The organism is Pseudomonas saudiphocaensis, assembly GCF_000756775.1.
Taxonomy (GTDB): Bacteria; Pseudomonadota; Gammaproteobacteria; order Pseudomonadales; family Pseudomonadaceae; genus Stutzerimonas; species Stutzerimonas saudiphocaensis.
This window is the reverse complement of the sequence record NZ_CCSF01000001.1, coordinates 3341985-3399309: the sequence shown is the minus strand read 5'-3', so window position 1 is coordinate 3399309 and position 57325 is coordinate 3341985. Positions and strand designations below refer to the sequence as shown.

The 57325-nt window shown below is 61.0% G+C and carries 51 protein-coding genes, 1 rRNA gene and 1 pseudogene (2 of these 53 only partly in view); 24 read left to right on the top strand and 29 right to left on the bottom strand.

All coding sequences use genetic code 11. The features are described 5' to 3' along the window. The 3 genes in view from BN1079_RS15820 to BN1079_RS15810 are tightly spaced (at most 22 nt apart) and all read left to right on the top strand, a layout consistent with a single transcriptional unit that may run on beyond the window. Positions 1–1051: the 3' portion of a DUF4350 domain-containing protein gene (locus tag BN1079_RS15820; RefSeq protein ID WP_037026085.1), read on the top strand. The gene continues 107 nt to the left of window position 1, outside the view; the window shows 1051 of its 1158 coding nt (coding positions 108–1158); its start codon lies beyond the left edge, outside the window; its stop codon occupies positions 1049–1051. After that, positions 1048–2043: an AAA family ATPase gene (locus BN1079_RS15815; RefSeq protein WP_037026084.1), complete on the top strand. Its 996-nt coding sequence runs from the start codon at positions 1048–1050 to the stop codon at positions 2041–2043. Before BN1079_RS15820 ends, BN1079_RS15815 begins: the two co-directional genes overlap by 4 nt. 22 nt (positions 2044–2065) lie before the next feature. Then, entirely contained in the window at positions 2066–3397 is a 1332-nt protein-coding gene (locus BN1079_RS15810; RefSeq protein WP_037026083.1) for a DUF58 domain-containing protein, read from the top strand. A gap of 5 nt (positions 3398–3402) precedes the next feature. On the opposite strand, the gene BN1079_RS15805 is transcribed toward BN1079_RS15810, so the two are convergent. From BN1079_RS15805 to BN1079_RS15795, 3 genes are read right to left on the bottom strand one after another with little or no spacing between them, the layout of a single operon-like run. After that, the gene (locus BN1079_RS15805) at positions 3403–3837 is read right to left on the bottom strand and encodes a PilZ domain-containing protein (protein WP_037026082.1); all 435 of its coding nucleotides are present in this window, start codon (positions 3835–3837) and stop codon (positions 3403–3405) included. 35 nt (positions 3838–3872) lie between these two features. Continuing rightward, complete coding sequence (locus BN1079_RS15800) at positions 3873–4301, bottom strand: DUF4124 domain-containing protein (protein WP_037026081.1); 429 nt, start codon at positions 4299–4301, stop codon at positions 3873–3875. Positions 4302–4324: 23 nt separating this feature from the next. Next, positions 4325–4711: a tetratricopeptide repeat protein gene (locus tag BN1079_RS15795; RefSeq protein WP_037026080.1), complete on the bottom strand. Its 387-nt coding sequence runs from the start codon at positions 4709–4711 to the stop codon at positions 4325–4327. 181 nt (positions 4712–4892) lie between these two features. On the opposite strand from BN1079_RS15795, the gene pyk reads away from it, so the two are divergent. Together pyk and BN1079_RS15785 are read left to right on the top strand one after the other, a co-directional pair. Then, positions 4893–6344, top strand: coding sequence for a pyruvate kinase (gene pyk / locus BN1079_RS15790; protein WP_037026079.1), 1452 nt, complete (start codon positions 4893–4895; stop codon positions 6342–6344). A gap of 177 nt (positions 6345–6521) precedes the next feature. Further along, positions 6522–8045 carry a fumarate hydratase gene (locus BN1079_RS15785; RefSeq protein ID WP_037026077.1) on the top strand — a complete coding sequence of 508 codons (1524 nt, stop codon included), beginning with the start codon at positions 6522–6524 and terminating at the stop codon, positions 8043–8045. 63 nt (positions 8046–8108) lie between these two features. On the opposite strand, the gene BN1079_RS15780 is transcribed toward BN1079_RS15785, so the two are convergent. From BN1079_RS15780 to BN1079_RS15735, 10 genes are all read right to left on the bottom strand, one after another. Then, positions 8109–8330, bottom strand: coding sequence for a VF530 family protein (locus tag BN1079_RS15780; protein WP_037026075.1), 222 nt, complete (start codon positions 8328–8330; stop codon positions 8109–8111). Positions 8331–8384: 54 nt separating this feature from the next. Further along, positions 8385–8966 carry a DJ-1/PfpI family protein gene (locus BN1079_RS15775; RefSeq protein WP_037026073.1) on the bottom strand — a complete coding sequence of 194 codons (582 nt, stop codon included), beginning with the start codon at positions 8964–8966 and terminating at the stop codon, positions 8385–8387. A gap of 36 nt (positions 8967–9002) precedes the next feature. After that, entirely contained in the window at positions 9003–10163 is a 1161-nt protein-coding gene (locus BN1079_RS15770; RefSeq protein ID WP_037026071.1) for a phospholipase D-like domain-containing protein, read from the bottom strand. A 511-nt stretch (positions 10164–10674) separates the two neighbouring features. Beyond that, a 5S ribosomal RNA gene (gene rrf / locus BN1079_RS15765) occupies positions 10675–10794 on the bottom strand. A 109-nt stretch (positions 10795–10903) separates the two neighbouring features. Beyond that, positions 10904–11530 (bottom strand): protein-methionine-sulfoxide reductase heme-binding subunit MsrQ, encoded by a 627-nt coding sequence (msrQ, locus tag BN1079_RS15760; protein ID WP_037026069.1) that lies wholly within the window; start codon positions 11528–11530, stop codon positions 10904–10906. Continuing rightward, complete coding sequence (gene msrP, locus BN1079_RS15755; protein ID WP_037026067.1) at positions 11530–12540, bottom strand: protein-methionine-sulfoxide reductase catalytic subunit MsrP; 1011 nt, start codon at positions 12538–12540, stop codon at positions 11530–11532. The genes msrQ and msrP overlap by 1 nt, the downstream gene beginning before the upstream one ends. 54 nt (positions 12541–12594) lie before the next feature. Continuing rightward, complete coding sequence (gene pssA / locus BN1079_RS15750) at positions 12595–13425, bottom strand: CDP-diacylglycerol--serine O-phosphatidyltransferase (protein WP_037026065.1); 831 nt, start codon at positions 13423–13425, stop codon at positions 12595–12597. Between the two features lie 151 nt (positions 13426–13576). Beyond that, entirely contained in the window at positions 13577–14593 is a 1017-nt protein-coding gene (gene ilvC, locus BN1079_RS15745) for a ketol-acid reductoisomerase (RefSeq protein ID WP_037026064.1), read from the bottom strand. A 47-nt stretch (positions 14594–14640) separates the two neighbouring features. Further along, entirely contained in the window at positions 14641–15132 is a 492-nt protein-coding gene (gene ilvN / locus BN1079_RS15740) for an acetolactate synthase small subunit (protein ID WP_037026062.1), read from the bottom strand. A 2-nt stretch (positions 15133–15134) separates the two neighbouring features. Then, positions 15135–16859, bottom strand: a complete 1725-nt coding sequence (locus tag BN1079_RS15735) for an acetolactate synthase 3 large subunit (protein WP_037026061.1) — start codon at positions 16857–16859, stop codon at positions 15135–15137. A 406-nt stretch (positions 16860–17265) separates the two neighbouring features. Between BN1079_RS15735 and BN1079_RS15730 the strand changes: the two genes are divergently transcribed. Beyond that, on the top strand, positions 17266–17697 hold the full coding sequence (locus BN1079_RS15730; protein ID WP_037026060.1) for a DUF4124 domain-containing protein: 432 nt from the start codon (positions 17266–17268) through the stop codon (positions 17695–17697). A 32-nt stretch (positions 17698–17729) separates the two neighbouring features. On the opposite strand, the gene BN1079_RS15725 is transcribed toward BN1079_RS15730, so the two are convergent. The 3 genes from BN1079_RS15725 to mrcB form a co-directional block, all read right to left on the bottom strand. Continuing rightward, a complete protein-coding gene (locus tag BN1079_RS15725; RefSeq protein WP_037026059.1) occupies positions 17730–18062 on the bottom strand; it encodes a YqcC family protein in 333 nt (110 codons plus the stop codon). 12 nt (positions 18063–18074) lie between these two features. After that, positions 18075–18779 carry a tetratricopeptide repeat protein gene (locus tag BN1079_RS15720; protein ID WP_037026058.1) on the bottom strand — a complete coding sequence of 235 codons (705 nt, stop codon included), beginning with the start codon at positions 18777–18779 and terminating at the stop codon, positions 18075–18077. Between the two features lie 78 nt (positions 18780–18857). Next, positions 18858–21170: a penicillin-binding protein 1B gene (gene mrcB, locus BN1079_RS15715; protein ID WP_037026057.1), complete on the bottom strand. Its 2313-nt coding sequence runs from the start codon at positions 21168–21170 to the stop codon at positions 18858–18860. A gap of 153 nt (positions 21171–21323) precedes the next feature. Between mrcB and BN1079_RS15710 the strand changes: the two genes are divergently transcribed. The 3 genes from BN1079_RS15710 to BN1079_RS15700 all read left to right on the top strand — a co-directional run bounded on the left by BN1079_RS15710 (position 21324) and on the right by BN1079_RS15700 (position 24231). After that, entirely contained in the window at positions 21324–22883 is a 1560-nt protein-coding gene (locus BN1079_RS15710) for a bifunctional aminoglycoside phosphotransferase/ATP-binding protein (protein ID WP_037026056.1), read from the top strand. A 172-nt stretch (positions 22884–23055) separates the two neighbouring features. Beyond that, a complete protein-coding gene (locus BN1079_RS15705; RefSeq protein WP_037026055.1) occupies positions 23056–23322 on the top strand; it encodes a TfoX/Sxy family protein in 267 nt (88 codons plus the stop codon). A 111-nt stretch (positions 23323–23433) separates the two neighbouring features. Continuing rightward, on the top strand, positions 23434–24231 hold the full coding sequence (locus BN1079_RS15700; protein ID WP_037026054.1) for a cyclic nucleotide-binding domain-containing protein: 798 nt from the start codon (positions 23434–23436) through the stop codon (positions 24229–24231). A 198-nt stretch (positions 24232–24429) separates the two neighbouring features. Here the strand turns inward: BN1079_RS15700 and BN1079_RS15695 are convergent, their stop codons facing one another. Beyond that, positions 24430–25314 (bottom strand): ChaN family lipoprotein, encoded by an 885-nt coding sequence (locus BN1079_RS15695; protein WP_037026053.1) that lies wholly within the window; start codon positions 25312–25314, stop codon positions 24430–24432. A 126-nt stretch (positions 25315–25440) separates the two neighbouring features. On the opposite strand from BN1079_RS15695, the gene BN1079_RS15690 reads away from it, so the two are divergent. The 11 genes from BN1079_RS15690 to purD all read left to right on the top strand — a co-directional run bounded on the left by BN1079_RS15690 (position 25441) and on the right by purD (position 37289). After that, on the top strand, positions 25441–25767 hold the full coding sequence (locus BN1079_RS15690; RefSeq protein ID WP_037026052.1) for a Rieske (2Fe-2S) protein: 327 nt from the start codon (positions 25441–25443) through the stop codon (positions 25765–25767). A gap of 271 nt (positions 25768–26038) precedes the next feature. Then, positions 26039–27808, top strand: coding sequence for a protein-disulfide reductase DsbD (locus BN1079_RS15685; protein WP_037026051.1), 1770 nt, complete (start codon positions 26039–26041; stop codon positions 27806–27808). Between the two features lie 169 nt (positions 27809–27977). Next, positions 27978–28421 (top strand): type II 3-dehydroquinate dehydratase, encoded by a 444-nt coding sequence (gene aroQ / locus BN1079_RS15680; RefSeq protein ID WP_037026049.1) that lies wholly within the window; start codon positions 27978–27980, stop codon positions 28419–28421. A gap of 77 nt (positions 28422–28498) precedes the next feature. Then, positions 28499–28954: an acetyl-CoA carboxylase biotin carboxyl carrier protein gene (gene accB, locus BN1079_RS15675; RefSeq protein WP_037026046.1), complete on the top strand. Its 456-nt coding sequence runs from the start codon at positions 28499–28501 to the stop codon at positions 28952–28954. 17 nt (positions 28955–28971) lie between these two features. Then, positions 28972–30321 (top strand): acetyl-CoA carboxylase biotin carboxylase subunit, encoded by a 1350-nt coding sequence (accC, locus tag BN1079_RS15670; protein ID WP_037026044.1) that lies wholly within the window; start codon positions 28972–28974, stop codon positions 30319–30321. 108 nt (positions 30322–30429) lie between these two features. Continuing rightward, a complete protein-coding gene (gene prmA, locus BN1079_RS15665) occupies positions 30430–31311 on the top strand; it encodes a 50S ribosomal protein L11 methyltransferase (protein ID WP_037026042.1) in 882 nt (293 codons plus the stop codon). 92 nt (positions 31312–31403) lie between these two features. Beyond that, complete coding sequence (locus BN1079_RS15660; RefSeq protein ID WP_037026040.1) at positions 31404–32606, top strand: DUF3426 domain-containing protein; 1203 nt, start codon at positions 31404–31406, stop codon at positions 32604–32606. Positions 32607–32845: 239 nt separating this feature from the next. Then, complete coding sequence (dusB, locus tag BN1079_RS15655) at positions 32846–33859, top strand: tRNA dihydrouridine synthase DusB (protein ID WP_037026038.1); 1014 nt, start codon at positions 32846–32848, stop codon at positions 33857–33859. Next, positions 33856–34176 (top strand): DNA-binding transcriptional regulator Fis, encoded by a 321-nt coding sequence (fis, locus tag BN1079_RS15650; RefSeq protein ID WP_037026036.1) that lies wholly within the window; start codon positions 33856–33858, stop codon positions 34174–34176. The genes dusB and fis overlap by 4 nt, the downstream gene beginning before the upstream one ends. 100 nt (positions 34177–34276) lie before the next feature. After that, entirely contained in the window at positions 34277–35881 is a 1605-nt protein-coding gene (gene purH, locus BN1079_RS15645) for a bifunctional phosphoribosylaminoimidazolecarboxamide formyltransferase/IMP cyclohydrolase (protein ID WP_037026035.1), read from the top strand. A gap of 118 nt (positions 35882–35999) precedes the next feature. After that, positions 36000–37289, top strand: a complete 1290-nt coding sequence (gene purD / locus BN1079_RS15640) for a phosphoribosylamine--glycine ligase (RefSeq protein ID WP_037026034.1) — start codon at positions 36000–36002, stop codon at positions 37287–37289. A 148-nt stretch (positions 37290–37437) separates the two neighbouring features. Here the strand turns inward: purD and BN1079_RS15635 are convergent. Further along, positions 37438–39069, bottom strand: a pseudogene (locus BN1079_RS15635) (MFS transporter). Positions 39070–39474: 405 nt separating this feature from the next. Here BN1079_RS15635 and BN1079_RS15630 point away from each other — a divergent pair. From BN1079_RS15630 to BN1079_RS15620, 3 genes are all read left to right on the top strand, one after another. Beyond that, entirely contained in the window at positions 39475–42243 is a 2769-nt protein-coding gene (locus BN1079_RS15630; RefSeq protein ID WP_052114543.1) for a hybrid sensor histidine kinase/response regulator, read from the top strand. Between the two features lie 202 nt (positions 42244–42445). After that, positions 42446–43396, top strand: coding sequence for a lysylphosphatidylglycerol synthase transmembrane domain-containing protein (locus BN1079_RS15625; protein WP_037026033.1), 951 nt, complete (start codon positions 42446–42448; stop codon positions 43394–43396). A gap of 126 nt (positions 43397–43522) precedes the next feature. Beyond that, positions 43523–44260, top strand: a complete 738-nt coding sequence (locus tag BN1079_RS15620) for a VC0807 family protein (RefSeq protein WP_052114500.1) — start codon at positions 43523–43525, stop codon at positions 44258–44260. A 79-nt stretch (positions 44261–44339) separates the two neighbouring features. On the opposite strand, the gene rfbD is transcribed toward BN1079_RS15620, so the two are convergent. Further along, positions 44340–45233: a dTDP-4-dehydrorhamnose reductase gene (rfbD, locus tag BN1079_RS15615; protein WP_037026030.1), complete on the bottom strand. Its 894-nt coding sequence runs from the start codon at positions 45231–45233 to the stop codon at positions 44340–44342. A gap of 248 nt (positions 45234–45481) precedes the next feature. Between rfbD and BN1079_RS15610 the strand changes: the two genes are divergently transcribed. Beyond that, positions 45482–45880, top strand: a complete 399-nt coding sequence (locus BN1079_RS15610; RefSeq protein WP_037026029.1) for a Rho termination factor N-terminal domain-containing protein — start codon at positions 45482–45484, stop codon at positions 45878–45880. 76 nt (positions 45881–45956) lie between these two features. On the opposite strand, the gene lpxC is transcribed toward BN1079_RS15610, so the two are convergent. The 10 genes from lpxC to mraY form a co-directional block, all read right to left on the bottom strand. After that, positions 45957–46868, bottom strand: a complete 912-nt coding sequence (lpxC, locus tag BN1079_RS15605) for a UDP-3-O-acyl-N-acetylglucosamine deacetylase (protein WP_037026028.1) — start codon at positions 46866–46868, stop codon at positions 45957–45959. Between the two features lie 111 nt (positions 46869–46979). Further along, positions 46980–48167 carry a cell division protein FtsZ gene (gene ftsZ / locus BN1079_RS15600; RefSeq protein ID WP_037026027.1) on the bottom strand — a complete coding sequence of 396 codons (1188 nt, stop codon included), beginning with the start codon at positions 48165–48167 and terminating at the stop codon, positions 46980–46982. Positions 48168–48211: 44 nt separating this feature from the next. Further along, on the bottom strand, positions 48212–49459 hold the full coding sequence (gene ftsA / locus BN1079_RS15595; RefSeq protein ID WP_037026025.1) for a cell division protein FtsA: 1248 nt from the start codon (positions 49457–49459) through the stop codon (positions 48212–48214). Between the two features lie 12 nt (positions 49460–49471). Then, positions 49472–50329 (bottom strand): cell division protein FtsQ/DivIB, encoded by an 858-nt coding sequence (locus BN1079_RS15590; RefSeq protein ID WP_037026024.1) that lies wholly within the window; start codon positions 50327–50329, stop codon positions 49472–49474. Between the two features lie 3 nt (positions 50330–50332). Continuing rightward, positions 50333–51274, bottom strand: coding sequence for a D-alanine--D-alanine ligase (locus BN1079_RS15585; RefSeq protein WP_037026023.1), 942 nt, complete (start codon positions 51272–51274; stop codon positions 50333–50335). Further along, positions 51271–52728: a UDP-N-acetylmuramate--L-alanine ligase gene (gene murC / locus BN1079_RS15580; protein WP_052114499.1), complete on the bottom strand. Its 1458-nt coding sequence runs from the start codon at positions 52726–52728 to the stop codon at positions 51271–51273. Before murC ends, BN1079_RS15585 begins: the two co-directional genes overlap by 4 nt. Further along, positions 52721–53791, bottom strand: a complete 1071-nt coding sequence (murG, locus tag BN1079_RS15575; protein WP_037026022.1) for an undecaprenyldiphospho-muramoylpentapeptide beta-N-acetylglucosaminyltransferase — start codon at positions 53789–53791, stop codon at positions 52721–52723. The genes murC and murG overlap by 8 nt, the downstream gene beginning before the upstream one ends. Beyond that, positions 53781–55013 (bottom strand): putative lipid II flippase FtsW, encoded by a 1233-nt coding sequence (gene ftsW / locus BN1079_RS15570; RefSeq protein WP_037026021.1) that lies wholly within the window; start codon positions 55011–55013, stop codon positions 53781–53783. The genes murG and ftsW overlap by 11 nt, the downstream gene beginning before the upstream one ends. After that, positions 55013–56356 carry a UDP-N-acetylmuramoyl-L-alanine--D-glutamate ligase gene (gene murD / locus BN1079_RS15565; protein WP_037026020.1) on the bottom strand — a complete coding sequence of 448 codons (1344 nt, stop codon included), beginning with the start codon at positions 56354–56356 and terminating at the stop codon, positions 55013–55015. Before murD ends, ftsW begins: the two co-directional genes overlap by 1 nt. 6 nt (positions 56357–56362) lie before the next feature. Next, positions 56363–57325: the 3' portion of a phospho-N-acetylmuramoyl-pentapeptide-transferase gene (mraY, locus tag BN1079_RS15560; protein WP_037026018.1), read on the bottom strand. It continues 120 nt past the right edge of the window; the window shows 963 of its 1083 coding nt (coding positions 121–1083); its start codon lies beyond the right edge, outside the window; its stop codon occupies positions 56363–56365.

Sequence of the window (57325 nt, the reverse complement as noted above, 5' to 3'; positions counted from 1 at the left end):
ATCGCCCGAGGCGCAGCGCGACCCCTATCTCGCCGCAAGGCTGTTTCTCTCATCCCAGGGGCGCGACGTTCACCACGATGAGACCCTTGCCGGCATTTTCGGCACGGAACCTGGTAGCCAGGTCCTGCTGCTTCTGGCTCAGCGCGAGATGATGACCGCACAGCAGGTCCAAAACCTGCTGGACTGGACCGCCCGGGGAGGACATCTGATTTTTGTCGCCGAACAGCTCTGGGATGAGCAGAACAAGGCCAGTGGCGACCTGCTGCTCGATGTACTGAATCTGCAGCAGTACGAAGTTGGCGAGGAGGATAAAGCTGACGTGCCTGCTACCGCAGCTGAAACCAACCCGCAACTGACACGCCTGTATCTGGAAAATGAAGAAGCGCCGGCTTATATGGCCTTCGACACGCGCTTTCATCTTTACGATGCCGGCAGCAAGGCCCATGCCTGGGCCAACAGCCCCGGCGCCACGCACATGCTGCAGCTGCGCCACGGCGCTGGTCTGGTCACTGCGCTCACTGATAGCTGGATCTGGCAAAACGGCAATATCGGCCGATACGACCACGCCTGGCTGCTTTGGTACCTCACCCAGGATCGCGCCGTCACCCTGGTGCATGCCACTGAGCACGCAAACCTGCTGCAGCTGTTGCTGCGCCACTTCCCCGAGACGCTGGCCGCGCTGGTATTGACTCTGCTGCTGGGAGCCTGGCACTTCGCCCAGCGTCACGGCCCTCTGCAGCAGCCCGCTGCGCGCGGCCGACGCCAGTTACAGGAACATCTGCGCGGCAGTGCCGACTTCCTCTATCGCCACGCTGGCCAGCAGCACCTGCTGAGCAGACTACAGGAAGACATCCGCTGTCAGGCTCGCAGGCGTCACGCCGCATTCGACAGCCTGCCCTACGCCGAACAGTGCCGGCTGCTGCAGACCCTCAGCCGTCTGCCGGCAAAGGATGTGGAGCAGGCGCTGCGCCCGATACGGGAAACACGCCTCAGCGCCGCCGAATTCACCCGCCAGGTCTCGCACCTGCAAAGCCTCAGGAATGCCCTATGAACGATGCGCCCAGTGAATCCACTCAAGTCGAAATCCAGCGCCAGCGCGCCAGCCAGCTGGCCCAGGCGCTGCGCCAGGAATTGCACAAGGCGGTCATCGGCCAACAGGAGATCGTCGACGGCGTGCTGACCGCGCTGATCGCCGGCGGCCATGTGCTGGTCGAAGGCGTACCGGGGCTGGGCAAAACCCTGTTGGTACGCGCGCTGGCGCGTTGTTTTGGCGGCGAGTTCTCGCGTATCCAATTCACGCCTGACCTGATGCCCAGCGATATCACCGGCCACGCGGTTTACGATCTCGCCAGCGAGCAATTCAGGCTGCGCAAGGGCCCTGTATTTACCAACCTGCTGCTGGCCGATGAAATCAACCGCGCCCCTGCGAAAACCCAGGCCGCGCTGCTGGAAGTCATGCAGGAGCGCCAGGTCACGCTGGAAGGTCGCGCTCTCGCCGCGCCGCAGCCCTTTATGGTGATGGCCACGCAGAACCCCATCGAACAGGAGGGCACCTACCCGCTGCCCGAAGCCGAGCTTGACCGTTTCATGCTGATGCTGCGTATGGACTATCCCAAGGCTGACGAAGAGCTGGAACTGGTTCGCCAGGTCACCCGTTCGACGCGCACCGACATCCTCGATGTCAGCGGGCTGCGTGTGCTGCTGCAAGCCAGGGACGTCCAGGCGCTACAGAAGATCGCCAGCGACATGCCCCTCGATGAGCAGGTGCTCGGCTACGCCGTGCGCCTGGCCCGCTCTACACGCAACTGGCCCGGCCTGACATTGGGTGCCGGGCCCCGTGCGTCCATTGCCCTGGTGCGCTGCGCACGTGCTCGGGCGTTATTGCGCGGTGGTGAGTTCGTCACGCCGGATGACGTCAAGGACTGCGCACTGGCCGTGCTGCGGCACCGTGTGCGTCTCGCGCCAGAGTCGGAGATGGATGGAGTTTCGGTGGATCAGCTGCTGCTGCAACTGCTTGATCAGATCACGGCACCGCGTCTTTGATTCGCCCAAGGCGCCACGCTCGATGAACCCAACCCGCCGCCTGCTCTACGCGCTGTTGCTGTTGCTTGGCTTGGCCGTGCCCCTTGGCATCGCCTCGGCGCTGGGCCAGCCCGCACCTTCCGTCATCCACACCGCCTGGTGGGGGCTGTTGTTGTGCCTGGGTTTGACGGCGCTATTCGACGCCTGGAACCTGCGCCGCCTGCCGCCACCCGAGCTGCAGCGCAGGTTGCCGGGCAATCTGGCCTTGAACCGCTGGCATGATGTACGGCTGCAGGTACGGCACGCGCAGGCTCGGCCATTGCACTTGGACCTGTTCGATCATTTGCCGGCTGGCATGGAATTCGAGCATCTGCCGCGCAGCCTGACACTGTCTCACGGCGAGCAGGCTGAACTCACCTACAGGGTGCGCCCGGAGCATCGCGGCCTGTTCAGCGCCCGCCGCTGCGAGGTTCGCCTGTACGGTCCGCTGGGTTTGTGGCGCCAGCGTCGCCTGCTGCCGCTGGAGTCACAAGCGCGGGTCTATCCGGATTTCACACGGCTGCATGGCGCGTCTTTGATGGCCGTGGACAGCTGGCTCAGCAGACTGGGCGTCAGCCGACATCCCCGCCGGGGGCTGGGTCTGGACTTTCATCAGCTGCGCGACTATCGCGAAGGCGACACCCTGCGCCAGATCGACTGGAAGGCCACGGCGCGCAAACGCTCGCCCATCGCCCGTGAGTTCCAGGACGAGCGCGACCAACAGATCCTGCTGATGCTCGATTGCGGCCGCCGCATGCGCAGCCAGGACGGCACCCTTTCGCACTTCGACCACGCCCTCAATGCGAGCCTGCTGCTGGGCTATGTCGCTCTGCGCCAGGGCGACGCGCTGGGGTTGTACAGCTTCGCTACCGAGCAGCGCCGTTTTATCCCGCCAGCCAAGGGTCGGGAACAGCTCAATACCTTGCTCAACGGCGTCTACGACCTGGCGGAAACCCTGCAGCCCGCCGACTTCAGCCGTGCCGCCAGCGATGTGCTCGAGCGGCAGAAACGTCGTGCGCTGGTGATCATCCTCAGCAACTTGCGCGACGAGGACGATCAGGAGCTGCTCGATGCGGTGCGTCGCCTGTCAGGCCGACACAGGGTGCTGGTGGCGAGCCTACGTGAACCCATAATCGACACACTGCGCCAGCAGCCAGTGAACGGCTTTCAGGATGCGCTTAACTATTGCGGCACGCTGGACTACCTGAACGCACGCGACAGGCTGCATGAACGGCTGCAGGCCCATGGCGTACCGGTGCTCGAAGCCTTGCCCCATGAGATCGGCCCGCAGCTGATAGGCCGTTATCTGGCCTGGAAAAGAGGTGGCGTGATCTAACGGGGCTAGGTCCCGTGGCAGCGGTCCTCGTCCTCGGTTCTACTGGGCGACGAGCCTGAGCGCGGCAGGCGCGCCGGTGGAATCTGCGGTGTGGCGCGAAAGCTGAAGTAGCGCTGCAGCGCTTCGATCATGCTGCGGATTTCGTCGGGCGGCGAGATCAGGGCAAAGCCCGAATCGAAGCTGCCCGGCGTTACATCTTCACGCGTCCAGAGGCAGGTGGCGCTCAGATCGACGCAGCGCAGCTCCCCATGCTGAGCTGGAATCTTCAGGCGCATCTCGAAACGCACATTGGTCATCATCGGATAGCGACTGATCAGCATCATCCCGGTTTCTGACAGATTGCCGATGAAGCCAAGGGGCTTGTCTGTAAACCGGTTGAATACGTTGAGGTAATACGGCAACTGGTGCCGTTGGATACTTCGCTGATTGAGCATGTTCATGGGTTCCTGCCCTGCCGCGAAGACGACTGTCGGCCTCAGCCGCAGCCTGCGTTGATACGACCGGTCAATTGCTGCCGCGCCGCCCCTATCTCTTCGTCACTGTAGTAGACCCGCTCACCCTTTGCATCGGTGTAAAAGTAGCGTCCGCCGCGGGACAAGCCGGCCAGTTCTTCTCGCCACTGCCGGCATGCCTGCTCACGTTGCGCCTGCCGCTCCCGCGCCGTTTGCGTGGCCTGCTGCTGTTCCTGCCGCCGAGCGTCGAAGAACCGTTCGCTACGTGCCTCCCGACTGCGGGTGGCCTCATCACGCTCAATGATCTGCGGCCTGACTTCCACAACCTCGGCGCCCGGCTTCGGTTGCGAGCCGAAATGCACGCTTCCCTGGGCGTCGACCCAGCGGTAGATCTGCGCCGGTGCTGCTGACGGCAAGGATAGAACGAGTAACAACAGGAATGTGACCCGCATATGCTCCTTACCGTTCCGTCAGTTCAGGATCGCTCCGGTCTCGCCACAGGGCCAATCGCCGGCTTATCAGGCTGATAGTGCCCCAACTGACGCAGCGTCTCCAGCCGTGCGCGACCACGGTAGGCATATTCGCTGGCCGGGTAACGGGCCAGGATAAAACGATAGGTTTCTACCGCATCGACGAACAATCCCTGGCGCTCCAGGCACTGCCCGCGCAGCAGGGATATTTCCGGCTGCAAATTGTCACGTGGGCGGCTACGGCGCTCGGCCTGGGATAGTTCGAGCACCACCTTGCCGCAGTCGCCTTGCTCGTAGTAGCGGTAGGCGCTGTCGATATGCCGATCAAGCGCGTTTCTGCTACTACAGCCTACGCTTAGAGTGGCGAAAAAAAGAATCAAAAAGGCACGCATGGATAAATCCTCCGGATTCCAGCTTATCGGCAGCCAGTTCAAAAACTGCAGACCGTTTGGCTGTCAAAACCGGGCTTTTCGCCCGTACCGGGCCGTAATGAAGAGTAGTGCCGACTAACAATGACTACAGCCTCCGAGCGTAGTAGCCTCGGGACATCTCGTTAAGCAGAAGGAAGATCGGATGACTCCGCGTCGTACCAAAATCGTTGCCACCCTTGGTCCTGCCAGCAGCTCGCCGCAGGTGCTGGAAAAAATGATCCTGGCCGGTCTTGATGTCGCTCGACTGAATTTTTCCCACGGCACGCCGGACGAGCACCGTGCCCGGGCGCAGCTGGTGCGCGACATCGCCGCACGCCATGGCCGCTTCGTCGCACTGCTCGGCGACTTGCAGGGCCCGAAGATCCGCATCGCCAAGTTCACCAACAAGCGCATCGAACTGGCCGAAGGCGATTCGTTCCGCTTCTCCGTTACCCATCCACGCGACGCCGGCACCCAGGAAGTGGTAGGCATCGACTACCCCGACCTGATCAAGGATTGCGGTGTGGGCGACGAATTGCTGCTCGACGACGGCCGCGTGGTCATGCGCGTCGATGCCGTTACCGCCGACGAGTTGCACTGCAGCGTGGTGATCGGCGGCCCACTGTCGGACAACAAAGGCATCAACCGTCGCGGCGGCGGCCTGACCGCACCGGCACTGACCGCCAAGGACAAGGCCGACATCAAGCTGGCCGCCGAGATGGAGCTGGACTATCTGGCCGTTTCATTCCCGCGCGATGCCGCCGACATGGAGCTGGCGCGCCGCCTGCGTGACGAGGCAGGCAGCAAGGCCTGGCTGGTAGCCAAGATCGAGCGAGCCGAAGCCGTAGCCGACGACGAGGCGCTGGACGGTCTGATTCGCGCCTCGGATGCTGTGATGGTGGCGCGTGGCGACCTGGGCGTAGAAATCGGCGATGCCGAACTGGTCGGCATCCAGAAGAAGATCATTCTGCACGCGCGCCGCAACAACAAGGTGGTGATCACCGCGACTCAGATGATGGAGTCGATGATCCAGAATCCGATGCCAACGCGCGCCGAAGTGTCCGATGTAGCCAACGCAGTTCTCGACTACACCGATGCCGTCATGCTCTCGGCAGAAAGCGCAGCTGGCGACTATCCGGTCGAAGCGATTACTGCCATGGCCCGGGTTTGCCTGGGTGCGGAAAAACATCCGACCAGTACCCGTTCCGGCCACCGGCTTGGCCAGCACTTCAACCGCAGCGATGAAAGCACCGCGCTGGCGGCGATGTACACCGCCAACCACTTCCCTGGAGTCAAGGCGATCATCAGCCTGACTGAAAGCGGCTACACCCCGCTGATCATGTCGCGCATTCGCTCGTCGGTACCAATTTTCGCTTTCTCGCCCTACCGCGAAACCCAGGCTCGGGTAGCGATGTTCCGCGGCGTACAGACCATCCCGTTCGACCCTGCAGCGCTGCCGGCGGACAAGGTCAGCCAGGCGGCGGTGGATGAACTGCTCAAGCGCGAGATCGTCCAGCCCGGTGACTGGGTCATCCTGACCAAGGGTGACAGCTACCACGGCACTGGTGGCACCAACACCATGAAAATCCTGCGCGTCGGCGATTCGTTGAGCTGACCACCGGTTGGCGGGGCCGCCCGGCTCCGCCAACATCTCTTAAGCTGTCCCTTCGCCTTTGGTCCGCCTGTGTATGCGCTTGCACGGCGGGTTATACTGCTGCGCATTTTTCCAACCTGAGCGCGTCGGCCCCGTCTCGTCGCGCCCTGTCTCCGCCCCGCCAAGAGGACGCGCTGCATGACCGTGATCAAGCAAGACGACCTGATTCAAAGCGTTGCAGACGCTTTGCAGTTCATCTCCTACTACCACCCCGTCGACTTCATCCAGGCAATGCACGAAGCCTACCTGCGTGAAGAATCCCCGGCGGCGCGCGATTCCATGGCGCAGATCCTGATCAACTCACGCATGTGTGCCACCGGCCATCGTCCGATCTGTCAGGACACCGGCATCGTCACCGTCTTTATCCGCGTCGGCATGGACGTGCGCTGGGACGGCGCCACCATGAGCGTCGACGACATGATCAACGAAGGCGTTCGCCGCGCCTACAACCTGCCGGAAAACGTCCTGCGCGCCTCGATCCTGGCTGACCCGGCCGGTGCCCGTAAAAACACCAAGGACAACACCCCGGCAGTTATCCATTACTCCATCGTTCCCGGCGACAAGGTGGAAGTGGACGTCGCGGCCAAGGGCGGCGGCTCCGAGAACAAGTCGAAGATGGCCATGCTCAACCCGTCCGACTCCATCGTCGACTGGGTTCTGAAGACCGTCCCAGAAATGGGCGCCGGCTGGTGCCCGCCAGGCATGCTCGGCATCGGTATCGGCGGCACCGCCGAGAAAGCCGCCGTGATGGCCAAGGAAGTGCTGATGGAGTCCATCGACATCCATGAGCTCAAGGCTCGCGGCCCGCAGAACCGCATCGAAGAAATGCGTCTTGAGCTGTTCGAGAAGGTCAACCAGCTGGGCATCGGCGCCCAGGGTCTGGGCGGCCTGACCACCGTGCTCGACGTGAAGATCATGGACTACCCGACCCACGCTGCCTCGCTGCCGGTGTGCATGATCCCCAACTGCGCGGCCACTCGTCACGCGCACTTCGTGCTGGACGGCTCCGGCCCTGCCAGCCTGGAAGCACCGCCACTGGATGCCTACCCGGAAATCGTCTGGGAAGCCGGCCCGAGCGCACGTCGCGTCAACCTCGACACCATTACTCCCGAGGAAGTGCAGAGCTGGAAACCGGGCGAGACCATTCTGCTCAACGGCAAGATGCTCACCGGTCGCGATGCGGCGCACAAGCGCATCGTCGACATGCTCAACAAGGGTGAAGAGCTGCCGGTAGACCTCAAGGGTCGCTTCATCTACTACGTTGGCCCGGTCGATCCGGTTGGCAATGAAGTGGTTGGCCCAGCCGGCCCGACTACCGCCACGCGGATGGACAAGTTTACCCGCCAGATCCTGGAAAGCACCGGGCTACTGGGCATGATCGGCAAATCCGAGCGCGGCCCAATCGCCATCGACGCGATCAAGGACAACAAGGCCGTGTACCTCATGGCCGTGGGCGGCGCCGCCTACCTGGTGGCTCAGGCCATCAAGAAGTCCCAGGTACTGGCCTTCGCCGAGCTGGGCATGGAAGCGATCTACGAGTTCGAGGTCAAGGACATGCCGGTGACCGTAGCGGTCGACACCAACGGCGAGTCGGTACACATCACCGGCCCGGCGATCTGGCAAAAGAAGATCAGCGATAGCTTGGCTGTTGAAGTGCAGTAACAGCGTCACTGAATACAGAAAGCCCGGCCTAGTGCCGGGCTTTCTGTTTGAGGTAGGGCGATCTCAAGCGCGCCCGTTGCGCATGCGAACGAACAACGCCTCGACTTTCTCCCGCGCCCAGGGAGTGCGACGCAGGAAGGTCAGGCTCGACTTGATGCTGGGCTCACTCTTGAAGCAGCGAATGTCGATTCGCTCGGCCAGCCCCTCCCAACCAAAATGAGCGTGCAGCTCGATCAGCATGGCTTCGAGGGTTACGCCATGCAGCGGATTGTTCGAGGCGGTCACGGATAGCTCTCTCAATGGGATTGAAGAAGGGATGAAGCCGACAGGGCCGCCATCCTATAGTTTTATCTCGGTGCCCAGGAGCTTTAGGAAAGCCGCCAACCAGGCGGGATGCGCTGGCCAGGCCGGCGCCGTCACCAGGTTACCTTCGGTATGCGCCTGATCGACCGCAATGTCCACATACTTGCCGCCCGCAAGCCTAACCTCAGGCGCACATGCCGGGTAGGCACTGCAGTCTCGGCCTTTCAATACTCCGGCCGCCGCAAGCAACTGCGCGCCATGACAGACGGCAGCGATCGGCTTATTCGCCTCATCGAAGGCACGGACCAGAGCCAATACCTGCTCGTTCAAACGCAGATACTCTGGAGCCCGACCACCCGGAATCACCAGCGCGTCGTAAGCCTCTGCGCGTACCGCCGAGAAATCGAAGTTTAAGGCGAAGTTATGGCCAGGCTTTTCGCTGTAGGTCTGATCACCCTCGAAATCGTGAATTGCGGTACGTACGGTTTCACCAGATTTCTTGTCCGGGCATACCGCATGGACGCTGTGGCCAACCATCTGCAGCGCCTGGAACGGCACCATGGTTTCGTAATCCTCAACATAGTCGCCAACCAGCATCAGAATCTTCTTTGCAGCCATAGGGGGCGTTCTCCGGTTAGTTGAGCAATCAGCGGTTCAGCCGCTGCGGTTGAATATATTGATCGCCAGGCGGTCCAGCAGACCCCAGAGTCTCTGATAGATACGCATGCGCAAAGGCCTTGCATGCCATATCTGCAAGTCGATTTCCTTACTACGTAAAAAGTCCTGCTCGAAACTTTCCGCGACGCTGGAACTGAGGTTGGCATCGACCGCTTCAAGGTTGGCTTCCAAATTCCAACGCAGATTCCAATGATCGAAGTTGCACGAGCCGATGCTTACCCAGTCGTCGATCAATACCATTTTCAGGTGCAGAAAGTGTGGCTGATATTCATGAATACGCACGCCGGCCCGAAGCAGGCGCGGATAATAACGCTGACCTGCGTAGCGGATCGGCGGGTGATCGGTATTACGACTGGTCAGCAGCAAGCGCACCTCGACGCCCCTACGCGCTGCACGCAGTAACTCGCGCCGCACTCGCCCCGTCGGGAGAAAATAGGGGGTAGCAAGCCAGATCCGCGTCTGCGCACGCTGGAGGTTGCGGATCAGGCTGTGCAGGATGTCACGATGCTGCCGCGCCGCTGCATAAGCCACCCGCCCCATTCCATTACCTGGTTCAGGGTTTTCCGGAATTTTCGGCAGGCGCTGCGGCAGCGGGAACTGCCAGATTCTTTTCCTCAGACATAGCGCCCACTGCGCGTCGAACAGGCGCCGCCAGTCGTGCAACAAGGGCCCGCTAATTTCCACCATGACTTCATGCCAGTGCTCGTCGGGCTTTTCCGGGTTCCAGAACTCATCGGTCGCACCCGTCCCTCCAACAAAACAGCAGGTCTCGTCTATCACAATCAACTTGCGGTGATCACGATGCAGGTTGCGAAACTTCAAGCGCAAGTTCAAAGGGTTATACAGGCGCAGCTCTACATCGCCGTCAAGCAGACGCTGACGCGTCTTTTGCCCAAGCTTGAGGCAGCCAAAGCCATCGAATAGACAACGCACCCGCACTCCGCGAGCGGCGGCAGCAACCAGCGCATCGACAAGGTGCTCTGCACACTGGCCATCCTCCACCAGATACAACTCGACATCCACGCGCCTTTCGGCAGCATCTATGCACTGCAAGAGGCGTGGAAAAAACTGAGGGCCGTCGACCAATAACTGGAACTGATTGCCTTCTCGCCAAGGAAATACTTCTCCGGCCAGCATTAAATTTGATGCTGTCGAGGGAGTCCTGCCCTGTGGTTGTTGCTCTATACCGAAAGACATTGAAACCCTGTCCGATAAGTACCGCGCAGACTGACGGTCGCCACGACCATGCGAGCGACGAAATACTCTTTATAGGTATGCAGTAAGGCGTGTAGTTCCGCATTGCTGCAGGTTAGGCCTGCGGCTCATGGCGACGCTTACTGAGCAGTAAAGGCTGCGACAGTCATCGAACCGGGTCAAGAGCCTCGGCCTGACCTCGTGCGCGGTTGTCGCGTGTGACACCAAGCCCTCCTAGCCTGAGCCTGCATCCCATTGGGACAGTCGCTGTAGGCATGTGTCGCACGCACCGTAAAAAGGAGCTATACGGCGATGGAGAAACGTCATGGTTTAAAACCGACCCAAGCTTCCAAGGCCGGCATCAGCCTTTACCGAGCAGCCACATGGGTTCATTTTCTTCCGCGCAAAGACAAACCCCCGACCCTCTTTCGAGGATCGGGGGTTTGGTGTATGAGCTTGACGATGACCTACTCTCACATGGGGAAGCCCCACACTACCATCGGCGATGCGTCGTTTCACTTCTGAGTTCGGGATGGGATCAGTCCGGCGCATTCTACGTGAATCCGCCGTCCGTGCAAGCCTTTAATTTAGCTAACTTCTTGATTTACAAGAGGTTTTTCCGAAGGCCTGCGCCGGAGAAGGTGCGCATTATAGGCACCTCAAATCTCGCGTCAACCGTTATCTTAAGATTTGTTTAGCTTAGACGACTTCTTCTTCCTTAACTGAAAATCTGACAAAGGACGAGATACCGAAGGCAGACGCACTAGCAGCAACACACTCCCGATAGAAGCATAGAGCGCCCATCGCCCCGCGTCGGAGCGCACCACCCAAAGCATATGCAGCAAGCTGATCAGAAGCACCGGGTACACAAGGCGGTGCAGCTGCTTCCAGCGCTTGCCCAACTTGCGCATGCTCCAGCGGTTCGATGTTGCGGCAAGGGCCAGCAACCCCGACAAGGCCATAGCCCCTACGGTTATATAAGGCCGCTCGACCGCCTCGGTACCGAAGCTGCTGAAATCCAATCCCAGCAGAAAATACAGATACGCAGACAAGTGAAGCAGCGCGTAAGTGAAAGCCCACAAGCCCAACTGTCGACGGAAGGAGATCCACCCAGCCCATCCGCTCAAGCGCTGCAAAGGCGTCATCGTCAACGAGGAAAGTAGAAAGACCAGAGCGCCCTGCCCCAGGTTATCGACAAGCACCTTGCCAGGATCCGGCCCCAAGGAGTCTATAGCCGCCAGATACAACCAATAGAAAGGCACACTCGCAGCGGCAAGGAATATCAGCAACCGCCACCAGAAATGACGCATCAGTAATCCCGGGCCAGGTCCATTCCGGCATACAGGTGCGAAACCTGATCTGCATAACCATTGAACAGTTGGGTTTGGCGAATGTTCGGACTGAATAGACTCCCAGGCAGCCGCCGCTCGCGGGCTTGAGACCAGCGCGGATGAGAGACCTGCGGATTGACGTTGGCATAAAAGCCGTACTCGTCAGGCGCCATAGCTTGCCAAGTGGTCTTCGGCTGTTCTCGCACGAAACTGATGCGCACGATGGATTTGATACTTTTGAAACCGTACTTCCAGGGAACCACAAGGCGAAGCGGCGCGCCGTTCTGGTTGGGGAGCACACGGCCGTACATCCCGACCGCCAACAAGGTCAACGGATGCACCGCCTCATCCATTCTGAGCCCCTCAACATAGGGCCAGTCGATCAGCGAAAAACCGGCGCGCATCCCCGGCATCTGCTCCGGGCGAGCCAGGGTTTCGAAACGCACGTATTTCGCCGCCGAGGTCGGGGCCAGCCTCTCTATCAGCCCGGCCAAAGGAATACCTAGCCAGGGAATGACCATCGGCCAGGCTTCAACGCAACGCAAACGATAGATGCGTTCCTGGAGGCGACTCGGCGCGAACAGATCCTCCACTGAGTACTGCCCTGGACGCTCCACTTCACCATCGATCATGACGGTCCAGGGTTCGGTAACCATGCCTGCAGCATGCCGAGCCGGGTCGCCCTTGTCCGGGCCGAACTCGTAAAAGTTGTTGTAATGCGTGGCATCGCGGAAGGGGGTGAGGCTCTCGCCGTCTGGCGACGCCTGCCACTGCGCATGCAGCAGCTTGTCATCGAACCAGGCCGGAGCCTTCGCAACGGCGACCCCGGCATATCGCGACGCCTCAGCCAAGGAGGAAAGGCTGGGAACCGTTGAAAACGCCGCTGAAGCGACCAGCCCTTTCAGGACCCGCCGCCGGTTCAGATAGGTCTCTTCAGGGGTTACCTGAGATTCACGACATTCGCCGCCATCGGGAACCTTGATCAGCATGACAATCTCCGCTGCCCGGGACCGGGCTAACCAGACAGCGGATCGGGATAGGAATCAGCTGTCGACGCTTTTGTTCCGCCGCATCAGGAACTGCACCGGACCGGAGGCCGCATAAGCCAGGAAGATTAACAGTAGCACTCGCGGCGGATCACTGAAGACCACTGCAAAGACCAGCACCACAACAAGGATGGCCACGAATGGCACACGCCCCTTGAGGTCGAGATCCTTGAAGCTGTAATACTTGATGTTGCTGACCATCAGCAGACCGGCGGCAGCCACCAGCAGCGCAAACAGCATGACCAGCGCCAGCGGCAGATCTACGCCCTTGACGCCAACCTCATCGAGCACCCAGACAGCCCATACCGAGCCGGCCACGACGCCGGCAGCCGCCGGGCTGGCAAGACCGATAAACCAGCGTTTGTCCACTTTACCTATCTGAGTGTTGAAACGAGCCAGGCGCAATGCGGCGCATGCGACATAGATAAAGGCCACTGTCAGACCGACGTTACCCAACTCCGACAACGCCCACTCATAAGCCAGGATTGCCGGCGCCAGACCGAAGGCCACCATATCGGAAAGCGAGTCATATTCAGCGCCGAAGGCACTCTGAGTATTGGTCAGACGCGCCACCCGACCATCAAGGCTATCAAGCACCATCGCCACGAAAACGGTTGCCGCAGCGACATAGAAATTGCCATTTATTGCGGTAATGATGCAGAAGAAGCCGGCGAACAGGTTGGCAGTCGTGAACAGGTTTGGGAGCAGATAAATCCCCCGATGCCGAACCTTGCGGCCCTCGGAGTCCTGCACCTCTTCGACATGCTCGTCGATCGGCAGAAGACTTTCCGGCGCGACTGGCTTGTTCGACTCTTCATGCTCACTCATGTAAATCCACCCTGCTGCAGGTTTGAATAAGTTCGACAGACCCCAACACTACCGGTTCAGCCTGACACCAGCAGCGTTTTATACCAGATTGCGCCTGCTCCTAACGAAAGAACGCGGCCGAGGCCGCGTTCTTTTTCAAGCAAAATCGCGATCAGTTCTTGGTCTTGTCGACGATCTTGTTGGCAGCGATCCACGGCATCATCGCACGCAGCTTCTCGCCAACTACTTCGATGCCATGGGCAGCGTTGTTACGACGGTAGGCTGTCATGGACGGATAGTTGGTAGCGCCTTCGCTGATGAACATCTTCGCGTACTCGCCATCCTGGATGCGCTTGAGAGCGTTGCGCATGGCCTGACGGGACTGCTCGTTGATGATCTCCGGGCCAGTTACGTACTCACCGTACTCGGCGTTGTTGGAGATCGAGTAGTTCATGTTGGCGATGCCGCCTTCGAACATCAGGTCGACGATCAGCTTCAGCTCGTGCAGGCACTCGAAGTAGGCCATTTCCGGTGCATATCCGGCTTCAACCAGGGTTTCGAAACCAGCCTTGACCAGCTCGACGGTACCACCGCAGAGAACGGCCTGCTCACCGAACAGGTCGGTTTCGGTCTCGTCCTTGAAGGTAGTTTCAATGATACCGGTACGACCGCCGCCCACGCCGGAGGCGTAGGACAGCGCAACGTTCTTGGCGTTGCCGGAAGCATCCTGATAGACAGCGATCAGGTCAGGGATACCGCCGCCCTTGACGAACTCGGAGCGCACGGTATGACCCGGCGCCTTCGGTGCGATCATGATCACGTCGAGGTCGGCGCGGGGAACGACCTGGTTGTAATGGATGGAGAAACCGTGGGCGAAGGCCAGGGTAGCGCCCTGCTTCAGGTTCGGCTCCAGCTCTTCGCGGTACAGCTTGCCCTGGAACTCGTCCGGGGTCAGCACCATGACGACATCGGCCTGGGCGACGGCTTCGGCTACTTCGGCGACCTTCAGGCCATGGTTCTGTGCCTTGGCGATGGAAGAAGAACCGGCACGCAGACCAACAGTAACGTCAACGCCGGAATCCTTCAGGTTGCAGGCATGTGCGTGACCCTGGGAGCCGTAGCCGATGATTGCGACCTTCTTACCCTGGATGATGGAAAGATCACAATCTTTGTCGTAGAAAACTTTCATGAAATTACCCCAGTTACTGGCCGCTCGGGCCATTCATTAAAAACGTATTAGATGCTCAGCACTTTGTCGCCACGGGAAATCCCGGTGACACCGCTGCGCACGACTTCCAGGATCGATGCTGTACCGACAGCCTGGATGAAACTGTCCAGCTTGTCGGTCGTGCCGGCCAGCTGGATGGTGTAGACGTTGGTGGTGACGTCAACGATCTGCCCACGGAAGATATCGGTGGTGCGCTTGACCTCGGCACGCTGGGCGCCGGTGGCCTTCACCTTGATCAGCATCAGTTCGCGCTCGATGTGCGCGCTCTCCGACAGATCCACCAGCTTGACCACTTCGATCAGCTTGTTGAGGTTCTTGGTGATCTGCTCGATCACCTCCTCATGACCTACCGTGGTAAGTGTCAGGCGCGACAGCGTCGGATCCTCGGTGGGCGCAACAGTGAGGCTCTCGATGTTGTAGTTGCGCTGGGAGAACAGCCCAACCACACGAGACAGGGCGCCTGGTTCGTTTTCCATCAACAGGGAAATGATGTGTCTCATGATCAGGTACGCTCCGTCTTGCTCAGCCACATATCGCGCATAGCGCCGTCCCGAATCTGCATCGGGTAGACGTGTTCGCTGGTATCCACCGCAATGTCTAGGAACACCAGGCGATCCTTCATGGCGAAGGCCTCTTCCATCATCGGCTTGAGGTCTTTCATGTCGGTGATGCGCATGCCGACGTGACCGTAGGCCTCGGCCAGTTTGACGAAGTCAGGCAGCGACTCCATGTAGGAGTGCGAGTAGCGGCTGTTGTAGACCATGTCCTGCCACTGGCGGACCATGCCCAGCGCACCGTTGTTGAGGTTGACGATCTTCACCGGCAGGTCGTACTGCAGGCAGGTCGACAGCTCCTGGATGTTCATCTGGATGCTGCCCTCGCCTGTCACCACTGCGACATCGGCCTCGGGGAAGTTCAGCTTCACGCCCATGGCGGCCGGCAGACCGAAGCCCATGGTGCCCAGGCCGCCCGAGTTGAGCCAGCGGTTGGGCTTGTCGAACTTGTAGTACTGGCAGGCAAACATCTGGTGCTGACCAACGTCGGACGCCACGTAGGCCTCGCCCTTGGTCACCTCGCAAAGAACTTCGATGGCGGCCTGCGGCTTGATGATGCTGCCGTCACCCTTGTCATAAGGGAACAGGCCGCGGGTGCCACGCCACTCGTCGATCTGTTTCCACCAGCTGGCAACCGTCTCGGCGTTCGGTGCCTGGCCGATTTCCTTGACGATGGCAACCATCTCGGCCAGTACGCTGTCCACCGGGCCAACGATCGGGATGTCGGCCTTGATCGTCTTGGAGATGGAGGCTGGGTCGATGTCGATATGAATGATCTTGGCGTTCGGGCAGAACTTCGCCGCGCCGTTGATCACCCGGTCATCGAAGCGCGCACCGACTGCCAGAATCACGTCGGAATGGTGCATGGCCAGGTTGGCGGTGTAACTGCCGTGCATGCCGAGCATGCCGACGAACTGACGGTCGCTGCCGGGGAACGCACCCAGGCCCATCAGCGTATTGGTTACCGGCAGGTTGAGCATTTTCGCCAGCTCGGTGAGCTGAGCGGAGGCGTTGCCCATGATCACGCCGCCACCGGAATAGATGATCGGACGCTTGGCCGCGAGCAACAGCTCTGCCGCCTTGCGGATCTGGCCGGAGTGGCCACGCACGGCCGGGCCGTAGGAGCGCAGCTTGGCCTTTTTCGGGTAGACGTATTCGTATTTCTCGGCCGGGTTGGTCATATCCTTCGGGATATCGATGACAACCGGGCCTGGACGACCGGATTCGGCAAGGTAGAACGCCTTCTTCATCACTTCGGGGATTTCCGAAGGATGCTTGATCATGAAGCTGTGCTTCACGATAGGCCGGGAGATGCCGATCATGTCGGTCTCCTGGAAGGCATCGGTGCCGACCATGTTGCTCGGTACCTGGCCGGAGATGACCACCATCGGGATCGAGTCCATGAAGGCTGTGGCGATACCAGTGATGGCGTTGGTTGCACCAGGGCCGGAGGTCACCAGCACCACGCCGGCCTTGCCGGTCGCGCGCGCATAGCCATCGGCCATGTGGGTAGCGGCCTGCTCGTGGCGAACCAGGATGTGCTCGATGGACTTTTCCTTGAAAAGCGCATCGTAGATATGCAGAACGGCACCACCCGGATAGCCGTAGATGTACTTAACGCCTTCGTCACGCAGGAAGCGGACGACCATTTCAGCGCCGGATAATAATTCCACTGTTGTTCACCTCTAAAACGCCAGATAGCCGCTCCGCGCCGGACCGGCCAGAAATAGGTTCTACTGCCCAGCAGCGCATGAGCGACGGTGGTCGCCGACTACGTCAGCTACTGACTGAGCAAGTAACGGGAAAAACCCCTGTGTATTGCGGGGCATCCCTCCCAGCGCGAGGTAACGCGTTGCGGGTGCAGCAGGTCGGCGCGGGTATGCACCTAATATGGTTGACCGAAAACGGCTTACGCAGCGTCTCCAGCACAGCAAGCATGGAATTGTTCGGATTAGACCCTGCCAAGTCAAGCCTGCTGTTGTCTTCTGACTGTTTTCAGCTGTGATCCAGCGCAGAATGAAGGGGCGGAGGTTTTGCGTATAGTACCGGCCAGGTACTGCATCCAAAGAAGGGATAAGCATGCGTTCGACTATTCTCGCCAGCGGCTTGCTGTTCGCGCTGAGCAGCAGTGTGATGGCCGGCCAGATCTACAAATGGGTTGACGCCCAGGGCATCACGCACTTCGGCGCGCAGCCGCCTCAGGGCCAGACGGTGGAAACCCTCAACACCGCAGCGCCGCCGCCCAGGCAATCCGCAGCAGCACCTGTCGAGGCCGAAACCACAGGTGAGCCCGAGCAGCAGGACATCGAGCGCCAGGTCAAGAAACAGGTCGCCGAAGAGAACGCCCGCCGCCAACAGTACTGCACGACACTACGCACCAACCTGGCGCAACTGCAGAACAACCCGCGAGTACGCGTAGAAGAACAAGGAGAGGTCCGGCGCCTCGACGAAGAAGAGCGTCAGGCGCGTATCCTGGAAACCCGGCAGAAAATCGCGGAAACCTGCGACTAGCCGAAACGACTCGCCAACCCGGTTGGCGAGCGTCAGCCCTCGCCGAGACTGATCAGCAGATCGAACCTCTTTAAGGCCTCCAGCAAGCCGGCAACCTGTGACGGCGAATCTCGATAGACCACTTCCGCCATCGCCAGAATGCCCGAAGCGGCCGGTAGTGCCGTGCCTGCTTCGAGGATCGTCTTCATGCGCGGCAGGAAGATCCACTGCAACCACTGCTCGAACGTCAGCGTATCCACACAGAAGGGTTCGCGGCTGGCAAGCGCCTGAGGACTAGGTGGCAGGGTTTGCCAAGCCCCCAGTGCACGCAGCTCGCGCTCGATCAGCAGAAGCTGCTCGGCCAGCTCAGGAGCGCGACTATCCATCACAGCGCACCATTACAGCGAAACCTTGGCACGCTCGCGGGCCTGCGCAGCCCCGGCGGCATTACCCTGGCGCTCACGCGCCTGGGCGATCAGTTCCCAGAGGCTCGCCTGCAGCGCGGGGCGATCACCGGCGTAGCTCAGCCCGCGGCGGGCAAGCTGCTCGGCCTGGACAGCATCGCCCTGGGCCAGGCGTACTTCGGCTAGGCGATAGAGCACTTGCGGCTCGCGCGGCGCAATACGCTGGGCGCGCTCGAGACTGGATGCGGCGCCATCGAGATCACCCCCACCTTGCAGCTGCTGCGCAGTAGTCAATAGCGCCAGTACCGGACCGTCGAGCCGCTCATCAGCAGACAGGCCGCCACCCGAGGGTATGCCGCTGGGCATTGGCTGACTCTGCACCGGCGCCTGAGGTACGGGCGGCGGTGTCCATGGCTCGGACGCACCGGGCGCAGGGTCGACTGAACCGCTGAAAGTGGCATCCGGGGCGGCAAATGTCTGCAGCGGGGCCGAGTTCTGCTGCGGCACCATGACCATCACGCCAGGGTCCTCCGCACCAGCCTGCACTCCCTGGACAGGAGCAGGGGCGCTGCCGGTGCGATAGCCCTGCCGCGCAGCGACCTCTTCAGATACCGGCGCGCCGGCATCGACCACGGGAATCGCACCTCGATTGACCGTCGCACAGCCCTGCGCCAGCGCCGCGGCCGCCAGAACAACCATCCATCGTTTGTTGCTCACATTAAAACCTCATAATCGTTTCATGCAGCCTACAGGGTTGCTTCACGCAGCAGGCGCGGCTCAGCGTAACCACCCGCGCACCCAATCCATCACCGATTCGCCAGGTGCTGGAACACCGCAGCCTGGTCCCGGGGTCGGCTCACTGCCGCGAATATAGGGCATCTGCACCGCGCCAGGACAATTCTCCGCCGACCCCTGTCCGGTCTCGGCATCGATCCAGGCCATGACGACGTTTTCCGGCATGGCCATTTGCAACGGCAGCGGATCGGCACGGCGCATGAAGTCAGCCCAGACCTGCAGGGCACCAGTGGCACCTGTCAGCGATGTCTTGCCGTTGTCGTCACGCCCCAGCCAGACCACCGCCAGCAGATCCTGACTGAAGCCGGCAAACCAGCTGTCACGAGAATCGTTGGTGGTGCCAGTCTTGCCCGCCAGCGTCAGCGACCTTGGCACATGGTTGTAGACCGAGCGCCCGGTACCCTCAAGCATGGCACGCTGCATGGCGTACTGAGTCAGATAGATCGCCCCGGCATCGAAACGCTGTTGGATCTTGAACGGGTAGCGGCTTAGCGGCTCACCATCGGCCGCAACGACACTGCGGATGCCTCGCAACGGTGTGTTGAAACCGCCGTTGGCAAGTGTCTGGTACATGTCCGCCACCTCGATCAGGCGCAAACCGCCCGCCCCCAGCAGCATCGAGGGATAAGCCGGCCATTGCGGCGAAGCACCCAGCCGCTCCAGCGTCTTGAGCACATGTGGCACACCCAGATCCAGGCCCAACCGTGCCGTAGACAAGTTGTAGGAGTTGGCCAGCGCCTGATAGAGGTAAACCGAGCCATGGGAGTTGCGGCCATAGTTCTGCGGACGCCATACCTGACCATCGGCTCCCTTGACCGAAAACGGCTCATCTTCCAGCAAACTGGTGAGGGTGTACTGGCTGGGCTTTTCCAGCGCCGCCAGATAGATCGCCGGCTTGATCAGCGAGCCGATGGGTCGCGACGCATCCAGTGCCCGGTTGAAGCCGGCAAATCCTGGCTGGCGACCGCCCAGCATCGCCTGCAACTCGCCGGTTTCCGGATTGGTCACCAGCATCGCCCCTTCCACGCCCTCGGCAGCCTTGCCGAGGCGCTTGAGCGTTTCGGTCATGGCCTTCTCGGCCTTAACCTGCAGGATCGGATCGAAGCTGGTGAAGATGCGCAGGCCTTCTTCGGTCAGATCCTCGTCGCGGTATTCCTCGCGCAACTGGCGTTTGACCAGATCGAGAAACGCCGGATAAGAGCTGTCGGCCAGGCTGCCGCGCGGTGTCACACCTAGTGGTTTCTGCTTGGCCGCAGCTGCTGCCTCGGCATCAAGAACCTGCTGCTCGACCAGAAGATCAAGTATCAGGTTGCGGCGCTCCAGTGTCCGCTCCGGATGGCGACGCGGGTTGTAGTAGGTCGGCCCCTTGACCATTCCAACTAGCAGCGCGACATGCTGGACCTGCAGTTCACGCAGCGGACGACCGAAGAAATACTGGCTGGCCAGGCCGAAACCATGGATCGCGCGTCGACCATCCTGGCCAAGAAACACCTCGTTGAGGTAGGCCTCGAGAATTTCGTTTTTGTCGTAGTGCAACTCGAGCAAGACCGCCATCAGCGCCTCGGTGGCCTTACGAGTGAGGCTGCGCTCATTGCTCAGATAGAAGTTCTTGACCAGCTGCTGAGTCAGGGTACTACCGCCTTGCCGCACGCCACCTGCACTCAGGTTGACCCAGGCGGCACGAGCAATGGACTTGGGCGAAACACCAAAATGATCGAAGAACTCACGATCCTCGACCGCTACCAGAGTCTCTACCAGGTAAGGCGGCGCCTGCTCCAGCTTGATCAGGATGCGATCTTCGTTATGCGCCGGATAGAGTCCACCAATCACCAGAGGCTCGAGCCGCGCTACCGGCAGTTCGGCGTTATTGGCACGGGTAAGGCCTGCCACGAAGTCGCCCGAAAAACGCACGCGAATACGCTGTGACTCCTCGACCCCCTCATAGAACTGGAACCCACGCGTATGCATCTCGACGGTGTTGCCGGCAACCGAAATCACCCCCGGCCCATCGACAGTGCGCTCACGCCGATAACCCAGCGCGTCGAGCTCCATCAGGAAATCTTCCTTGTCGAGCTTCTGCCCGACGAAGAGCTCAAGCGGCCTGGCAAAAACCGTCGCCGGAATGGTCCAGCGCTTGCCGGAAAACTTTTCCTGAACCACTGCATCCAGATAAACAGCGACGCCGGCGAAGATCACCAATGCCACTAGAAATAGCTTCAGGAGCCAGCCAAACCAGGGCTTGGAGCCTCTGGGCCGGCGTTTTGAACGGGAGCGAGAAGAGCGTGCTTTAGTCATGGCGGCGGATTATACGCACTTTGACCTTCCGAGAATGCGGCCTCCTGGCGGTTTGCAGGGTGCTCTCGGATAGACATAATGATGCGTTTTCCGACTATGTGAGCGGGTTCCACTCTCACACCATCCCGCACAACAGACTTACAAGGAATGACCGTGAGCCAAGCACTGATCGCCGCCCTGCAGAATCCGGCCCTCTATTCACATCCGGTCGACGGCTTCCGGGTCATCGAAACCCATATTTCATGGGTCATTCTTACAGGCGCCTATGCCTATAAGATGAAAAAGCCCGTGGATTTCGGCTTTCTTAACTTTACCGAACTGGCTTCGCGCAAACATTTCTGCGAGCAGGAACTGCTCTTGAACCAGCGCATGGCGCCCGAGCTCTATCTGCAGGTACTGCCGATAACCGGCACCCTTGATGCCCCAATCATCGGCGGCGAAGGCGAGCCCATCGAATATTTGGTGCAGATGCGCGAATTTCCGCAAACCCAACTCATGGCCGAAGTTCAGGCGCGGGGCGAGTTGACCGACGCCCACATCGATGCCCTCGCCGAAAAAATCGCCCAGTTCCATCAAAGCATCCCGCCAGTAGAGGCAAACCATCCGCTGAACAGTGCCGAAGCGATCGTCGCGCCAATGCGGCAGAACTTCGAGCAGATCCGCCCGCTCCTGACCGAGGCGGCCGATCTCCAGCAGCTAGACGCACTGATCGACTGGACCGAAACCAGTATCGAGCGCCTGTACCCCTTGTTGGAGCAGCGCAGCCAGCAGGGCTACATCCGCGAATGCCACGGTGATTTGCACCTCGGTAACGCCGCCATCATCAACAACAAGGTGGTTCTGTTCGACTGTATCGAATTCAACGACCCCTTCCGCTTTATCGACATCGCATCCGACGCAGCCTTTCTGGCCATGGACCTTGAAGACCGCGGCCTGAAATGCCAGGCGCGCCGTTTCCTCAATGGCTGGCTGGAGCGCACCGGCGACTACGCCGCGCTGGAGCTGATCAACCTGTACAAGGCTTACCGCGCGCTGGTCCGGGCCAAGGTCAGCCTGTTCCGGCTTTATCAGGAGCAGGATGCCGTCGAGCGCAAGGTGGTCGTCCGCCAATACCGCAGCTATGCCAACCTGGCTGAAAGCTACAGCGCCATACCCTCGCGTTTCCTGGCCATCACTCATGGTGTTTCGGCATCCGGCAAAAGCCATGTTGCCCTGCGACTGGTCGAGGCGCTGGGCATGCTCAGGCTGCGCTCGGATGTGGAGCGCAAGCGTCTGCATGGTGAACAGCAGGAGCAGTCTACCGGCCTGGGCGCCGGCATCTACAGCGCGGAAGCTGGTGAAGCTACCTATCAGCGCCTGCACACACTGGCCGAAGCAGCCTTGAATGCAGGCTTTTCGGTGGTGATCGACGCCACCTATCTCAAGCAGGAGCAGCGCCAGGCTGCCTGGCAAGTTGCCGAGGCCACCGGCGTACCTTTCCTGATCATCGACTGCGAAGCGGCAGATGCGGTGATCGAGCAGTGGCTCGCCCAGCGACAAGCCGAGGGCAGCGACCCATCCGATGCCACCATGGAGGTGGTCAAGGCTCAGCAGGCTTCACGCGAGCCTCTGAGCGAGAGCGAGCGCCTGCTCAGCCGACGTCTCGATACTGCCGATGCTTCCAGTCTGGACAGTCTGCTGGCCGCCATTCGTCAACGCCTACCCGGGCTCTGACGAGCCCCAGTAGAGCCGCTACGACTTACCGTCCCCGGCCGCGCGGGCAGAACCCGGCGCGGCTTCTATACTGTTGGTACCGCCCGCTCGTTCGGCGGGCGGTTTAACAGCGGCGCAGTCCTTGCGGGCCGCCCCACTTCCTCATCGGCCAGTCAGGCCGTCAGGGGACGCCATGCACGACGAATTGCTGACTTTGAAAAACCTCGGCAAGACTTCCGCACAATGGCTGCATGCATCGGGCATCCATACTCTGGATGATCTTCGCCGGCTGGGCGCGGTAGAGGCTTATCTGGCGGTCAGAACACGTGGTTTCAGCGCCTCGCGGGTGTTGCTCTACGCAATCGAGGGCGCCCTGCGCGATCTCGACTGGAAAGCTCTTCCGGCCTCGGTCAAGGATGAATTGAACCAGCGTCTGAACTCTTCTCACCACACCAACTAGAGCTAGCTCACAACCCGTGCGCGGAGCGATTTACTCCGCCCCTGCGCGACGATTATTGTTGGCGCCCGCACCGTTCAACTTCGTAAGCTCGTTTGTTCAAGGATTGCCGTCATGTATCTACTCGGAGAACAGCCAGCCTACGCCGACCGTCTGATCAACCGCCTGCAAGAGATTCCCGCACAGCTGCTGGATGGCCTGGCACCTTCAGGCGCAACTATCGAGATCGGCAGCTCCGAAGATCTCAACGAGGAACTGCACACGCAGCAGCTGTTCATCATCGAAAGCGGGCTGCTGCATGCTCTGGTTGACGAAAGACCGCTGTTCTACCTGCAGGAAGGCGATCTTCTGGGCCTGCGCCAAGGCCACGAACTTCCCCATTGCCGTTACCGCAGCGATGAGTCGATTAGGCTGATCCCCTATTCACGCGCCGCCGCATTCCAGCATATCCATGCCGCCCCGCAGCGCCAGGAGCTTTTCACTCAGTATCTGATCGGCCAGACGGCGCTGCTGACCGATGCTCTGGCACGCCTAAAGCAGCCCGAGATCCAGCCCACCACAGGCTTCCAGCATTTCGCCGCCGGCGAGGAGTTGATCCGCCAGGGAGACGACGCAGAGGACGTTTTCATCATCATCGAGGGGCATGCCGTCGCCATTGTCGACGGGCAGAAGGTTGGTGACGTACAGCGTGAAGAAATCTTCGGCGCGATGGCCGTGTTCACCCATGAAAAGCGCAGCGCCACTGTCTTGGCCACCACCCCATGCACCGTCATGGTGATCCCCAAGGAGCAGTTTCTCAGCCTGATGCAGAGCAACCCCAAGATCGCCCACAGCCTGATTGAAAGCATGGCCCGGCGTATCGACTTGCTGAATAGGGAAGTTACCCAGTTGCGCCTGCCCATCACCGCCTGAGCCTGCTGGCAAAAAGATCGGATTTATTTTCAGAGCACTCGTTGACATCGAAATGAGAATTGTTATTATTCTCTCAACTGATCGCGAGATCAGCCGGTATCTGAAGGCTCCAGGCAGTCGATCTTTCAGTTATCTCCTCATCAGGCTAATCACGGTTTTGACCCGGCTCTTGCCGGGTCTTTTTTTGCCTGCAGAAATTCATCCAGCCTTGTCACGCCATTGAGCACAGTGATCCTGTAGCGGCTGTGACGGAGTGAACCAGACGAAGTCAGCCTGCTCGGCCTTCACGCTTTCGCCCACCTCGGCAAGTATCAGCACACGCACCTCAGCAGCGCTCGCCTGCCCCTGAAGATGCAGCGGCACCCCCAGATCACGCCGTACATGGAAGGCACCGGCCAGCAGCATCGCCGGCTTCGGCGCAGCAATCAGCTGCTGCGCCATGCGTCTGTCACGCTGCTGCTGAACGGCGAGCATCGCCGGCAAGTGGGCCTCGGGAAGCATTTGGCAATGTGACACCCGAATCTGCTCCTGCAATGCCTCCTGCACCTCAGCCGCGGCAGGAGCGCCACTAAGCGAAGGCACCTCGCGATAGATTCGGGATATCTCCTCGGGGTCCAGATTTGCCTGCAACAGCGGATAAGGCTGGGCCAGCCCGTACTCGAGCAGCGGCGCATACAGCGCCCAGTCCCAGCCTTGCTGCCAGCTCAGCGCTTCAGGCAGGTCGGCAGGGCGCTCACCCTGTCTGATCCGAGCCTGCACCTCGCCCACCTTCTGTTGCTGATTCGGGGTGAGCATTTCCAACAGCACGCTGCCCTGCTCGCGCTTGAGGGCCAGAGCCTGCAGCAACCAGAGTTGCAGGGCGTGATGGTCGGGATTGTCATGACGCTCGCCCACCAATACCTGAGCGCTAGTCGCCAGTTCCTCCACCAGCTGCTGCGGAGTGAGCACCTTGCCACTGCGCAGATCGACGATCATACCCAGGTCGGCATGCCCCAACCCTTCGGGGCTCTGCCATTCGTGCAAGGGCGGAAGCGATTGGCAGCCGACGAGCAACGCCATAACCACGGGCAGCAGAAAACGCATCGGTAATCCTCGATAAGCAACGCCGACCAGGCTAGCCGGCAGAGTGACAGCACGATATCGATGGCGGCCCTGCATGAAAAGGTCAGCCTGGGCAATAATCCGCCCCTTTAAATGGAAGGTGTCTGCATGATTCGTTTATGCGCTGCGAGCGAGATCGGCGAAGGCCAGAGCAAAGGTTTTGAGGCCAACGGCCTGCGCCTGTTCGCTGTGCGCAAGGACGGCCTCCTTCATCTCTACGAGAACCGCTGCCCACACCGTCAGATTCCCCTGGAATGGCTTCCCGACCAGTTTCTCGACGGCAGCGGCAGCCTGATCCAGTGTGCGACCCATGGTGCGCTGTTTCTGATCGACAGCGGCGAATGCGTCGCCGGGCCCTGCTCGGGCCAATCCCTGCGGCCACTGCCCTTCGTCGAGCGCGACGGCATTATTTGGTTACTAAACGAACAGCCGTAACCAGCTGTAGAGTTCCTGGGCACAGCGACCGAGCGAGACGCAACAGCGGTCGGGAGCATAGTAGCAAGCTCAACACGGCGAAACCTGGTTCGCGGCATTTGGCGGTCTGGGATGGACTGTCAGCACCCGCTTCGCTCTTAACTAGCAAAAACGCACTCAGCGACAGGGGCTCGCCGGGCCCTTTTCAACGCCGCTGAGCGTGCGACGCTGCGCCCAAGCAGGCCTTTGCCGCCTTGGGTATCATGCGACCATTGTTACCTGCGAGATGACCATGCGCCGTTTGCTGAGTCTGCTAATCCTGCTGTTCGCCCTTCCCGCCTCCGCGAGCCTGTTCGACAGCCGCCCCAGCCCCACGTTGGGCGGGCTGAACAACAGTGCCGATTTCCTCCCGGTGCGCGAAGCTTTCCGCCTGAGCCTGGTGGACGCCAACTCGGAACGAATCCAGCTGCGCTTCATTGGTGCCGAAGGCTATTACCTGTATCGCCATCGCTTTCAGTTCAAGGCCGACGACCCCAGCGTGACTATCGGCGAGGCACAGCTCCCAGCAGGCGTAAAGAAGACTGACGAGTATTTCGGTGAAGTCGAAGCCTACTACGGCGTACTGGATATCAGCCTGCCGGTGCAGAACCCCGACAACAGACCCTTCACCCTTCAGGTCGGCTATCAAGGCTGCGCTGACAAGGGGCTCTGCTATCCGCCGGAAACCCAGTCATTCAAGATCGACGCGGACGGCAGCCCCGCTGTTAGCAGTAATACTCGCAGCGACAGTACTGACGTCTTGTCCTGGCGAGCGGTTGCACTGTTTTTTCTCGCCGGTCTGGGCCTGACTTTCACACCCTGCGTGCTGCCGATGCTGCCGATCCTTTCCGGTGTCGTGCTACGCGGCCAGACCGGCGGCATGCGCAGCTTCCTGCTCTCGCTCGCCTATGTCCTGCCAATGGCGGGGGGCTTCGCCGTGCTCGGGGCATTAATGGGCGTATTCGGCGCGGAGCTGAATCTGCAGGCGCGCCTGCAATCGCCCTGGATCCTCGTGCCTTTCGCGCTCTTCTTCGTACTCTTCGCCCTGGCCATGTTCGGGCTGTTCGAGCTGCGCCTGCCCCACTTCCTGAGCAGCCGCCTGGACCGCCTGGCCGGGAACGCCAAGGGCGGTTCGTTCATGGGCGCCGCACTGCTGGGGACCGTCTCCAGCCTGTTGGTTTCACCCTGTGTATCGGCGCCGCTGGCCGGCGCACTGCTTTATATCAGCGCCAGCGGCGATGCTCTGGGCGGCGGCCTGAAGCTGTTCGCTCTGGGGCTTGGCATGGGCGCGCCACTGGTATTGTTCGCCACGGGTGGCGGGGCACTCCTGCCCAAAAGTGGCCCCTGGATGGTCACGGTACGCAACGTCTTCGGTGTGCTGCTGCTGGCCGTGGCCGTGTGGATGCTCGAGCGCGTGCTGCCAGGGCCATTGGCACTGGCACTCTGGGGGCTGCTTGCTGCAGGCGCCGCGCTGTTCCTCGGCACACTTGAACTGACCACCAAAACGCCACGGCAGAAGCTCGCGCAACTGCTTGGCTTGGTTCTGCTGTTCTACGCCCTGGCAGCCTGGGTCGGGGCTCTGCAAGGCGGCTCCGATCCGTTACGGCCTTTGCCACGTACCACGCTGGCCGCAAGCAGCGGTGCCGTAGCCACGGAAAGCTGGCATACCGTCTCGACACCCGCAGCACTAGATGAGCAACTGCTGGCGGCACGTACTGCCGGGCAGCCGCTGGTGCTCGACTGGTATGCGGACTGGTGCATCAGCTGCAAGGTGATCGAGCGAGAAGTCTTTGCCGACCCGCTGATAGCCCCGCGCCTGGCCGACTACCGCCTGATCCGCTTCGACATCACCGATAGCAATGCCGAACAGCGCGCGTTGCTGGATCGCTACAAGTTGTTCGGCCCGCCCGCTGTGCTGTTCTTCGATGGTAGCGGGCAGGAGATGGAACAGGTTCGCGTAGTCGGCGAGGTAACCGCCGGGCAATTCGCTGAGCGTCTCGACCAGGCCGAGGCGTTGCGCTAGGGGCGCAACGATAAAAAACCCTGCAGCAAACTCCAGCCATAATGCGGGCATTTACGCCGATTGCAGCATGACTGGACAGTCAACCCCCGCTTCATGCATAGTTTTTCCCTTTTCCGGATCGGCCCGCCTTAAAAAGCGTCGCGACCGCGCATAAAAACAAGGAACAATCATGGCGACCTTGCTGGTCCTTCATGGCCCAAACCTGAATCTGCTCGGCACCCGCGAACCCGGTGTCTATGGTGCGGTGACGCTGGCACAGATCAATCAGGACCTCGAGCAGCGTGCCCGCGACGCCGGCCATCATCTGCTGCATCTGCAATCCAATGCCGAGTACGAACTGATCGAGCGCATCCACGCCGCGCGCAGCGAAGGTGTGGACTTCATTCTGATCAATCCAGCGGCATTCACGCATACAAGTGTCGCGTTACGTGACGCCTTGCTGGCGGTGAGCATCCCATTCATCGAAGTGCACCTCTCCAACGTGCACAAACGTGAACCTTTCCGCCATCGCTCCTACTTTTCGGATGTCGCGGTAGGAGTGATCTGCGGCCTTGGCGCCAGCGGTTATCGGCTGGCATTGGAGGCCGCCCTGGAACAACTCGCTGCTTCTTGACGGGCCTGTCCAATCAGGTACCTGGCCCGAAAAGCGAGCAGCAACACCCTTTGAACTTACCTGGGAGTCAAAGCTTCATGGATATTCGCAAAGTCAAGAAACTGATCGAACTGCTGGAAGAGTCGGGCATCGACGAACTGGAGATCCACGAGGGCGAAGAGTCGGTACGCATCAGCCGCCACAGCAAGCAAGTGGCCATGCAACAGCCGATCTACGCTCAGGCACCCGCCGCTCCGGCGCCAGCACCGGTTGCTGCCGCACCTGTCGCTGATGCTGCTCCGGCCGCACCCAAGCTCAACGGCACCGTGGTTCGCTCGCCGATGGTCGGCACTTTCTACCGCGCCTCCTCGCCGGAAGCCAAGCCGTTCGCTGATGTCGGCCAGAGCGTCAAGAAAGGCGACATCCTCTGCATCGTCGAAGCCATGAAGATGATGAACCACATTGAGGCCGAAACCAGCGGCACCATCGAATCCATCCTGGTGGAGAATGGTCAGCCGGTCGAGTACGACCAGCCGCTGTTCACCATCGTTTGAACCGCGGAGAGCCAGCGATGTTGGAAAAAGTATTGATCGCAAACCGCGGTGAAATCGCCCTGCGGATCTTGCGAGCGTGCAAGGAACTCGGCATCAAGACCGTCGCGGTGCATTCCACTGCCGACCGCGAGCTGATGCACCTGGCCCTGGCGGATGAGTCCGTCTGCATCGGCCCGCCCCTTGCTACCAATTCATATCTGCACATCCCGGCGATCATCGCCGCGGCAGAAGTTACCGGCGCCACCGCCATCCACCCTGGCTACGGCTTTCTCGCCGAGAACGCGGATTTCGCCGAGCAGGTGGAAAAGTCCGGCTTCGCCTTCGTCGGCCCGAAAGCGGAAACCATTCGCCTGATGGGTGACAAGGTCTCCGCCAAGAACGCCATGATCAAGTCCGGCGTGCCGGTGGTTCCCGGTTCAGACGGCCCGCTGCCGGAAGACGAAAAGGAAGCGCTGCGCATCGCTCGTGAAGTGGGCTATCCGGTGATCATCAAGGCCGCTGGCGGCGGCGGTGGTCGCGGCATGCGCGTGGTGCACAAGGAAGAAGACCTGATCAAATCGGCCAAGCTGACCCGCACCGAAGCCGGCGCGGCGTTCGGCAACCCGATGGTCTACCTGGAAAAATTCCTCGGCAACCCGCGTCACGTGGAAGTCCAAGTGCTCTCGGACGGCCAGGGCAACGCCATCCACCTCTACGACCGCGACTGCTCGCTGCAACGCCGTCACCAGAAGGTGCTGGAAGAAGCCCCTGCCCCCTACATTGACGAGAAGGCGCGCGCCGAAGTGCTCAAGCGCTGTGTCGATGCCTGCATCGAGATCGGCTACCGCGGCGCCGGCACCTTCGAGTTCCTCTATGAAGACGGTCGCTTCTACTTCATCGAAATGAACACGCGCGTGCAGGTCGAGCATCCGGTCACCGAAATGGTCACCGGTGTGGATATCGTCAAGGAGATGCTCAGCATCGCCGCCGGCAACAAGCTGTCGATCAAGCAGGAAGACGTGATCATTCGCGGCCACTCGCTGGAATGCCGGATTAACGCCGAAGACCCGGAGAAGTTCCTGCCGAGTCCCGGTAAGGTAAACCACTTCCATGCGCCAGGCGGCAACGGCGTTCGCGTCGATTCGCACCTGTACAGCGGCTACACGGTTCCGCCGAACTATGACTCGCTGATCGGCAAGCTGATCACTTACGGTGCGACCCGTGAAGAGGCCATGGTGCGCATGCGCAATGCACTGGACGAACTCGTCGTCGACGGCATCAAGACCAACATCCCACTGCACCGGGATCTGGTTCGTGACGAAGGCTTCTGCAAGGGCGGCGTGAATATCCACTACCTGGAAAAGAAACTGGGTATGGATAAGCACTAAGCTACACGCGATATGATGTGCACCCGAAGGGAGCGGCATTGCCGCTCCCTTTCTTTTTCCTACCGTTTAAGGCTTGCCGCCTGAAGCGGCTTTCGTAGGGAGTTTCGCATGCCCTGGTTACAACTTCGCCTGGCCATCTCACCGGAGCAGGCACCGGCCCTGGAAGACACCCTGCTGGAAATCGGCGCGGTATCAGTGACCTTCATGGACGCCGAGGACCAGCCGATCTTCGAGCCGGACCTGGGCACCACACCGCTGTGGTCGCACACCCACCTGCTGGCATTGTTCGAAGCCAATATCGATGAAGACCACCTGCTGGCCCACCTGCAGCTGCTGATCGGCGGTGAACTACCCGAACACCAGCTGGAACGTATCGAGGATCAGGACTGGGAGCGCAGCTGGATGGACAACTTCCAGCCCATGCGCTTTGGCCAGCGCTTGTGGATCGTGCCCAGCTGGCACGCCGCGCCGGAGCCGGACGCCGTCAATCTGCTGCTCGACCCCGGCCTGGCCTTTGGCACGGGCACCCACCCCACCACAGCCCTGTGCCTGGAATGGCTGGATGCCCAGCAACTGCAGGGCCGACAGGTGCTGGATTTCGGCTGCGGCTCGGGCATTCTGGCCATCGCCGCGCTGCTACTCGGCGCCGAACAGGCGGTCGGTACCGACATCGACATCCAGGCCATCGAAGCCTCGCGCGACAATGCCGGGCGCAACGGCATCGACCCGGCACGCTTTCCGCTCTATCTGCCCGAACAATTGCCGGACGGCCAGGCCGACGTGGTGGTCGCCAATATCCTCGCCGGCCCACTCGTGGAGCTGGCGGGGCAGATTGGCGAATGCGTCAAGCCTGGTGGTTTGCTGGCCTTGTCCGGCATTCTTGTCGAGCAGGCCGAAGAGGTACGCGCTGCCTATGCCGATAAATTCGACCTCGATCCCACCGCCGAAAAAGACGGCTGGGTACGAATCACCGGTATTCGCCGCCGCTGAACAATGCTCACGGCAGTGACGGCTACATGCCCACTGCCGTTCGGCAATACGCATGCGTTAGACTAACGCGCACCCAGCGTCGGAACCTCCGCATGACCAGCTTCATCACTCAATGCCCGCACTGCCGCACCAGCTTTCGCGTCAACCGCGCCCAGCTCGCTGCAGCCCGCGGCGTGGTGCGCTGTGGTGCCTGCATGGAGCTGTTCAATGCGCTTCAGCAATTGAGCGAGGAGGATAAGCTGCGCGCCCGCGCTGTCGAGCCACCCGCCAAGGTACCAGTCCAGCCCCCACCCGCAGCAAGGCCCGAAGACGACACCCTGTGGATTCACGACGATCTTGATCTGGACAGTCTCGACCTGGACGAGGAGCTGGCCAAGCTGGAGCGTGAGGAGCTGGAACTGGCCCGCGAGCTTCTGCAGCTGGAGCAGACAGAGTCCCAACCCGCGCGCGCAGACGATGAAAGCTGGACCGAACGTCTGCTGGAAGCAGAGACGGCGCAGACTTCCGCCAATGCAAACGTCGCAGACGTTGGAGATCCGCCCGAACAGGGGACAATGGCAAGCGAAGCTCCTCGCGAGGCCGCAACACCGTCTGTAATGCCGCCGCAAGCGGCCCTGCTCCAACCAACGGAGCGGCTGGAACCTTCGTTTACCGAGACCGAAGAAGCCGAGCCCGAATCAGCCGAGAGCCTGCCGATCGCCAACTCAGCGCCAGGAGCGCAAGTTCAGCCAAGCACGACGAAAGACCGTGACGCCTCGCTGTTCGAGCTTGAGGACGAGCCGCTGCAGCTGGACTGGGAGACCCGCCGCCGTCCCTGGGGCCGCTGGCTGGGCTGGGGTGCGCTTAACCTCCTGGCCCTGCTGGCACTGGCCGGACAGTACGTGGCCTACAATTTCGACGCTCTCGCACGCCAGGATCAATACCGCCCCTGGCTTGAGCAGCTGTGCCAGGTGGCGAGCTGCGAACTGCCCTCGCGAGTCGATATCGAGCAAATCAGAAGCAGCAACCTGGTGGTACGCAGCCACCCCGAATTCACTGGCGCGCTAGTGGTCGACGCGATCATTTACAACCGTGCGCCCTTCGCCCAACCCTTCCCCCTGCTGGAAATCCGCTTCACCGATATCGCCGGGCAGGTTCTGGCAAGCCGCACCTTCAAGCCTGGCGAATACCTCTCCGGCGAGCTGGCCGGCCAGCGCCAAATGCCTTCGCAAATACCCATCCACATCGCCCTGGACATCCTCGATCCCGGCACCCGGGCGGTCAGTTACAGCCTGGCCTTTCACTCGCCAGAGTAGCCGCGCTGGCAGGCGCAGCCCTCATCGGCTCGCCGCCCATCGCCCGAACGTGACAAGCCACTCTTCGGCTCTAAGCTGGTGACTGTTCAGATTTTGTTCAGCCCAAGCTTTAACCTGCCATACAGAGCGGGTATTATGCTCACCCTTTTTTACACCCCGATCGTAGGGGCTGTTGAGGTGTTTCAGCGCCTCCGCGTTGCGACGAAAAATCAACAGACCCTAGCTAGCAGGGAATTTTCATGTCAGCGGTACGCATCGGTCCTTATGCTCTTCCGAATCGACTGATCCTCGCGCCCATGGCTGGCGTGACCGATCAGCCGTTCCGCCAGCTTTGTCGGCGTCTGGGCGCCGGCTTGGTGGTCTCGGAAATGGTGACCAGCGACGTACGCCTGTGGAATAGTCGCAAGTCGCGCCTGCGAATGCAGCATGACGGCGATCCCGAGCCGCGTTCAGTACAGATCGCCGGTGGCGATCCGCAGATGCTGGCCGAAGCAGCCCGACGCAACGTTGAGATGGGCGCCCAGATCATCGACATCAACATGGGCTGCCCAGCGAAAAAGGTTTGCAACAAGGCGGCCGGCTCAGCGCTGATGAAGGACGAAGTGCTGGTAGCTAGTATTCTTGAAGCCGTGGTGGCCGCGGTGGATGTGCCGGTGACACTGAAGATTCGTACCGGCTGGGACAGAGAGAACAAGAACGGCGTTACGGTGGCAAAGATTGCCGAACAGTCCGGTATTGCGGCACTGGCCGTCCATGGTCGCACCCGCGCCGATCTGTACACGGGCGATGCCGAGTACGAAACCATAGCTCGCATCAAGCAGGCCGTATCGATGCCGGTATTCGCCAATGGAGATATCGACTCGCCGCTCAAGGCGCGACAGGTACTCGAGGCCACTGGCGCCGATGCGCTGCTAATCGGTCGCGCAGCTCAAGGTAGACCGTGGATCTTTCGCGAGATCGACCATTACCTCAGCACTGGCGAGCTTCTGCCTGCGCCGGAGCTGGATGAAATCGAAGGGATACTGCTCGAACACCTGGACGCCCTGCATGCTTTTTACGGCGACGTCATGGGCGTACGCATCGCGCGCAAGCACGTCAGCTGGTATCTCGCAACACAACCGGGGGCACGGGAATACCGTAGCCGATTCAATTGTTTGGAAAACAGGGACGCGCAACGCGCTAGTGTTCGGACCTTCTTCGAGGAGCGCCGAAACAGCCCTGACTCAAGGGATGAAACAGGGGTGGCCGCATGACACTGTTGAACGAAACACTGGCTATTGGAACCGCATCTGTGAGCGACAACCTTAACCTCAAACAGCACCTGAATACACCGAGCGAGGCGGGCCAGACCCTTCGCGCCAGTGTTGAGACCGCGCTGCACAACTACTTTGCCCATCTCGAAGGGGCCGAGGTCACGGATGTGTATAACCTGGTGCTCTCCGAAGTGGAAGCGCCCCTGCTGGAGACCGTGATGAACTACGTCAAGGGCAACCAGACCAAGGCCTCGGAACTGCTGGGCCTGAACCGTGGCACTCTGCGCAAGAAACTCAAGCAGTACGATCTTCTCTGAAGGCGCTGGAGCCTGAAGGGGCGTTGCCCGGCGCGACACCTATCTTCAGGCACAACCGCCCAGCTCACCAACCTTTTTCCTCCACTCGAATGGCTCTGAAATGACCGATCATTCCCTCCGCCTTCCCGTCCGCCGCGCACTGATCAGCGTGTCCGACAAGACCGGCGTCGTTGAATTTGCCCGTGAACTCTCTGCCCTTGGCGTCGAAATCCTTTCAACCGGCGGCACCTTCAAGCTGCTGAGCGAGAACGGAGTTGCCGCCGTCGAAGTGGCCGACTACACCGGCTTTCCGGAAATGATGGATGGTCGCGTCAAGACCCTGCACCCGAAGATTCACGGCGGCATCCTCGGCCGTCGCGACCTGGACGGTGCAGTCATGGCCGAACACGGGATCAACCCGATCGATCTGGTGGCAGTCAACCTCTACCCTTTCGCAGCCACCGTGGCCAAGCCTGGCTGCACCCTGCCGGATGCCATCGAGAACATCGATATCGGCGGGCCGACCATGGTTCGCAGCGCGGCGAAGAACCACAAGGACGTTGCCATCGTGGTCAACGCCGGTGACTATGCCGACGTTCTCGACAACCTGCGCAATGGCGGCCTGACCTATGCCCAGCGTTTCGACCTGGCACTGAAGGCCTTCGAGCACACCGCCTCCTATGACGGCATGATCGCCAACTACCTGGGCACCATCGATCAGGCTGCGGAGACGCTGTCCACCGAGAACCGCGCCCAGCTGCCGCGCACCTTCACCACTCAGTTCGTCAAGGCGCAGGACATGCGCTACGGCGAGAACCCGCATCAGATCGCAGCCTTCTACGTCGAACATGCCGACGAAGCCTGCGTCGCCACCGCGCGCCAGCTGCAGGGCAAGGAACTATCCTTCAACAACGTCGCTGATACCGACGCCGCACTGGAGTGCGTCAAGAGCTTCGTCAAACCTGCCTGCGTCATCGTCAAGCACGCCAACCCGTGCGGCGTGGCGGTGGTGCCGGAAGACGAAGGCGGCATCCGCCAGGCCTACGAGCTGGCCTATGCCACCGACAGCGAATCCGCGTTCGGCGGCATCATTGCCTTCAACCGCGAGCTGGACGGTGAAACCGCCCGCGCCATCGTCGAACGCCAGTTCGTCGAGGTGATCATTGCTCCCAGCATCAGCGCCGAGGCCCGTGAAGTGGTCGCTGCCAAGGCCAACGTGCGCCTGCTCGAATGCGGCCAGTGGCCGGCCGAGCGCGCTCCGGGTTGGGACTTCAAGCGCGTCAATGGCGGCCTGCTGGTACAGAGCCGCGACATCGGCATGATCACCGCCGACGAGCTCAAGGTGGTGACCAAGCGCGCGCCCACCGAGCAGGAAATTCATGACCTGATCTTTGCCTGGAAAGTGGCCAAGTTCGTCAAGTCCAACGCCATCGTCTATGCCAAGAATCGCCAGACCGTGGGTGTCGGCGCCGGCCAGATGAGCCGCGTCAACTCCGCCCGCATCGCTGCGATCAAGGCCGAGCATGCGGGCCTTCCCGTGCCGGGCGCGGTAATGGCCAGCGACGCCTTCTTCCCCTTCCGCGACGGCATTGACAACGCAGCCAAGGCCGGCATCAGCGCCGTGATCCAGCCGGGCGGCTCGATGCGTGACAACGAGGTAATCGCCGCAGCTGACGAAGCCGGCATCGCCATGGTCTTCACCGGCATGCGCCACTTCCGTCATTGAATCGGCGGTGGATGGCTTTGGCCATCCAACCTACACGGAACGCCAGACATCGTAGGGTGGATAACGCTTCGCTTATCCACCGCGCGGGCCCCAGACCCGCCTCCACAGGGAGAGAGCAATGAACGTATTGATCATCGGCAGCGGCGGACGTGAACACGCGCTGGCCTGGAAAGTAGCGCAAGACCCACGGGTGCAGAAGGTATTCGTCGCGCCGGGAAACGCCGGCACGGCCACCGAAGCCAAGTGCGAGAACGTCGACATCGACGTGCTGGCCATCGAGCAGCTGGCCGACTTCGCCGAGCAGAACGTGCAACTGACCATCGTTGGCCCGGAAGCGCCGTTGGTAAAAGGCGTGGTCGACCTGTTCCGCTCTCGCGGCCTGGACTGCTTCGGCCCGACCGCAGCCGCAGCACAGCTGGAAGGCTCCAAGGCGTTCACCAAGGACTTTCTGGCCCGCCACAAGATCCCCACTGCCGATTACCAGAACTTCACCGAAGTCGAGCCGGCGCTGGCCTACCTGCACGAGAAAGGCGCCCCCATCGTCATCAAGGCCGACGGCCTGGCTGCCGGCAAGGGCGTGATCGTCGCGATGACTCTGGCCGAAGCCGAGGAAGCCGTGCGCGACATGCTTTCCGGCAATGCCTTCGGCGATGCCGGGTCACGCGTGGTGATCGAGGAGTTCCTCGATGGTGAGGAAGCCAGCTTTATCGTCATGGTCGATGGCGAAAACGTGCTACCCATGGCCACCAGTCAGGATCACAAGCGCGTAGGCGACGGCGACACCGGCCCGAACACCGGCGGCATGGGCGCCTACTCGCCAGCCCCCGTGGTCACCGATGCAGTGCATCAGCGCGTGATGGACGAAGTGATCTGGCCGACCGTCAAGGGCATGGCCGCAGAAGGCAACGTTTACACCGGCTTTCTCTATGCCGGCCTGATGATCGACGGCAACGGCGCGCCTAAGGTCATCGAATTCAACTGCCGTTTCGGCGACCCGGAAACCCAGCCGATCATGCTGCGTCTGCAGTCCAGTCTGGTGTTGCTGGTCGAGGCTGCACTAGCCAAGGCATTGAACAAGGTCGAAGCGCAGTGGGACCCACGCCCGAGCCTCGGTGTGGTCTTGGCGGCCGGCGGTTATCCCGGCGACTACGACAAGGGCGCCGTGATCCGGGGCCTGGATGCCGCCGCACAGCTGGAAGGCAAGGTGTTCCATGCAGGCACCGCCCTGCGTGATGGTGAAGTCACCACGGCAGGCGGCCGCGTGCTGTGTGCCACAGCCATGGGCGACACGGTTTGCGCAGCCCAGCAGAACGCTTACGCTCTGGCAGCGCGCATCGAATGGGACGGGCATTTCTATCGCCACGACATCGGCTACCGCGCGATCGCCCGCGAGCAGGGCGAAAGTTGAAGCAGCCCACCGGCACGATGAAAGAGGCCCCGCATTTGCGGGGCCTCTTTCGTTTCGGCTGAGCAGACCGTTTGAGAAACCACCTGCTAAGCCGATCGCAGTGTTGCGCGACAACGGACTCAGAAAGCCCCTTGAGGCTAACGAGCTGTTAGTGCCAGCTCCGCAAGTCGCGGTCCTTGGTCTCGGGCATCAGGAACAGGCCGATAAGGAACGTCATTATTGCCACGATGATCGGGTACCACAGGCCGTAGTAAATATTTCCTGTCATCGCCACCATGGCGAAAGCGGTAGTGGGCAGGAAGCCGCCAAACCAGCCGTTGCCGATATGGTACGGGAGCGACATGGCGGTATAGCGGATGCGTGTCGGGAACAGCTCTACCAGTAGCGCGGCGATTGGCCCGTAGACCATCGTCACGAACAGCACCAGCACCGTTAGCAGCACCACCACCATTGGTTTGTTGATCTGCTCGGGGTCGGCCTTGGCCGGATAGCCCGTGGGCACGTATGGCCTCGGTCATGCCAGCATTGAAGGCATCGGTGCGGGCCTTGAACTCATCCGCCGCCAGTCCGGCCCCTGGGAAGGACTCAATGGTCTGCTCACCGATGCGGATGCTGGCCACAGTCCCTGCCGGCGCCGCTTCGTTGGAGTAGTTCACCGAGTTGCGCGCCAGGAAACTCTTGGCAATGTCGCAGGATGAGACGAACTTCGAGGTACCCACCGGGTTGAACTGGAACGAGCACTCGCTCGGGTCAGCAACCACTGTCACCGGCGCACTGGCCTGCGCCTGCTCAAGCGCCGGGTTGGCGTAGTGAGTGATCAGAGCGAACAGCGGGAAATAGGTCAGCGCTGCAACCAGACAACCACCGAGAATAATCGGCTTGCGCCCGATCTTGTCCGACAGCCAGCCGAAGATGACGAAGAACGGTGTACCGATCAGCAGCGACAAGGCGATCAGAATGTTCGCCGTCGCGCCATCGACTTTCAGCGTCTGGGTCAGGAAGAACAGCGCGTAGAACTGGCCGGTGTACCAGACCACCGCTTGGCCGGCGGTGCCTCCGAACAGCGCGACAAGCGCAACCTTGGCATTTTCCCAGCGGCCGAAGGCTTCGGTCAGCGGGGCCTTGGATGTCTTGCCTTCCTCTTTCATTTGTTTGAATACCGGGCTCTCGCTCAGCGTCAAGCGAATCCACACTGAAATGGCCAGCAGCACGATGGAGAGCAAGAACGGAATCCGCCAGCCCCAGGCGGCAAATGCTTCCTCGCCCATCCAGGTCCGGGTGCCGAGGATCACCAGCAGCGAGAGGAATAGCCCCAGTGTCGCGGTGGTCTGGATCCAGGAGGTATAGAACCCACGACGCCCGTGGGGCGCATGTTCGGCGACGTAGGTGGCCGCACCGCCGTATTCACCGCCCAGGGCCAGCCCCTGCAGTAACCGCAGCGCAATCAGGATGACCGGGGCAGCGATACCCCAGGTGGCATACGACGGCAGGACCCCGACAATAAAGGTCGACAGACCCATGATCGTGATGGTGATGAGGAAAGTGTATTTACGCCCGACCAGGTCACCCAGTCGGCCGAAGACCAACGCACCGAAGGGCCGTACCGCAAAGCCCGCCGCGAAGGCCATCAGCGCAAAGATGAAGGCCGCTGTGGGGTTGACCCCAGAGAAGAATTGCACCGCGATGATCGCCGATAGCGATCCGTACAGCTAGAAGTCATACCACTCGAACACTGTCCCCAGTGAAGAAGCAAGATGACTTTGCGCTTCTCTGGGGTCATGGGTCGGGACGGTAAATGACCAACGTCGGTTGCTGCTACGCTCATGGCTTGCCTCCATGACACCCACCGACCAGGCACGGAATCGCCCTGCAACCAGGGATGTCTTTTTATTGTGTGGTTCTCGGCAAATGCTAGATGCAGCATGGAAAGATGTTGTTAAACATTAGTCGTATTTAGGCTTGATTTTAAAAACATATTCATATAGGAATTATCCGTTTTGCTACATTTAGTCACATAGGGAAAATTTAGGGATCTCATTCCTGCTTCGAGCGGCCAGGCGAGTACCCGCCCGTTAACACTGCAACCCGTCCGCCTGACCATGCTCCCGCCCTTACTGCGCGTCACTACGCGGCTTATAATCGGCCGTACATTTGCAAAAGGACTTCAGCCGTGCGGCAGCTGTGGATGGTTATCCTGCTGATTCTCTGCCTATCGTTAGGCGCAGGAACGCTATGGGCTGAGCCAGCCGCCAGCACAACGCCGGCCGCCGAACACCCCGACCAGGCCTGGCGCATCCTCATTGACCCGTCCGCCCGACTCACACTTGAAGAAGTGGTCGCACAGCGCCAGCTATTCCAACGTTTAGACAGCCTGTCCTATAGCGCCCCAAGCACCGACCAGGCGGTCTGGCTGCAGATCAATCTGCCCCCCTATTCCCAGCCGCACTGGCTGTGGTTCTACGCACCGCGCATGCAGTACCTTGATTTCTATCTGCTACGCGATACCGAGCTGGAGCGCCACGTATCCACCGGCGAGCTGCGCCCGTTCAGCGCCCGCCCTCTGGCCGATCGCGCCTACGTTTTCGCTTTGCCCAACGACAGCGAACCGCGGACCGCCTATATAAGGCTGCAGTCCGATTACGTGATGCTGACCTGGTTTGAACTTATCGACGAAGCCGGACTGGTACGACAATCTGCCGACGCCTACCTGTTCGGCACGCTGCTTGGCGCCCTGGCGCTGTTGCTGATCTACAACCTGCTGCGTTTCAGCCGTAGTCGCAGCTATAGCCACCTCGGCCTGGCTGGACTGCATTTGGCACTGCTGGTGTCTGCGTTGGCCAATGGCGGATTGCTTGGCATTCGTTCGCCAGTCCTGCTCCCGTATCAGGCCCTGATTGCCGACGTTTCGATGCTGCTGGCCTTTGTTTTCCTGCTGGGCTTCATTCTGGATTTCTATCAGCAGCGTTGTACACGCTTGGGCAAGCGGCTGCTGGCCCTGCAGATAGGCGCCATCAGTCTGCTGGCGGTACTCATGCTGTTCGTTCCAACGTTCCGCTCCGCCTGGCTGCTCTACGGTGCAGTGCTGCTGGCCTCTGGCAGCGCCACTGCAGTCGCGCTGCATCACTGGCGCCTGGGTCACGCGCCGGCACGACTGCTTCTGGTGGGCATGCTGGTAATGGATGCCGGGTTCATTCTGATGCTGCCCATGCTGCTGGGGCTGAATCAGCTGGCGCCGTACGGGCTTTCAGCGATGCTGTTCGGCATGGCCACCTGTGCCGGGTTGATCCTTAGCCTCGCCGTGCAGGAACGCCAGCGCCAAATCCGCGCCGCCAACCGCACCCAACATACCGCTCAGGCCGTTACCAGCGCCGAGCAAAAGACCAGGGCCGATTTTCTTGCCAGCATCAGCCACGAAATCCGCACGCCGATGAATGGCGTGCTGGGCATGAGTGAGCTGCTGCTTGACACCTCGCTCTCGCCAAAGCAGCGCGACTACGTCCAGACCATCCACAGCTCCGGCAACGAACTGCTCAACCTGCTCAACGAGATTCTCGACATCACCAAGCTGGAGTCTGGGCAAATCGAGCTGGAAGACGTGCAATTCGACCTCAATGCTTTGATCGAAGATTGTCTGGGCATCTTCCGAACCAAAGCGGAAATGCAGAAGGTCGAGCTGATCAGCTTTATCCAGCCGCAGATGTCCCACATCGTCACCGGCGACCCGACCCGCCTGCGCCAAGCACTCCTGAGCCTGCTGGAAAATGCCTTCCGCCAGACCCAGGAAGGCGAGGTTCTGTTGGTAGCGGCCATTGACGAAACCGATGGACGGACCCGCCTGCGCATCACTGTTCAAGACAGCGGACGGCCGCTAGAGGCAGAAGAGTGCGAAGCGCTGCTCAATGCCGAGCTGGACAGCCGCAACTTTCACTCAACAACCGGCCAGGGCAGCCATTTCGGACTTGCCGTCGCGCGCCAGCTGGTGCATCTGATGAAAGGCGAGTTCGGCATTCAGACCGGAGAAGCCACCGGCAATACCCTGTGGATCAGCCTGCCGCTGACGGCCAAACCCGCAGAACAGTCGGCCAGCGATCTCAATGGCCCTCTGCTTGGTGCACGCCTGTTGGTGGTGGACGACAACAATACCTGCCGCAAGGTACTGGAACAGCAGTGCAGCAGCTGGGGCATGGAGGTCACTTGCGCGGCTTCAGGCAAGGAGGCGCTGGCTCTGCTGCGCAGCAAGGCCCACCTGCAGGAATATGTCGATGTGGTATTGCTCGATCAGGACATGCCCGGCATGACCGGCTTGCAGCTGGCCAGCAAGATCCGCGAAGACTACAGCCTAAATCACGACATCCTGCTGATCATGCTCACCGGCATGAGCAGCTCGCCGAGCAAGGTCGTGGCGCGTAACGCCGGCATCAAGCGCATCCTTGCCAAGCCCGTGGCCGGCTATACCCTGAAGGCGACCCTGGCCGATGAACTCGCCAACCACCGTAGCAATGTTGCACCGCGTTTTTTTGCAACAGAAAAAGCCCTGCCGATCCCCGAAGACTTCCGTATTCTGGTGGCTGAAGACAACAGCATCTCAACCAAAGTCATTCGCGGCATGTTGAACAAACTCAACCTCAAGCCCGACACTGCAAGTGACGGCGAGCAGGCACTGGCAGCCATCAAGACTAAACACTACGACCTGGTGCTGATGGATTGCGAGATGCCTGTGCTGGATGGTTTCCAGGCCACGGCACAGTTACGCGCCTGGGAGGCAAGCGAAAACCGTCCGCGTACGCCGGTTGTAGCACTGACTGCGCACATCCTCAGCGAACACCGCGAGCGCGCACGCGATGCCGGCATGGATGGACACATGGCCAAGCCGGTAGAAATGTCCCAGCTGCGTGATTTGATCAAGTACTGGGCCGCGATTCGCTCCTCTACCAAACTTTCCTCCGGCCCCTGACAACCCGACCAGCGTGCAGTTGAGCTTGAATCTCCTGCCTCTCTCAACTTTGCACTGCACACCCCGCCCGTGTTCGCGCCTGTATAAATGAACAAAACGCGGTGATCACTGCCGATAAGAAAAACCCGTGTCATCTCGCAACCAGGCCTTACATTGCCCGAACCTTGTCTCGGAGCTATCGAGCCAACGCAAAGGAACCCGCATGATGAAGAGAAGCGATGCCGCTTGGACCCTGGTCGGCATCACTGCAGTACTGCTTTGCGGCTATCTGCTCTACCAGGAAATTCACACGCTATCACTGGCCGAGCTGACCGAAAGCCTGGCTGCCATCAGCTATCAGAACTGGCTGTTTGCAGCCCTGGCCACCCTGGGTGCCTACATCGCTCTGGCCTGGTACGACCGTATCGCCATCAGCCATTTGGGTAAGCGTATTTCATGGTGGTTCATCACCCTGTGCTCGTTCACCACCTACGCTCTGGCGCACAACATCGGCGCTTCGGTATTTTCTGGCGCGGTCGTGCGCTACCGAGCCTATCGCAGCAAAGGCCTTACGCCGCAAGAGATCGGAGTACTGATCGTCTTCTGTTCGCTGACCTTTGCCATCGGCACTATCCTGGCCGGCGGTACGGTACTGCTCCTGGAGCCGGCACTGCTCAATCGAATCATTGAGGTCGACTCCTGGGTCTCGACTGCAGTCGGCTTGTCTTTACTTTCGCTGGTTGCGCTCTACGTCGTCGGCGCCTGGCGACAGCTGCCACCGTTTCGCATCGGCAAATGGCGAATCGAATACCCACGTTTGCCGATCGTCGGCAAACAACTTATCGCCGCGCCACTCGAGCTGCTCTGCGCCGCCGCAATCATCTATTTCGCACTGCCGGCCGAAAACAACCCGGGCTATCTGGTCGTGCTCGCGGTATTTCTCGCATCCTTTTCGCTGGCCTTGCTTTCCCATGCGCCGGGCGGTCTGGGCGTGCTCGAAGTGACCTTCCTGGCTGCGCTCCCGGAACTGAACACCGTTGACGTCCTGGCCGCCCTAATCGTATTCAGGGGGCTCTATTTGATCCTGCCTTTTGCCATGGCGATTCTCGTCGTCACTGGCTTCGAAGCTAGACAGTGGGCCGAGAAGCGCAAACAGGCTGCGTCCGAACCGTGACAGGCCTTTTCCAGCAACAACCTGAGAACCCCTTTCGCGCAATCGGACATTGCCGCTATAGCCAATAACGCGCCGACAGGCGATGATTCCGGCCCCATCGACACGACTGCGAAACGAATCGACCAGATGACTGACACACGCACGCCAACACCCGAGCACAAGCCTCGTCCCCTGATCGATTTGCTGATCAGCATCCTGATCCCATCCCTGATTCTCATGAAGCTCAGCGGTGACGATCATCTGGGCGCGGATGGCGCACTCATGCTGGCGCTGGCATTTCCGCTTGGCTGGGGCCTTTTCGAGCTGGCGAAGTATCGCAAATTCAACTGGATCGCCTTGCTCGGTCTGGTCAGCGTGCTGCTCACTGGCGGCATCGGCCTGCTGCAGCTGGACCCGCAATGGCTGGCGGTCAAGGAAGCAGCCATCCCCGGCATTATCGGCTTGGCCGTGCTGGGCTCGACCCGCACACGCTTTCCACTGATCCGCACGCTGCTCTACAACCCCAAGGTAATCAACGTCGCCAAGGTTCACGAACAGCTCGAACGTAACGGCCAGACTGCACATTTCGAGACGCGCCTGCTGCGCGCCACCTACTTTCTCAGCGCCACCTTCTTCTTTTCATCCTTTATGAACTACGTGCTCGCCAAATGGATAGTTAAAAGCCCGGCGGGTAGCGAAGCCTTCAATGCCGAGCTGGGCCGCATGACCCTGCTCAGCTATCCGATGATCGCCATTCCCAGCATGCTGATGATGATGGCGATCTTCTATTACCTTTGGCGCACCATTCACGGCCTGACCGGGTTAGGCCTGGAAGAGATCGTTGCCAGCAACACCCATGACGAGCCGACCGGAAAACAGCCCTGATCAAGGCCAACGCCTCGCTGTTAAGGCGCCGTCTGCTCGGATTCCGGCAGGCGAGACAGCTGGAAGGTAACTCCGACCCTTAGCCGTTGGCCTGTGCAGCCAGCGCGTCGAGTACCTCGGCCAGGTCGTCATGCCAGTCACTCGGGGCGATGCCGAAGGCCTGCTCGAACTTTCCACAATCCAGCACCGACCATGCCGGTCGTCTCGCAGGCGTTGGATACTGCGCGGTGGTGATTGCAGCCACCTGTGGCGTTTTCGCCAGCAGGCCCTTGGCACTGGCCTGCCGAAAGATTTCCGTTGCGAAGTCGAACCAGCTGCAATGCGGCTGTCCACTGTAGTGATACAGCCCCCAAGCCAATGCTCCGTCACGCGCGTAGCGCTGAGCCAGCTGCAGCAGCGCCTTGGCCAGGCTGCCTGCCTGAGTGGGGCAACCGACCTGATCGGCCACTACCGACAGCGCATCACGCTGCTGCCCCAGTCGCAGCATGGTCTTGACGAAATTATTCCCGTAGACACCGTACACCCAGCTGGTGCGTACGATCACATGGCGCTCCAAAGCGGCCTGGATCGCCACCTCTCCGGCAAGCTTGCTGGCACCGTAAACACCCGTTGGCGCCACCGGGTCGGTTTCACGATAGGGGTTTTCGGCATCTCCGGAGAACACGTAGTCGGTGGAGATATGCAGAAGTGGAACATCGGCCTGCCGTGCAGCTTCGGCGAGGTTGGCCACCCCATCTCGATTGACCGCATAGGCCAGCTCGGACTGCTTCTCGGCGTTATCGACATGGGTATAGGCCGCGGCATTGATGATCAGGCCGGGCTTGTACTGGCGCACCAATTCCCCGACCCGACGACCGTCGGTGATATCCAGCTGCTCCCTGGTCATGCCCAACACTTCAAGGCCGTAGGCAGCAGCACGGTCTACCAACTCAAGGCCGACCTGGCCACTGGCACCACATACAAGGATTCGCATCGGCTCATCACCTCATCGCAAGCCCGCCAACAATAGCGAAGGCGAGATTGTAAAGCAGTTTCGACCCGCGCTCATCAAGCTGTAAGTACCGGTCTAGCGCGGTGCGTGCCTGGTTCAGGCTCGCTCTGAAGGCATTTGTTCCCCAATGCAGCAAGTATTTTTAAGGTCAGCTTCAATCTGCTGAAACTCATCACATGCAGCGAGGCCCAAACAGAAGCCATCGAGCCTATCTCACGAGGAGCGCGATCATGCCCAGAGGCGATAAATCCAGCTATACCGGCAAACAGCAGCGCAAGGCTGAGCATATTGAGCAGAGTTACGAAGAGCGCGGCGTAGCGCCCAAGGAAGCCGAAGCGCGCGCCTGGGCCACGGTCAACAAGCAATCCGGTGGTGGTGAGCGCAGCAGCGGCTCCGGCAGGAAGAAAAGCGCAACAGCCAAGCGCGCCGACCGCAAGGACTCAGCCCATCGCGCGGCCCAATCCCGTGCAGGCAAGTCCCCCAACCAAGGCGCGGCACGCAACAAGCGATCCGGCAGCACCTCGCTCGCCGAGCTTACCCGCGACGAGCTGATGCAAAAGGCCCGCGAACGGGATATCCGCGGACGCTCGAAGATGCGCAAGGATGAACTGCTGCGGGCGCTGAGCTGAGGCGGCAGCTGTCATTGTAGGCGGGCAAAAAAAAGGCCACCCCGAAGGTGGCCTCAAATAGGAAAGAGAGTATTGCTCAGCCGGCAGCTGCCGGGCGCATGTAGGAGATCGGCGCGGTCTGGGAATCCTCGAACGTCACCATTTCCCACGCATCCTTCTGTTCCATAAGGGTGCGTAGCAGGCGGTTGTTCAGTGCATGCCCGGATTTGTAGCCGCGGAATTCACCGATCAGGCTTGTACCCAATAGGTACAGATCACCGATTGCATCGAGAATCTTGTGCTTAACGAACTCGTCCTCGTAACGCAGGCCGTCCTCGTTGAGCACCTGGTCCTCATCAACCACGATGGCGTTATCGACACTTCCCCCCAGGGCCAGATTGTGGGAGCGAAGGAATTCGATATCGCGCATGAAGCCGAAGGTTCGCGCACGGCTGACTTCCTTGACAAAGGAAGTGCTGGAGAAGTCCACGCTGGCAGTCTGGGTACGCCCTTTGAATACCGGATGATCGAAATCGATCTCGAAACTCACCTTGAAGCCTTCGAACGGCAGGAATGTAGCGCGCTTGTCGCCGTCTTCCACCGTGATTTCACGCTTGATACGGATGAATTTCTTGGGCGCATCCTGCTCCTGCAGGCCGGCTGATTGAATCAGGAACACGAACGGACCAGCGCTGCCATCCATGATCGGCACTTCAGATGCCGAAAGCTCGACATAGGCGTTGTCAATGCCAAGCCCGGCCATTGCCGAAAGCAGATGTTCCACCGTATCGACCTTGACGTCATCGCTGACGAGCGTCGTCGACATGGTGGTTTCGCCGACGTTCTCCGCCCGTGCGGCAATCTGGACCGGCGGGTTGAGGTCGGTGCGGCAGAACACGATTCCGGTATCCACGGGCGCCGGCTTCAGGGTCAGGTAAACCTTTTCCCCCGAGTGCAGGCCGACGCCAGTGGCGCGAATTATGTTCTTTAAAGTGCGTTGTCTGATCATGGCTTGGTTTCGCTAGTGCGCTGTTGCGAATGGTTTCCAACAAAGGCGGCGATCATAGCAGACGCCTACCTTGGTGAATACCGATCACAGCGATAGTCCTGATAAATCCAATCAATCAGCCTGGCGACGCAAAAACGCTGGGATGTCCAGGTAATCAAGGTCCTCCTGTGGGTTCAGCTTGGCCGCAGTCGCGGCAGCATGGGCCTGGTTGCGCATGACGGTGGGACGATCCAGGTCGCGGTAATTGACCGCTGCCTGATCCTGGCGTGGCGCCTGAGGGGCCTGGGCTGCAACCGCTGCGCTGTGCACGGTATTGTCCACAACCTTGACCGGCTTTTCATTACGCGGCCCAAGACCGGTAGCGACTACGGTGACATGCAGCTCGTCGCGCATGTCCGGGTCGATCACAGCACCGACCTTGACGGTGGCTTCATCGGAAGCAAAGGCCTCGATGATTTCACCCACGGCGGCGTATTCACCCAGAGACAGGTCCAGACCGGCGGTGATGTTCACCAGAATGCCGCGCGCGCCCTGCAGGTTGACATCTTCCAGCAGCGGGTTGCGAATCGCCGCTTCGGTGGCTTCGCGAGCACGGTTCGGGCCAGTGGCGCAACCGGTACCCATCATTGCCATGCCCATCTCGCCCATGACGGTCTTGACGTCAGCAAAGTCGACGTTCATCAGGCCCGGGCGCTGCATGATGTCGGAAATGCCGCGCACCGCACCGGTAAGTACATCGTCGGCCTTGGCGAAGGCGGACAGCAGGCTGGCATCCTTGCCCAGGATGGTCAGCAGTTTTTCGTTGGGGATGGTGATCAGCGAATCGACGCACTCGGAGAGCTGACGAATGCCCTCGTCGGCAACTTGCATGCGGCGACGGCCCTCGAACGGGAACGGACGGGTCACCACCGCCACGGTGAGAATGCCCATTTCCTTGGCTACCGAAGCGATTACCGGAGCCGCACCGGTGCCGGTACCACCGCCCATGCCAGTGGTAATGAAGACCATGTCGGCGCCTTGCAGGACCTCGGCGATACGCTCGCGATCGTCCATTGCGGCCTGGCGACCGATTTCCGGATTGGTGCCTGCACCCAGTCCCTTGGTAATGGCGGAACCCAACTGCAGAAGGGTTTTCACCTCAATTTTCTTCAGCGCCTGGGCATCGGTGTTGGCGCAGATGAATTCCACACCTTCAACGTTGTTGCGCACCATGTGGTTGACGGCATTGCCGCCGCCTCCGCCTACGCCAATCACCTTAATGACTGCACTTTGCGGGGTATGATCTACGAGTTCGAACATTTCCCTCTCTCCTTCCAGCTTTCTAGTTGTGGTTGCCGCACTGCTCAGAAATTGCCCTGGATCCAGCTTTTCAGCCTTTCCACGACAGATGGTTTGGTGTCTTCGGCGTAATGGCCGAGACCGGACATGGGCGTTCCCTCGGCCTGCTTGCGCATGCCGTACAGCAACAGACCCACGCCCGTTGAATAGATGGGGTTACGGACAACGTCCGTCAGTCCCTGGAAACTGTGCGGTGCGCCCAGGCGCACCGGCATGTGGAAGATTTCCTCGGCCAGCTCAACGGCGCCTTCCATCTTCGCCGTACCGCCGGTGAGAACGATGCCGGCCGGCACCAGATCCTCATAACCGCTGCGACGCAATTCGGCCTGGATCAGGGTGAAAAGCTCGTCGTAGCGCGGCTCGACCACTTCGGCCAGTGCCTGACGCGAGAGTTCCCGCGGCGGGCGATCCCCGACACTCGGTACCTGAATGGTCTCGCCGGGCCCGGCCAACTTGGCGAGCGCACACGCGTAACGGATCTTGATTTCCTCGGCGTACTGCGTGGGTGTACGCAGCGCCATGGCGATGTCGTTGGTGACCTGATCACCGGCGATGGGGATGACTGCGGTATGCCGGATCGCACCCTCGGTGAAGATGCAGATATCGGTGGTGCCGCCGCCGATGTCCACCAGGCAAACACCCAGTTCCTTCTCGTCGTCGGTCAGTACCGCATGTGCCGAGGCCAGCTGCTCGAGGATGATGTCATCCACTTCCAGGCCGCAGCGACGCACGCACTTCTCGATGTTCTGTGCTGCATTTACCGCACAGGTGACGACATGCACCTTCGCTTCCAGACGCACGCCGGACATGCCCAGCGGCTCGCGCACGCCTTCCTGATTGTCGATCACATAATCCTGCGGCAGGGTGTGCAGCACCCGCTGATCCGCCGGGATGGCGACGGCTTGGGCAGCATCCAGCACGCGCTCCAGATCCGCGCTGCTAACCTCGCGATCGCGGATGGCGACGATGCCGTGTGAGTTGAGGCTGCGGATATGGTTGCCGGCCAGGCCGACGAATGCAGAGTGGATACGGCAGCCGGCCATCAGCTGGGCCTCCTCCACTGCACGCTGGATCGACTGCACGGTGGATTCGATGTTGACCACCACGCCCTTCTTCAGGCCACGCGAGGGGTGTGTACCGATCCCGACGATCTCGAGCTCGCCGTCGGGCGTCACTTCGCCCACCAGCGCCACCACCTTGGAGGTGCCGATATCGAGACCGACGATCATCTTGCCGCTTTGCACGCTAGACATGTGTTTCATTCCTCAATTCTTCGCAACGGCGGACGACTCCGCCGCAGTCGGACTCGGCTCGTGCCACGCCACGGCCAGGCCGTTGGCATAGCGGAGGTCGATCCGCGCAATTTTTCCGCTCTCCTGCGCCAGCGCCTGCTGGTAAATGGCAGTGAAGCGACGCATTTTTTCGACTATCTGATCCCTGCCCAGCAACAGCTCGACACCCTGGCCGGTGGTTACGAACCAGCTGCCGCGCGCGCGTAGCTCCAGACGCTCGATGGAAAAGCCAAGCGGCCGCAGCATCTGGCTGAGCATCTGGTATTGCTGCATTACGCGCTGCTGAGCCCGCTTCGGACCATGCAGTTGCGGCAGGTGTTCATAACGGGCCAGGTCATTGGGCGTGAAAGCCTGACCACTGTTGTTCAACAGCGCTTCATCCCCCCAGCGGGCGATGGGCAGATGCTCTTCAAGATGTACCGTGACCTGATCCGGCCAGACGCGGCGCACCTCGACATGGGCGATCCAGGGCATCTTTTCGAGGTCCTGGCGCAAGCCATCCAGATCCACCGCGAAGAAATTGGCCTCAACGAAGGGCGCCATGCGTTCCTGCACGGCCAACTGATCGACATAAGTCAGATCGCCCCGAACGCTGACCTTGGAAATCGGCCGATCGGCATAGGGCATCAGGCGCTGACCCAGCTCGTACAGCCCGACGGCCAGTGCCAGCAGCAACAGCGGCCAGAGGATGCGCTTGATCACATCGAAGTTCGGCCGCGGCAAACGGGCCGACAGGGGTTCACGCTGCACCAGACGGCTCGCACCACGCTGCACCGGCTTACGCGTAGCGCGGCCCTTGGCAGGTTGTGAGTGACGCAGCGTGGTAATCATGGATCAGTTCCCCGCCATGCTGGCATCGAGGATGGCCAGCACCAGTTGCTGGAAATCCAGTCCGACCGCGCGGGCGGCCATCGGCACCAGGCTGTGATCGGTCATCCCCGGAACGGTGTTGACTTCCAGCAGCCAGAAGGCACCGGCGGCATCCTGCATGACATCCACACGCGCCCAGCCTCGGATGCCCACGGCTTCGCAAGCCCGCGCGCTAAGCGTCCGCAACTCCCGCTCCTTGTCTGCATCCAGGCCGCAGGGAATCCGGTACTGGGTGTCATCGGCCAGGTACTTGGCCTCGTAGTCGTAAAAGGCGTGCGGCGTGCCCAGACCTATCGGAGGCAATACCTCGCCACGCAGCGTGGCGATGGTGTATTCCGGGCCCTGAATCCATTGCTCGACCAGAACCTGAGAGTCGTAGGTACAGGCGGCCTGCCAGGCCTCAATCAGCGCAGCGGTATCGTCGACCTTGGCCATGCCGATACTGGAACCCTCGTGGGCCGGCTTGACGATCAGCGGAAAGCCCAGGCTCTCTGCTGCAGCCCGGCAATCGGCTTCACTGGCCAGTACCGCATGGCGTGGCGTCGGCAGCCCGAGGCTCTGCCAAACCTGCTTGGTGCGCAATTTGTCCATGGCCAGGGCGGAAGCCAGGATGCCGCTCCCGGTATAGGGAATTCCTGCACATTCAAGCAGCCCCTGCATGCTGCCGTCCTCGCCACCGCGCCCGTGCAGGACGATAAAGGCGCGGTCGATGCGCTCCGCGCTCAGACGTTGCAGAAAGTCATCGCCCACATCGATGCCAAAGGCATCGACGCCCGCCGCCTGCAGGGCAGAAAGCACTGCTGCACCGGACTTCAAGGAGACTTCACGCTCCGCGCTCTTGCCACCGTAGAGGACGGCGACCCGGCCAAAGGCCTTGGGATCACGGGTCGATTGCAAGGCCGTCATTCACTCTTCCTCACAGCACTTGTATCCGCAAACAGCGGACTGTTGATCAGTTGTGGCGCCAGCCCGCCGATATCGCCGGCGCCCTGGCACAGCAGAATGTCGCCGGCACGCAGCAGCGGCTTGACCAGTGGCGCCAACTCGACGCCACGCTCGATGTAGATCGGATCGAGCTGGCCCCGCTGGCGAATGCTGTGGCACAAGCGGCGGCTGTCGGCACCGGGGATCGGCTCCTCGCCCGCCGGGTAGACCTCCATCAGCAGCAGTACATTGGCCTCTGCCAGCACCTGCACGAAGTCCTCGTAGAGATCGCGGGTACGGGTGAAACGATGCGGCTGATAGACCATCACCAGGCGGCGCTCGGGCCAGCCGTCACGGATTGCCTGGATCACGGCCGCAACCTCACGCGGATGGTGGCCATAGTCATCCACCAGCATCACGCTGCCGTCTTCAACCGGCAGCTCGCCGTAGACCTGGAAGCGCCGACCGACGCCGCCGAACTCCGACAGGCCCTGGACGATGGCCTCGTCGTCGATGCCTTCGTCGGTGGCGATCGCAATGGTTGCCAGGGCGTTGAGCACGTTGTGCTTGCCCGGCATTCGCACCGAAACGTCGAGCGGCTCGCAACCGGCACGCAGTACGGTGAACCAGGTACGCATGCCTTCCTGGCGGATATTCACCGCCCGCACGTCGGCATCCTCGCTGACCCCGTAGGTGGTCGTCGGCCGGCCTATTTGCGGCAGGATTTCACGCACCACCGGGTCGTCCACGCAGAGCACGGCCAGCCCGTAGAACGGCAGATTGTGAAGGAATTCGATGAAGGTCTTCTTCAGCTTGCCGAAGTCGCCACCGTAGGTGCTCATGTGGTCGGCGTCGATGTTGGTAACCACAGCTACCATGGGCTGCAAGTGAAGGAAGCTGGCGTCGCTCTCGTCGGCCTCGGCAATCAGGTAGCGGCTGCTGCCCAGCTGCGCGTTGGTACCGGCGGCCGTCAGGCGACCGCCAATGACGAAGGTCGGATCAAGCCCGCCAGCGGCAAATACCGAGGCCAGCAGACTGGTGGTGGTGGTCTTGCCATGAGTACCGGCCACGGCAATACCGTGACGGTAGCGCATCAGCTCGGCGAGCATTTCCGCACGCGGCACCACCGGAATACGCTGTTCCAGTGCCAGCGCCACTTCCGGGTTACTGGCATTGACCGCACTGGACACCACCAGCACATCGGCGCCGGTAACGTTGCCCGCCTGATGGCCGATAAAGATGCTCGCACCGAAACTCTGCAGGCGCTGGGTGCTGGGCGACTCCTTGAGATCGGAGCCAGAGACCTCATAGCCGAGATTAAGCAGCACTTCGGCGATACCGCACATGCCCACCCCGCCGATACCGACGAAATGAATGCGGCGGATACGGCGCATACGCCGTACTTCTGCCTTCACGGCAGCTGGCGACTTAGCCATTGGCCACCTCCAGGCAGATATCGACCACGCTACGGGTGGCATCGGGCCGGGCTAGCCGACGTGCAGCGTCCCCCATGGTCTTTAGTATTTCCGGCTGCATCATTACCTCGGTCAGCTGCGCGGCCAGCGCGGCAGCATCTGTTCTTGCTTGAGGGAGAAGGACGGCAGCGCCTTCCTTCGCCAGATATTCGGCATTGCGGGTCTGGTGGTCGTCGATGGCATGGGGCAGCGGCACCAGAAAGGACGGCAGCCCGGCTGCAGCCAGTTCACAGACCGTCAGCGCACCGGCACGGCAGATAACCAGATCGGCCCAGGCATAAACCTGCGACATGTCCGTGATGAAAGGCGCCACCTCGGCCTCGACTGCGGCTTGCGCATAACGCTCGCGGGTGATCTCGGCGTGCTGCTTGCCGGCCTGATGGAATACCTCCGGGCGCAGTGCCTGTGGCACTTGCGCCAAAGCGGCGGGCAGCAACTTGTTCAAGGGCTCAGCCCCCAGGCTGCCACCCAGCACCAGCAGACGCGGGCGACGATTGACCAGCGGCTCCCGCGCAGTCTCGAGAAACAACTCGCGGCGTACGGGATTACCGGTCGTGCGGCGTTTTTCGCTGTGGCTGAAGGTGTCCGGAAAGGCTTCGCATACACGTCGGGCAAAGGGCACCAGGCTACGGTTGGCCGTGCCGGCAACGGCGTTCTGCTCGTGGATGACCAGCGGCACGCCAGCCAGCTTGGCAGCCAGACCGCCCGGCCCGGTGACGTAGCCACCCAGCCCAAGCACACAAATCGGCTGCAATTCACGCATTACCCGCCGCGCCTGCCAGAGCGAACGCAGCAGTTGGAACGGGGCCTTGATCAGAGAGCCCAGGCCTTTGCCACGCAGACCGCTGACCTGGATCAGATGCAGCGGCAGGCCAGCTGCCGGCACCACCTCGTTCTCGATTCCACGGGGCGTACCCAGCCAGTGAACCTGGTAGCCACGGCTCTGGAATTCCTGGGCGCAGGCCAGCGCAGGGAACACATGCCCGCCGGTGCCACCGGCCATGATCAGCACATTAGCGGCCATGGACGACCCCCTTCTTCCTGACGCTAGTCGTCTCGGCAAAATCCGCCTCGCTGAACTCGGTATCCGCGCTACCCAGCACCGTGCGGCTTTCCCACTCGATACGCAGCAGCAGCGCCATGCTGGCGCAGGTCACCACCAGCGAACTGCCGCCATAGCTGAGGAACGGCAGGGTCAGCCCCTTGGTCGGCAGCAGGCCGATATTCACCCCGACGTTGATCAGAAACTGGCCCAGCCAGAGGAAGGCCAGGCCCCAGGCTACATAGGCCGCGAAAAACTGCCGCGAGCGCTCGGCCGCCAGGCCGATATACAGGGCGCGAATGCCGACGAAGGCGAACAGCAGCACCGTCAGCAGCGCGCCAACCATGCCCAGCTCCTCGGCCAGCACGGAAAACACGAAATCGGTGTGGGCTTCAGGCAGGTAGAACTGCTTCTGCACGCTATTGCCCAGCCCCACACCGAACCATTCGCCTCGCCCAAAGGCGATCAACGCCTGGGTCAGCTGGTAACCGGCGCCATACTGATCGGCCCATGGGTCGGTAAAGGTGATCAGGCGCTGCAGGCGGTACTCCTGAGTCTGCACCAGGATGAACACCGCGCCCACCGCAAGCAGCACCAGCAGGCTGAAGCGAATCAGTCCGACTCCACCGAGAAACAGCATCGCCACCGCCGCGCCCATCATCACCACGGTAGCGCCGAAGTCAGGCTCGAGCAGCAACAGGAAGGCCATCGGCATCAGCACCAGAAATGGCTTGAAGAAGCCCCACAGACTTTCCCGCACTTCCTGCTGGCGACGCACCAGATAGCCGGCCAGATAAACCACCACGAACAGCTTGGCCAGCTCCGAAGGCTGCACGTTGAAGGCGCCGAAGCCGATCCAGCGCATCGAGCCATTGACCTCGCGGCCGATACCGGGAATCAGCACCAGGATCAGCAAGCCAAAGGCCGCCAGCAGCAGCATCCAGTCGAAGCGCTGCCACACGGAAAGAGGTACCAGCAGCACCGCCGCTGCCGCGCCAAGACCCAGCAGCACATAAAACAGATGACGGATCATGTGGTACATCGAGTTGCCGGCGTTGACCGCGGCAACTTCGGATGACGCCGAGGTGATCATCACCAGCCCAAGCCCCAGCAACGCCAGGCAGCCCGCAAGCATGGAGAAATCCAGATCCAATCCGCGCTGATTGAACAGCGGCGAAGGCGCACTACGCAGGAAGGCGAACATCAGGCGAGCCCTCCTACCGCAGCGGCGAACAGACGGCCACGCTCTTCGAAGCTCTTGAACATGTCGAGGCTGGCGCAGGCCGGCGACAACAGCACGGCATCGCCTGGCTTTGCGCTCAGGGCCGCACGCTGCACGGCCTGCTCGAGGGACTGCACCCGCTCGACCGGTGCTGCGCCATCGAGCGCAGTCGCCAGCAGCTCGGCATCACGCCCCAGCAGAATCACTTCCCGGCAGTAGCGCGCCACCGGTGCATGCAGCGCAGAGAAATCGGCGCCCTTGCCGTCGCCACCGGCGATCAGCACCAGCTTGCCGTCGATATCGCTGCCCAGGCCATCGATTGCAGCCAGCGCGGCGCCGACGTTGGTTGCCTTGGAGTCGTCGTAGTAGTTCACACCGCCGTGCTCACCGACCCACTGGCAGCGATGCGGCAAACCGGTAAATTCGCGCAGCGTAGCCAGCATCGGTTCAAACGGCAGGCCCACGGCATGCCCCAGCGCCAGCGCGGCAAGTGCATTGGACTGATTGTGGGCACCGCGCATGCGCAGTTCCCGGGCCGGCATCAGCGCTTCAAACTGGAAGGCCAGATGTTTTTCGCCATCCATGTCGATCAGACCGAAGCCCTTGAAGTCCGGCTTGCCGAGTCCAAACGACCAGACCGGCACCTCTTCACCCACCAGCGGGCGGCTGAGGCGATCGTCGCGATTGATCACCACCTGACGTGCACCACGGAAGATGCGATGTTTAGCCTGGTGGTAGGCCGGCAGCCCGCTGTAGCGATCCATGTGGTCTTCGCTGACGTTCAGACAGGTCGCCACTTCGGCATTCAGTTGCTCAGTGGTTTCCAGCTGGAAGCTGGACAGTTCGATCACATAGAACTCGACATCGTCGCTGAGCAGATCCAGCGCCGGAGTACCGAGATTGCCACCGATCGCCACCTTGCGGCCGGCCGCCTGGATCATCTCGCCGACCAGTGTGGTCACGGTGCTTTTCGCATTGGAACCGGTGATCGCGATGATCGGCGCGCGGGCTTCACGGGCGAACAGGTCGATATCGCCTGACAGCTTCACCCCTCGCGCGGCCGCCGCTTGTAGCGCCGGTGTACTGACCGCCAGGCCAGGGCTTATCAGCAGCTCGCTGGCACGGCAGAGAAACTCGACATCGAGTTCTCCGCAACGCACCTCGATATGCGGGTACTGCGCCTGCAGCGTAGCCAGCTCCGGCGGGTTCGCGCGCGTATCGGCCACGGCAAACGGCTGCCCACGGCGCGCCAGATGGCGAACCACGGACATGCCGCTCTTGCCGAGGCCGACAACGATGCGGAACTGGTCGGAAGCGATCAGCACTCTTTATTACCTCAGCTTCAAGGTGGCCAGGCCGACCAGGACCAGAATCACGGTGATGATCCAGAAACGGACGATCACTCGCGGCTCGGGCCAGCCCTTGAGTTCAAAATGGTGGTGAATCGGCGCCATGCGAAACACGCGCTTGCCGGTCAGCTTGAACGAGGCGACCTGGATCATCACCGACAGGGTTTCCATCACGAACACACCGCCCATGATGAACAGCACCACTTCCTGACGGACGATCACCGCGATGGTGCCCAGCGCCGCGCCCAGCGCCAGCGCGCCGACGTCACCCATGAAGACCTGCGCCGGATAGGTGTTGAACCAGAGAAAACCCAGCCCGGCGCCCGTCAGCGCGCCGCAGAAGACAATCAGCTCACCGGCGCCCGGCACGTAGGGAATCAGCAGGTACTCGGCGAAATTCACGTTCCCCGACAAGTAGCAGAAGATGCCCAGGCCACCGCCAACCATCACCGTCGGCATGATCGCCAGACCATCGAGACCGTCGGTCAGGTTGACCGCATTGCTCGATCCGACGATGACGAAATAGGTGAGCACGATAAAGCCGATGCCGAGCGGAATCTCGATATCCTTGATCAACGGCAGGATCAGCGTGGTTTCCACCGGTGTCTGCGCGGTCATATAAAGGAAGATCGCGGCGCCGAGGCCGAACACCGACTGCCAGAAATATTTCCAGCGGCTTGGCAGACCACGTGAGTTCTTCTCGATGACCTTGCGATAGTCGTCGATCCAGCCGATGGCGCCGAACAGCAAGGTAACGGCCAGCACCACCCAGACATAACGATTGGACAGGTCAGCCCAAAGCAGGGTGCTGATGGTGATGGCGCTGAGAATCAGTGCACCGCCCATGGTCGGCGTGCCGGATTTGGACAGGTGCGATTGCGGCCCATCGGTGCGCACCGACTGGCCGATCTGGCGCATCTGCAAGGTGCGAATCAACCAAGGCCC

Bases quoted from the DNA above. Each gene is read 5' to 3' on its own strand.
- BN1079_RS15795 (WP_037026080.1), bottom strand. From the start codon at position 4,711: ATGCGTGCCTTTTTGATTCTTTTTTTCGCCACTCTAAGCGTAGGCTGT.
- msrQ (WP_037026069.1), bottom strand. From the start codon at position 11,530: ATGCGTCATTTCTGGTGGCGGTTGCTGATATTCCTTGCCGCTGCGAGT.
- ftsW (WP_037026021.1), bottom strand. From the start codon at position 55,013: ATGTTCGCCTTCCTGCGTAGTGCGCCTTCGCCGCTGTTCAATCAGCGC.
- BN1079_RS15730 (WP_037026060.1), top strand. From the start codon at position 17,266: ATGCGTTCGACTATTCTCGCCAGCGGCTTGCTGTTCGCGCTGAGCAGC.
- BN1079_RS15725 (WP_037026059.1), bottom strand. From the start codon at position 18,062: ATGGATAGTCGCGCTCCTGAGCTGGCCGAGCAGCTTCTGCTGATCGAG.
- BN1079_RS15590 (WP_037026024.1), bottom strand. From the start codon at position 50,329: ATGATTACCACGCTGCGTCACTCACAACCTGCCAAGGGCCGCGCTACG.
- ilvN (WP_037026062.1), bottom strand. From the start codon at position 15,132: ATGAGACACATCATTTCCCTGTTGATGGAAAACGAACCAGGCGCCCTG.
- pyk (WP_037026079.1), top strand. From the start codon at position 4,893: ATGACTCCGCGTCGTACCAAAATCGTTGCCACCCTTGGTCCTGCCAGC.
- BN1079_RS15660 (WP_037026040.1), top strand. From the start codon at position 31,404: ATGACCAGCTTCATCACTCAATGCCCGCACTGCCGCACCAGCTTTCGC.
- fis (WP_037026036.1), top strand. From the start codon at position 33,856: ATGACACTGTTGAACGAAACACTGGCTATTGGAACCGCATCTGTGAGC.
- BN1079_RS15585 (WP_037026023.1), bottom strand. From the start codon at position 51,274: ATGACGGCCTTGCAATCGACCCGTGATCCCAAGGCCTTTGGCCGGGTC.
- BN1079_RS15630 (WP_052114543.1), top strand. From the start codon at position 39,475: ATGGTTATCCTGCTGATTCTCTGCCTATCGTTAGGCGCAGGAACGCTA.
- ftsZ (WP_037026027.1), bottom strand. From the start codon at position 48,167: ATGTTCGAACTCGTAGATCATACCCCGCAAAGTGCAGTCATTAAGGTG.
- murC (WP_052114499.1), bottom strand. From the start codon at position 52,728: ATGGCTAAGTCGCCAGCTGCCGTGAAGGCAGAAGTACGGCGTATGCGC.
- BN1079_RS15815 (WP_037026084.1), top strand. From the start codon at position 1,048: ATGAACGATGCGCCCAGTGAATCCACTCAAGTCGAAATCCAGCGCCAG.
- aroQ (WP_037026049.1), top strand. From the start codon at position 27,978: ATGGCGACCTTGCTGGTCCTTCATGGCCCAAACCTGAATCTGCTCGGC.
- accB (WP_037026046.1), top strand. From the start codon at position 28,499: ATGGATATTCGCAAAGTCAAGAAACTGATCGAACTGCTGGAAGAGTCG.
- BN1079_RS15775 (WP_037026073.1), bottom strand. From the start codon at position 8,966: ATGGCTGCAAAGAAGATTCTGATGCTGGTTGGCGACTATGTTGAGGAT.
- accC (WP_037026044.1), top strand. From the start codon at position 28,972: ATGTTGGAAAAAGTATTGATCGCAAACCGCGGTGAAATCGCCCTGCGG.
- lpxC (WP_037026028.1), bottom strand. From the start codon at position 46,868: ATGATCAGACAACGCACTTTAAAGAACATAATTCGCGCCACTGGCGTC.
- purD (WP_037026034.1), top strand. From the start codon at position 36,000: ATGAACGTATTGATCATCGGCAGCGGCGGACGTGAACACGCGCTGGCC.
- ilvC (WP_037026064.1), bottom strand. From the start codon at position 14,593: ATGAAAGTTTTCTACGACAAAGATTGTGATCTTTCCATCATCCAGGGT.
- dusB (WP_037026038.1), top strand. From the start codon at position 32,846: ATGTCAGCGGTACGCATCGGTCCTTATGCTCTTCCGAATCGACTGATC.
- ftsA (WP_037026025.1), bottom strand. From the start codon at position 49,459: ATGTCTAGCGTGCAAAGCGGCAAGATGATCGTCGGTCTCGATATCGGC.
- BN1079_RS15805 (WP_037026082.1), bottom strand. From the start codon at position 3,837: ATGAACATGCTCAATCAGCGAAGTATCCAACGGCACCAGTTGCCGTAT.
- BN1079_RS15620 (WP_052114500.1), top strand. From the start codon at position 43,523: ATGACTGACACACGCACGCCAACACCCGAGCACAAGCCTCGTCCCCTG.
- BN1079_RS15625 (WP_037026033.1), top strand. From the start codon at position 42,446: ATGATGAAGAGAAGCGATGCCGCTTGGACCCTGGTCGGCATCACTGCA.
- purH (WP_037026035.1), top strand. From the start codon at position 34,277: ATGACCGATCATTCCCTCCGCCTTCCCGTCCGCCGCGCACTGATCAGC.
- BN1079_RS15610 (WP_037026029.1), top strand. From the start codon at position 45,482: ATGCCCAGAGGCGATAAATCCAGCTATACCGGCAAACAGCAGCGCAAG.
- rfbD (WP_037026030.1), bottom strand. From the start codon at position 45,233: ATGCGAATCCTTGTATGTGGTGCCAGTGGCCAGGTCGGCCTTGAGTTG.
- BN1079_RS15720 (WP_037026058.1), bottom strand. From the start codon at position 18,779: ATGGTTGTTCTGGCGGCCGCGGCGCTGGCGCAGGGCTGTGCGACGGTC.
- BN1079_RS15705 (WP_037026055.1), top strand. From the start codon at position 23,056: ATGCACGACGAATTGCTGACTTTGAAAAACCTCGGCAAGACTTCCGCA.
- BN1079_RS15690 (WP_037026052.1), top strand. From the start codon at position 25,441: ATGATTCGTTTATGCGCTGCGAGCGAGATCGGCGAAGGCCAGAGCAAA.
- mrcB (WP_037026057.1), bottom strand. From the start codon at position 21,170: ATGACTAAAGCACGCTCTTCTCGCTCCCGTTCAAAACGCCGGCCCAGA.
- prmA (WP_037026042.1), top strand. From the start codon at position 30,430: ATGCCCTGGTTACAACTTCGCCTGGCCATCTCACCGGAGCAGGCACCG.
- BN1079_RS15785 (WP_037026077.1), top strand. From the start codon at position 6,522: ATGACCGTGATCAAGCAAGACGACCTGATTCAAAGCGTTGCAGACGCT.
- pssA (WP_037026065.1), bottom strand. From the start codon at position 13,425: ATGAGTGAGCATGAAGAGTCGAACAAGCCAGTCGCGCCGGAAAGTCTT.
- murG (WP_037026022.1), bottom strand. From the start codon at position 53,791: ATGGCCGCTAATGTGCTGATCATGGCCGGTGGCACCGGCGGGCATGTG.
- BN1079_RS15800 (WP_037026081.1), bottom strand. From the start codon at position 4,301: ATGCGGGTCACATTCCTGTTGTTACTCGTTCTATCCTTGCCGTCAGCA.
- BN1079_RS15685 (WP_037026051.1), top strand. From the start codon at position 26,039: ATGCGCCGTTTGCTGAGTCTGCTAATCCTGCTGTTCGCCCTTCCCGCC.
- msrP (WP_037026067.1), bottom strand. From the start codon at position 12,540: ATGCTGATCAAGGTTCCCGATGGCGGCGAATGTCGTGAATCTCAGGTA.
- BN1079_RS15770 (WP_037026071.1), bottom strand. From the start codon at position 10,163: ATGCTGGCCGGAGAAGTATTTCCTTGGCGAGAAGGCAATCAGTTCCAG.
- BN1079_RS15700 (WP_037026054.1), top strand. From the start codon at position 23,434: ATGTATCTACTCGGAGAACAGCCAGCCTACGCCGACCGTCTGATCAAC.
- BN1079_RS15810 (WP_037026083.1), top strand. From the start codon at position 2,066: ATGAACCCAACCCGCCGCCTGCTCTACGCGCTGTTGCTGTTGCTTGGC.
- BN1079_RS15695 (WP_037026053.1), bottom strand. From the start codon at position 25,314: ATGCGTTTTCTGCTGCCCGTGGTTATGGCGTTGCTCGTCGGCTGCCAA.